The 56,705-nt window shown below is 48.7% G+C and carries 55 protein-coding genes, 2 pseudogenes and 1 riboswitch (2 of these 58 only partly in view); of the genes and pseudogenes, 27 read left to right on the top strand and 30 right to left on the bottom strand.

The features are described 5' to 3' along the window. Positions 1-1,658 carry the 3' portion of a carbamoyl phosphate synthase gene (locus tag ACEPSU_RS07080; protein WP_395320833.1) on the top strand. It extends 916 nt beyond the left edge of the window, so 1,658 of the gene's 2,574 nt are visible here — the last part of the coding sequence; the start codon falls outside the window, past its left edge; the stop codon is at positions 1,656-1,658. Positions 1,659-1,727: 69 nt separating this feature from the next. Here ACEPSU_RS07080 and ACEPSU_RS07075 read toward each other — a convergent pair. Both ACEPSU_RS07075 and ACEPSU_RS07070 read right to left on the bottom strand, forming a co-directional pair. Continuing rightward, positions 1,728-2,986 (bottom strand): annotated as a pseudogene (locus tag ACEPSU_RS07075) (ISL3 family transposase). 215 nt (positions 2,987-3,201) lie between these two features. After that, entirely contained in the window at positions 3,202-4,911 is a 1,710-nt protein-coding gene (locus tag ACEPSU_RS07070) for an NFACT RNA binding domain-containing protein (RefSeq protein ID WP_395323310.1), read from the bottom strand. 318 nt (positions 4,912-5,229) lie between these two features. Here ACEPSU_RS07070 and ACEPSU_RS07065 point away from each other — a divergent pair, with 318 nt between their 5' ends. The 7 genes from ACEPSU_RS07065 (at position 5,230) to ACEPSU_RS07035 (ending at position 11,083) form a co-directional block, all read left to right on the top strand. Further along, on the top strand, positions 5,230-5,661 hold the full coding sequence (locus tag ACEPSU_RS07065) for a MarR family winged helix-turn-helix transcriptional regulator (protein WP_020089299.1): 432 nt from the start codon (positions 5,230-5,232) through the stop codon (positions 5,659-5,661). A gap of 23 nt (positions 5,662-5,684) precedes the next feature. Beyond that, positions 5,685-6,995, top strand: coding sequence for an alkaline phosphatase family protein (locus ACEPSU_RS07060; protein WP_395323309.1), 1,311 nt, complete (start codon positions 5,685-5,687; stop codon positions 6,993-6,995). After that, the gene (locus ACEPSU_RS07055) at positions 6,982-8,229 is read left to right on the top strand and encodes an MFS transporter (protein ID WP_395320827.1); all 1,248 of its coding nucleotides are present in this window, start codon (positions 6,982-6,984) and stop codon (positions 8,227-8,229) included. Before ACEPSU_RS07060 ends, ACEPSU_RS07055 begins: the two co-directional genes overlap by 14 nt. A 183-nt stretch (positions 8,230-8,412) precedes the next feature. After that, positions 8,413-9,279, top strand: coding sequence for a DegV family protein (locus ACEPSU_RS07050; RefSeq protein ID WP_020089302.1), 867 nt, complete (start codon positions 8,413-8,415; stop codon positions 9,277-9,279). 50 nt (positions 9,280-9,329) lie between these two features. Further along, positions 9,330-9,427: riboswitch (THF riboswitch) on the top strand. 39 nt (positions 9,428-9,466) lie between these two features. Beyond that, the gene (locus ACEPSU_RS07045; RefSeq protein WP_033388803.1) at positions 9,467-9,994 is read left to right on the top strand and encodes a folate family ECF transporter S component; all 528 of its coding nucleotides are present in this window, start codon (positions 9,467-9,469) and stop codon (positions 9,992-9,994) included. Positions 9,995-10,280: 286 nt separating this feature from the next. Then, positions 10,281-10,721, top strand: a complete 441-nt coding sequence (locus ACEPSU_RS07040) for a GtrA family protein (RefSeq protein ID WP_020089304.1) — start codon at positions 10,281-10,283, stop codon at positions 10,719-10,721. A gap of 83 nt (positions 10,722-10,804) precedes the next feature. Continuing rightward, a complete protein-coding gene (locus ACEPSU_RS07035; RefSeq protein ID WP_395320824.1) occupies positions 10,805-11,083 on the top strand; it encodes an AbrB/MazE/SpoVT family DNA-binding domain-containing protein in 279 nt (92 codons plus the stop codon). 259 nt (positions 11,084-11,342) lie between these two features. Here the strand turns inward: ACEPSU_RS07035 and ACEPSU_RS07030 are convergent, their stop codons facing one another. Further along, complete coding sequence (locus ACEPSU_RS07030; RefSeq protein WP_395320822.1) at positions 11,343-11,858, bottom strand: VanZ family protein; 516 nt, start codon at positions 11,856-11,858, stop codon at positions 11,343-11,345. A 277-nt stretch (positions 11,859-12,135) separates the two neighbouring features. On the opposite strand from ACEPSU_RS07030, the gene ACEPSU_RS07025 reads away from it, so the two are divergent. Further along, complete coding sequence (locus ACEPSU_RS07025; RefSeq protein ID WP_395320821.1) at positions 12,136-12,984, top strand: class I SAM-dependent methyltransferase; 849 nt, start codon at positions 12,136-12,138, stop codon at positions 12,982-12,984. Positions 12,985-13,018: 34 nt separating this feature from the next. Here the strand turns inward: ACEPSU_RS07025 and ACEPSU_RS07020 are convergent, their stop codons facing one another. Beyond that, entirely contained in the window at positions 13,019-14,764 is a 1,746-nt protein-coding gene (locus ACEPSU_RS07020) for an MFS transporter (RefSeq protein ID WP_395320820.1), read from the bottom strand. Positions 14,765-14,898: 134 nt separating this feature from the next. On the opposite strand from ACEPSU_RS07020, the gene ACEPSU_RS07015 reads away from it, so the two are divergent. From ACEPSU_RS07015 to ACEPSU_RS07005, 3 genes are all read left to right on the top strand, one after another. Continuing rightward, positions 14,899-15,462 (top strand): TetR/AcrR family transcriptional regulator, encoded by a 564-nt coding sequence (locus ACEPSU_RS07015; RefSeq protein WP_395320819.1) that lies wholly within the window; start codon positions 14,899-14,901, stop codon positions 15,460-15,462. A 515-nt stretch (positions 15,463-15,977) separates the two neighbouring features. Continuing rightward, a complete protein-coding gene (locus ACEPSU_RS07010; protein WP_395320817.1) occupies positions 15,978-16,250 on the top strand; it encodes a type II toxin-antitoxin system Phd/YefM family antitoxin in 273 nt (90 codons plus the stop codon). After that, the gene (locus ACEPSU_RS07005; protein WP_395320816.1) at positions 16,243-16,506 is read left to right on the top strand and encodes a Txe/YoeB family addiction module toxin; all 264 of its coding nucleotides are present in this window, start codon (positions 16,243-16,245) and stop codon (positions 16,504-16,506) included. The genes ACEPSU_RS07010 and ACEPSU_RS07005 overlap by 8 nt, the downstream gene beginning before the upstream one ends. Positions 16,507-16,567: 61 nt before the next feature. Here the strand turns inward: ACEPSU_RS07005 and ACEPSU_RS07000 are convergent, their stop codons facing one another. Continuing rightward, positions 16,568-17,107: a hypothetical protein gene (locus ACEPSU_RS07000; protein ID WP_395320814.1), complete on the bottom strand. Its 540-nt coding sequence runs from the start codon at positions 17,105-17,107 to the stop codon at positions 16,568-16,570. 226 nt (positions 17,108-17,333) lie between these two features. On the opposite strand from ACEPSU_RS07000, the gene nth reads away from it, so the two are divergent. Together nth and ACEPSU_RS06990 are read left to right on the top strand one after the other, a co-directional pair. Then, the gene (gene nth / locus ACEPSU_RS06995) at positions 17,334-17,984 is read left to right on the top strand and encodes an endonuclease III domain-containing protein (protein WP_395320812.1); all 651 of its coding nucleotides are present in this window, start codon (positions 17,334-17,336) and stop codon (positions 17,982-17,984) included. Positions 17,985-18,219: 235 nt separating this feature from the next. Beyond that, positions 18,220-19,734, top strand: a complete 1,515-nt coding sequence (locus tag ACEPSU_RS06990; RefSeq protein ID WP_395320810.1) for an endonuclease MutS2 — start codon at positions 18,220-18,222, stop codon at positions 19,732-19,734. A gap of 224 nt (positions 19,735-19,958) precedes the next feature. Here the strand turns inward: ACEPSU_RS06990 and ACEPSU_RS06985 are convergent, their stop codons facing one another. The 5 genes from ACEPSU_RS06985 to ACEPSU_RS06965 form a co-directional block, all read right to left on the bottom strand. Continuing rightward, positions 19,959-20,228, bottom strand: coding sequence for a hypothetical protein (locus tag ACEPSU_RS06985; protein ID WP_395320809.1), 270 nt, complete (start codon positions 20,226-20,228; stop codon positions 19,959-19,961). Between the two features lie 179 nt (positions 20,229-20,407). Then, entirely contained in the window at positions 20,408-20,548 is a 141-nt protein-coding gene (locus ACEPSU_RS06980; RefSeq protein ID WP_020089313.1) for a hypothetical protein, read from the bottom strand. A 5-nt stretch (positions 20,549-20,553) separates the two neighbouring features. After that, positions 20,554-21,498, bottom strand: coding sequence for a zinc-binding alcohol dehydrogenase family protein (locus ACEPSU_RS06975; protein ID WP_395361490.1), 945 nt, complete (start codon positions 21,496-21,498; stop codon positions 20,554-20,556). Continuing rightward, entirely contained in the window at positions 21,480-21,908 is a 429-nt protein-coding gene (locus tag ACEPSU_RS06970) for a hypothetical protein (RefSeq protein WP_395320807.1), read from the bottom strand. The genes ACEPSU_RS06975 and ACEPSU_RS06970 overlap by 19 nt, the downstream gene beginning before the upstream one ends. A 75-nt stretch (positions 21,909-21,983) precedes the next feature. Next, complete coding sequence (locus tag ACEPSU_RS06965; RefSeq protein ID WP_395320805.1) at positions 21,984-22,571, bottom strand: XRE family transcriptional regulator; 588 nt, start codon at positions 22,569-22,571, stop codon at positions 21,984-21,986. Positions 22,572-22,939: 368 nt separating this feature from the next. On the opposite strand from ACEPSU_RS06965, the gene ACEPSU_RS06960 reads away from it, so the two are divergent. The 6 genes and pseudogenes from ACEPSU_RS06960 (at position 22,940) to ACEPSU_RS06935 (ending at position 27,291) form a co-directional block, all read left to right on the top strand. Next, positions 22,940-23,227 carry an ArsR/SmtB family transcription factor gene (locus ACEPSU_RS06960; protein WP_395320803.1) on the top strand — a complete coding sequence of 96 codons (288 nt, stop codon included), beginning with the start codon at positions 22,940-22,942 and terminating at the stop codon, positions 23,225-23,227. A gap of 166 nt (positions 23,228-23,393) precedes the next feature. After that, the gene (locus ACEPSU_RS06955) at positions 23,394-23,648 is read left to right on the top strand and encodes a hypothetical protein (protein WP_020089318.1); all 255 of its coding nucleotides are present in this window, start codon (positions 23,394-23,396) and stop codon (positions 23,646-23,648) included. Then, positions 23,645-24,034 carry a type II toxin-antitoxin system death-on-curing family toxin gene (locus tag ACEPSU_RS06950; RefSeq protein WP_395320802.1) on the top strand — a complete coding sequence of 130 codons (390 nt, stop codon included), beginning with the start codon at positions 23,645-23,647 and terminating at the stop codon, positions 24,032-24,034. Before ACEPSU_RS06955 ends, ACEPSU_RS06950 begins: the two co-directional genes overlap by 4 nt. A gap of 318 nt (positions 24,035-24,352) precedes the next feature. Beyond that, positions 24,353-25,720, top strand: a complete 1,368-nt coding sequence (locus ACEPSU_RS06945; RefSeq protein ID WP_395323306.1) for an MFS transporter — start codon at positions 24,353-24,355, stop codon at positions 25,718-25,720. A gap of 84 nt (positions 25,721-25,804) precedes the next feature. Beyond that, a pseudogene (locus ACEPSU_RS06940) lies at positions 25,805-26,303 on the top strand (cysteine hydrolase family protein). Positions 26,304-26,445: 142 nt separating this feature from the next. Further along, positions 26,446-27,291, top strand: coding sequence for an alpha/beta hydrolase (locus ACEPSU_RS06935; protein ID WP_395323153.1), 846 nt, complete (start codon positions 26,446-26,448; stop codon positions 27,289-27,291). Positions 27,292-27,407: 116 nt separating this feature from the next. Here the strand turns inward: ACEPSU_RS06935 and ACEPSU_RS06930 are convergent, their stop codons facing one another. After that, on the bottom strand, positions 27,408-27,947 hold the full coding sequence (locus ACEPSU_RS06930) for a TetR/AcrR family transcriptional regulator (RefSeq protein ID WP_395320801.1): 540 nt from the start codon (positions 27,945-27,947) through the stop codon (positions 27,408-27,410). A gap of 90 nt (positions 27,948-28,037) precedes the next feature. On the opposite strand from ACEPSU_RS06930, the gene ACEPSU_RS06925 reads away from it, so the two are divergent. The 3 genes from ACEPSU_RS06925 to ACEPSU_RS06915 all read left to right on the top strand — a co-directional run bounded on the left by ACEPSU_RS06925 (position 28,038) and on the right by ACEPSU_RS06915 (position 30,519). Further along, a complete protein-coding gene (locus ACEPSU_RS06925) occupies positions 28,038-29,741 on the top strand; it encodes an MFS transporter (protein ID WP_395320799.1) in 1,704 nt (567 codons plus the stop codon). 144 nt (positions 29,742-29,885) lie between these two features. Then, positions 29,886-30,095: a helix-turn-helix transcriptional regulator gene (locus ACEPSU_RS06920; protein ID WP_395320797.1), complete on the top strand. Its 210-nt coding sequence runs from the start codon at positions 29,886-29,888 to the stop codon at positions 30,093-30,095. A gap of 76 nt (positions 30,096-30,171) precedes the next feature. Further along, entirely contained in the window at positions 30,172-30,519 is a 348-nt protein-coding gene (locus ACEPSU_RS06915; protein ID WP_395320796.1) for an MmcQ/YjbR family DNA-binding protein, read from the top strand. Between the two features lie 112 nt (positions 30,520-30,631). On the opposite strand, the gene ACEPSU_RS06910 is transcribed toward ACEPSU_RS06915, so the two are convergent. After that, positions 30,632-31,033: a hypothetical protein gene (locus ACEPSU_RS06910; protein WP_395320795.1), complete on the bottom strand. Its 402-nt coding sequence runs from the start codon at positions 31,031-31,033 to the stop codon at positions 30,632-30,634. A gap of 396 nt (positions 31,034-31,429) precedes the next feature. Next, positions 31,430-32,698, bottom strand: a complete 1,269-nt coding sequence (locus ACEPSU_RS06905; protein ID WP_395320794.1) for a YhgE/Pip domain-containing protein — start codon at positions 32,696-32,698, stop codon at positions 31,430-31,432. A gap of 160 nt (positions 32,699-32,858) precedes the next feature. On the opposite strand from ACEPSU_RS06905, the gene ACEPSU_RS06900 reads away from it, so the two are divergent. Then, a complete protein-coding gene (locus ACEPSU_RS06900) occupies positions 32,859-33,410 on the top strand; it encodes a TetR/AcrR family transcriptional regulator (RefSeq protein WP_395320793.1) in 552 nt (183 codons plus the stop codon). Between the two features lie 171 nt (positions 33,411-33,581). Here the strand turns inward: ACEPSU_RS06900 and xerS are convergent, their stop codons facing one another. The 9 genes from xerS to parE form a co-directional block, all read right to left on the bottom strand. After that, positions 33,582-34,646: a tyrosine recombinase XerS gene (xerS, locus tag ACEPSU_RS06895; protein WP_395320792.1), complete on the bottom strand. Its 1,065-nt coding sequence runs from the start codon at positions 34,644-34,646 to the stop codon at positions 33,582-33,584. A 1,182-nt stretch (positions 34,647-35,828) separates the two neighbouring features. Continuing rightward, entirely contained in the window at positions 35,829-36,278 is a 450-nt protein-coding gene (locus ACEPSU_RS06890) for an NUDIX hydrolase (protein WP_395320791.1), read from the bottom strand. Between the two features lie 47 nt (positions 36,279-36,325). Further along, a complete protein-coding gene (msrA, locus tag ACEPSU_RS06885; protein ID WP_395320790.1) occupies positions 36,326-36,850 on the bottom strand; it encodes a peptide-methionine (S)-S-oxide reductase MsrA in 525 nt (174 codons plus the stop codon). 12 nt (positions 36,851-36,862) lie between these two features. Further along, positions 36,863-37,312 carry a peptide-methionine (R)-S-oxide reductase MsrB gene (msrB, locus tag ACEPSU_RS06880; RefSeq protein WP_260338406.1) on the bottom strand — a complete coding sequence of 150 codons (450 nt, stop codon included), beginning with the start codon at positions 37,310-37,312 and terminating at the stop codon, positions 36,863-36,865. Positions 37,313-37,559: 247 nt separating this feature from the next. Continuing rightward, entirely contained in the window at positions 37,560-38,135 is a 576-nt protein-coding gene (locus tag ACEPSU_RS06875) for a matrixin family metalloprotease (RefSeq protein WP_260338405.1), read from the bottom strand. A gap of 148 nt (positions 38,136-38,283) precedes the next feature. Further along, positions 38,284-39,213, bottom strand: coding sequence for a manganese-dependent inorganic pyrophosphatase (locus ACEPSU_RS06870; RefSeq protein WP_020088632.1), 930 nt, complete (start codon positions 39,211-39,213; stop codon positions 38,284-38,286). A 41-nt stretch (positions 39,214-39,254) separates the two neighbouring features. Further along, entirely contained in the window at positions 39,255-40,214 is a 960-nt protein-coding gene (locus ACEPSU_RS06865) for a LysR family transcriptional regulator (protein ID WP_020088633.1), read from the bottom strand. 208 nt (positions 40,215-40,422) lie between these two features. Next, positions 40,423-42,870, bottom strand: coding sequence for a DNA topoisomerase IV subunit A (gene parC, locus ACEPSU_RS06860; RefSeq protein ID WP_395320787.1), 2,448 nt, complete (start codon positions 42,868-42,870; stop codon positions 40,423-40,425). 23 nt (positions 42,871-42,893) lie between these two features. Continuing rightward, on the bottom strand, positions 42,894-44,870 hold the full coding sequence (parE, locus tag ACEPSU_RS06855) for a DNA topoisomerase IV subunit B (RefSeq protein ID WP_020088635.1): 1,977 nt from the start codon (positions 44,868-44,870) through the stop codon (positions 42,894-42,896). Positions 44,871-45,145: 275 nt separating this feature from the next. Between parE and plsY the strand changes: the two genes are divergently transcribed. Beyond that, the gene (gene plsY / locus ACEPSU_RS06850) at positions 45,146-45,769 is read left to right on the top strand and encodes a glycerol-3-phosphate 1-O-acyltransferase PlsY (RefSeq protein WP_020088636.1); all 624 of its coding nucleotides are present in this window, start codon (positions 45,146-45,148) and stop codon (positions 45,767-45,769) included. 327 nt (positions 45,770-46,096) lie between these two features. Here plsY and ACEPSU_RS06845 read toward each other — a convergent pair whose 3' ends face one another. From ACEPSU_RS06845 to xerC, 4 genes are all read right to left on the bottom strand, one after another. Further along, entirely contained in the window at positions 46,097-46,972 is an 876-nt protein-coding gene (locus ACEPSU_RS06845; protein ID WP_395320786.1) for an aldose 1-epimerase family protein, read from the bottom strand. Between the two features lie 90 nt (positions 46,973-47,062). Then, on the bottom strand, positions 47,063-48,475 hold the full coding sequence (hslU, locus tag ACEPSU_RS06840; RefSeq protein WP_395320784.1) for an ATP-dependent protease ATPase subunit HslU: 1,413 nt from the start codon (positions 48,473-48,475) through the stop codon (positions 47,063-47,065). A gap of 18 nt (positions 48,476-48,493) precedes the next feature. Further along, on the bottom strand, positions 48,494-49,036 hold the full coding sequence (gene hslV / locus ACEPSU_RS06835; RefSeq protein WP_020088639.1) for an HslVU peptidase proteolytic subunit: 543 nt from the start codon (positions 49,034-49,036) through the stop codon (positions 48,494-48,496). Positions 49,037-49,056: 20 nt separating this feature from the next. Continuing rightward, positions 49,057-49,959, bottom strand: a complete 903-nt coding sequence (gene xerC / locus ACEPSU_RS06830) for a tyrosine recombinase XerC (protein ID WP_395323152.1) — start codon at positions 49,957-49,959, stop codon at positions 49,057-49,059. Between the two features lie 331 nt (positions 49,960-50,290). Here xerC and ACEPSU_RS06825 point away from each other — a divergent pair, with 331 nt between their 5' ends. Both ACEPSU_RS06825 and ACEPSU_RS06820 read left to right on the top strand, forming a co-directional pair. Next, the gene (locus ACEPSU_RS06825) at positions 50,291-51,385 is read left to right on the top strand and encodes a DUF2087 domain-containing protein (RefSeq protein WP_395320782.1); all 1,095 of its coding nucleotides are present in this window, start codon (positions 50,291-50,293) and stop codon (positions 51,383-51,385) included. Position 51,386: 1 nt separating this feature from the next. Further along, positions 51,387-52,058, top strand: coding sequence for a chloramphenicol acetyltransferase (locus tag ACEPSU_RS06820; protein WP_395320780.1), 672 nt, complete (start codon positions 51,387-51,389; stop codon positions 52,056-52,058). Positions 52,059-52,333: 275 nt separating this feature from the next. Here the strand turns inward: ACEPSU_RS06820 and topA are convergent, their stop codons facing one another. From topA to ylqF, 4 genes are all read right to left on the bottom strand, one after another. After that, complete coding sequence (gene topA, locus ACEPSU_RS06815; RefSeq protein ID WP_125700772.1) at positions 52,334-54,445, bottom strand: type I DNA topoisomerase; 2,112 nt, start codon at positions 54,443-54,445, stop codon at positions 52,334-52,336. Between the two features lie 132 nt (positions 54,446-54,577). After that, entirely contained in the window at positions 54,578-55,471 is an 894-nt protein-coding gene (gene dprA, locus ACEPSU_RS06810; protein WP_395361488.1) for a DNA-processing protein DprA, read from the bottom strand. Positions 55,472-55,498: 27 nt separating this feature from the next. Further along, entirely contained in the window at positions 55,499-56,284 is a 786-nt protein-coding gene (locus ACEPSU_RS06805) for a ribonuclease HII (RefSeq protein WP_395320777.1), read from the bottom strand. Then, on the bottom strand, positions 56,277-56,705 hold the final stretch of the coding sequence (gene ylqF, locus ACEPSU_RS06800) for a ribosome biogenesis GTPase YlqF (RefSeq protein ID WP_395350949.1). The gene runs 435 nt beyond the window's last position; only the last 429 of its 864 coding nucleotides appear in the window; its start codon lies off the right edge, out of view; its stop codon occupies positions 56,277-56,279. The genes ACEPSU_RS06805 and ylqF overlap by 8 nt, the downstream gene beginning before the upstream one ends.

The following is a 56,705-nucleotide window of genomic DNA, read 5'->3' as shown; positions in this document are numbered from 1 at the left end:
GGGTGGCCTTGGCCGCGCGGACGACCGGTTATCCACTGGCGCTGGTCACCGGCGCTCTGCTGATTGGTCAGCGACTCGTCGACATCAAGTTGCCTAGTCGTTTCATCAAGCAGACGGCCATTATGGAACCCACGATTGACCACGTCAGCGTGCGCATTCCCATCTGGCCCTTTCAAGAGGTCCCGGATGCCGACCAACACCTGGATACCGTCATGAAGGCGGTGGGGTCAACGGTCGGTGTGGGCCGATCGGTCGAGGAGGCCATGTTAAAATCCGTGCGGAGCTCACAGTTCTCACCACGAGATGTGTTACCTAGCGTCAGCAATCTGACTGATGGGGAAATGATCAGTCAATTGATCCATCCGCTGGCTAACCGAATTCTGGTGTTGATCGAAGCACTCCGGCGGGGATATGCGCCCGATGAACTGAGTGAATTGACCAAGATCGATAACTTCTATTTCGTCAAACTGCAACACTTGTTGAAGATCGAGAAGCGAATCAAGGAGAATCCCCTGGATGTCGATACCCTCAAGGTCGGCCGGTACTACGGCTTCGGGGATGGGATGATCGCCCGCATCTGGCAGACGGACACGGCAACTATTCGCCGCCTATCCGCTGAGGCAGACATTAAGCCGACCTACAAGATGATCGAGCCCACTGCCGGTGAGTTCGATGAACACGCCAGCGGCTACTACAGTACCTTTGAATACGAAAACGAGAGTGAGCCGCTGGGCGACCGGACCGCATTAGTTCTGGGCCGCGGTGGTAATCAGTTGGGTCCCAACACGGCGGCCGAGTATTTCACTACGGAGATGCTCAAGCAGTTAAAGCGTGCGGGTTACCATACAATTCTGATGAATACCAACCCGAATGCCATTGGGATCGCGCCCGAGTTTACGGACAAACAGTACGTTGATCCCATTCAACTGGGGGACGTGCTCAACGTGATCAAGGTCGAGCATCCAGACATTGTGATCGTTCCCGGAAATCGGCATTACCTGACCCGTGAGTTGGGCAAGCTGAACTTGAATTTACACGTGTTGCCGCCGGATCAAGAGAGCAGTCAGGCACAACCGAAGACGGCGACCATCAGTGTGAGTCTGTTTGTCCACGAGCAGCATAAGATCGCGGTCGGGGTCATGGATATGATCGCCCCGGGGATGAACCAGGATATTGCACAGGTTACGGCCTTCCGGATGCCGGCTGAGCGGGCCAAGGCTGATCGGCTGAAGTTGGTCGAACAGGCTAAGGAAGCCGTTAGCGAGCATCAGTTGACGGGGATGGTGCAGGTCCTCTTTGCACCGAAGAGCAAGGACAGTCAACAGCTAACAGTTGTTGGTGTCCGACCGACTCGATTGACGGAGATGGCTTTTCTGAGTAAAGTCACCGGCGTTAACTGGGTACGAATGCTCACCCGGCAACACATCGGGACGCTGGACGAGAAGGAATTGGCTGCAATTAAGATCGATCTCAACAGCAAGCGTGTCGCCTTGATGAATGCCGTCTTCCCATTCCAGCAGCTCCACGTCTTGAACCGGCCGGGAACGACCGATCAGGAAATGGGGGCCACGATTGCCTTTGGGTCGAGTGAGGCTTTAACCTTGAGCAATTTGAGTGATACCGAGCAGCTCGACAAGATTATTAACCGGACGATTTAATAGCCGGTACTCAGAAATTAAGGCTCTTTGTCAACGAGTGTTGATGAGGGGGAATTTAAGAGGTTCAATTCATTTTCGAATTGGGCCTCTTTTTTGGACCCTGATTTTGAATTCAATTTGTATTCTATAACTGAAGTTGATCCAATTACGGTATCCATAGGCGGTGCGCTTTATCTGTTTAATTTTACGGTTAACGCCTTCAATTGGGCCATTTGAGATAGAACACTGTGTCATATTTTCAATAAACCGTATCTTATGAATAAAGGTGTGGACGGTCTCTAGAAGTTGAGGACTAACGTTCTCAACTTCACCCAAAGCTTCGATAAAGGCGGAGTAGTCGCGTTTTTGAATAGCTTCGGTTAAAGCGTGGGCAGAGTAATAGGTGTTTTTGAATTGCTGATTTAGTTCTACACCTTCCAGTACAACTTGCTCTTGGGTTAAATGGTCTTTAAGGTGTGAAAACCAGTGTGTTTTGGTCTTCTCAAGGTCTTTATAGTTCTTCAAGTAGAGACGCCAATAATACTTAAGAACACGATATTCACGAGTATTTTTAGGGAATTGTTTCATCAACTGAACGCGGGTCTGGTTCAGTGAACGTAAGGTCATTTGAACCAGATGGAAATTGTCGGCGACTATTACAGCTTTAGGGAAGATCTTACGGATAACGGATTGGTATTGTGCGTTGAAGTCCATGACAACACGAGTAACTTTTTTCCTATTCTTTAGAGAATAGTGATTTAGGAAAAATTCTCCAATTTCTTTGTTCTTTCGTCCTGGCAAGATGGTGATAAGGTCGTGCTTTTTAGCATCAATAGCGATAAAGCTCATTTGATTGCCAGTAGAACGAAACTCATCAATACACAAAGAAGTGGGAAGACCATTGTATGCCGGCCTGGTTTGCTTCACAATACAACGTGTTGACTAACTGTGTTAGTCGACACGTTGTATTGTGAAGCGATACTGGTCATAGTTCGATCTGTGGTTAGCTCTTTTGTAATGCTATGATTAATGCTTTGAGATATCTGATGTTTTTTCTTTACGACAGGTGTTTGGGCAATTTGTGTGTGACCACAGCTCTTGCAGAGAAAACGTTGTTTGCGTAAAATTAGTAGAGCTGTCCGTTCGCTAATATTAGGAATCCTGATATTCACTGTTTTGAAGCCATTTCTAACGACTTCATGTTTGCCACAACGTGGGCAAACATTTACGGTATACGACAGGTCGGCATAGATTCGCAAAGCGTCACGTGAATTATCTTGTACGCTAAAATTAGTAATATTTTGGTCTTTAATTTGCAGTAGTTTTCTTGTAGACTGTTCTTGGGACATGTCATCATTCTCGCTTTCAATTGGTTTTCGTCGACTTGATTGTAGCATAGAGGTGACATGCCTCTTTTTTTGACTAAAAATGGTGTTGATGGATTTCTCCATCAACACCAGATATCATAGAACCGAAATTAAATTGTAACTAGCAAAAAGCACACCATCAACGTTAATTGATGGCGTGCTTTTCATTTGCAGATTATTTGTAACTAGCAATCAAACTAATTATCCGCTAATTTTTCAACTAAATCACTTTCAGGCGTGACGTAAACGGTCCGTTGACCGGTAAAAATCACGTAACCAGGTTTAGCACCGTTAGGCTTATGCAGACGCTTGACTGGCAGGTAGTCCACGGGAACGTTGCTGGAGGCCCGCCCCTTGGAGAAGTAAGCAGCTAGATTAGCGGCTTCCATGATGGTTGCCTCGCTAGGGTCATCGTTGTGAATGATGACGTGAGACCCCGGCATGTCCTTCACGTGCAACCAGATGTCGGTTCGCTTAGCCGTGTGCAGGCTGAGTTGGTCATTTTGCAGGTTGTTCTTCCCAACAGAGATCTTGGTGCCATCGCTGGCAGTGAACCGATCTGGCTTGCTGACCTTTTGCCGTTTTTGCTTCTTGTTCTTCTTTTGGTGATCGTGGTCGCGGAGGTAGCCACCTTGTTGGAGCTCCAAGCGAATGTCGACGAGGTCCTTAGGCGCGGCCAGTTCGATCTGGGCCATGATGTTAGAGAAGTAGTCCACATCGGCCTGGGTAATTTTAAGCTGTTCGTTAACGTAGATCACCGCATTTTTAGCCTTCTGATACCGTTTGAAGTACTTTTGCGCATTTTGGTTTGGAGAGAGTTGATTGCTGAGCTTGATCTTCAGTGGCTTGTTCTCATCGTAGAAGTTGGGAAGGGAAACGTCGGTTTGACCACGGTCAACTTGGTTGAGATAAGTCGTCAGGATTTCACCCTTGATCCGGTAGTCATCGGCGTTCTCCGTCTCGGCTAGCGTTCGCTGCAACTTTTTGAGCTTGTTGCGGTTCTTCTTAAGTTCATTACGAACGACCCGAATCAAGACGCTCCCTTGTTGTTGAACCCGGTCCCGTTCGGCCTTATCCTGATAATAGGCATCCAGAAGTTCAGATAAGCTTTCAGAGGTGTGTTGCGTGCCAGCCGTCGGATAAGGAAAGGCGGTAAAGCTGGTCTTGCCCTTTGGCGAAATGGTCAGTGTGGGTTGTGGCGCGTCGAAACGGGCGAAGAAGTCACGGAAATGTTGGGCAGCATCGCCGGGTTCGTGTAGAACCGTTGACAGTGCGGCGACCGTATCCTTGCCCAGTCCCTGGTATTGATGTTGCAAGGTTTGAGCGAGGACCTCTTCGTTAGGGAAGTCGCGTAAAGTTTGGGCGAGATCGGCCCGGGGACCATCGAAGGGGTTGTCGAGGTCCTGCTTTGGTGGGGTGATGTATTGTGCACCCGGGAGCAGTAACCGGTAACGGTTCTGATCGGAGCCGACGTGCTTGATAGCGTCTAGGATCTTACCACTGGCACTGTCGACGAGGATGATGTTACTGTGTCGGGCCATGATTTCGATGATCAGGAGTAGTTCCTGCTGATCCCCTAATTCGTTACGCGACGTAAAGTGGAGGTGAACGACCCGGTCGTTAGCGGCCTGGGTGATGCCTTTGACGATGGCGCCCTGCAGGTATTTCCGGAGAATCATCGTGAAGTTGGTGGGGACGGGTGGGTTGACGTAAGGAATCTGCGTCACTTGGATCCGCGCGTAGGTTGGATTAGCCGAAAGAAGGATCGGATAATTATGGCCGTTGGTGCGAATCGTCAGGACGACTTCGTTATCGTAAGGTTGGTTAATCTTACTAACGCGGCCGGTCGTCAGATTTTGGCTGAGTTCCTGAACCATTGCGTGGGTAAAGGATCCGTCAAATGACATGGAAACAACACCTTTCTAGTGAAAATTTTATTTTTAAAAGAGATTTGTGATGGTGGGGGAGCTGTCTGTGCGGGCTCACGGATGAATAAGAATCCGGATAATGGCGAAGGATTATTCGTGAGCTAAGTTGAAGCTGATAAGCGTTCGGTCACAGATGGATTCCTAAAAATGACGCAACTTTAAGTATAACTGGCCGATGGATTAAGTGCAAAGAAGATCCCTTATAATCCCAATAATATTAAGATAAAATCGTCATCAAATTGACTTGTGATTAGCAAGCAAATCGTTGTACAATACAAGCAAAGGAGTGAGGGCAAAATGAAATCCAGTCTAGCCGCGTTAATGGCCATCAATAAGGTGCAGCAAACGCTGCTGCAGCGGATGACCAAGCAGCATCACCTGACCGTTTCCGAGTGGCAGTTACTCGACCACATTGGCGGCGGTGAAAATACCCAAGAAATTCTTGCCCAACAAACGAAGTTGGATACCTCGACTTTGAGTCGTCAACTGAAGGGCTTGGTTGCCAAAGACATGGTCACCAAGAAAGCCATTGGGCGAGACAAACGACAGTTGGTATATACAATAACGGATAACGGTACAGAAACGGCCGCCACAATCAATACGGCGTTTGAGACCTTATCCGATGATGTTTTTGAACATTGGTCAACCGATGAACGCAATTTATTACAAATATTATTAAACCGGCTCGATAAGAGTATGGACCGGCAACGTACCGTCAAGGAACCTTGAGGACGTTTGAGCATAAGGAGTGAATGATTATTCAGCAAAGATTAGTTGTGATTTCTTTAGATGCAATGGGGAGTCGAGACTTGGATGAACACTTAGAAGAGTTGCCCAACCTGCGGCGCCTGGTGGTCACGGGAACCCGAGTTAGAAAGGTGCGGGGTATTTACCCGACATTGACTTATCCCTCACATACCACGATCATTACCGGGCAGTATCCGGCGGTTCATGGCATCGTGAATAATACCAAAATGCAGCCGCAACGGCAGTCACCAGATTGGTATTGGTATCAACGTGATGTGAAGGTGCCAACGCTGTATGATCTTGTACGGCAAAAGCACGAGAAAACCGCGGCTTTCCTGTGGCCCGTCACGGCTGGAAGTAAAATTACTTATAACCTAGCAGAGATTTTTCCCAACCGAATCTGGACGAATCAAGTGCTCGTTTCGTTAAAGGCTAGCAGTCCGGCCTTTCTGCTGCGGATGAATCAGCGTTACGGTCACCTGCGGCGGGGAATTCAACAACCAGAGCTGGATGACTTTATCACGGCCTGTGCAATTGACACACTGGTCCATAAGAAGCCGACGTTGACCCTGATTCACCTGGTCGATATGGATAGCATGCGCCATCGTTACGGGGTCCGGTCGGCCGAGGCTATGGCGGCTTTGAAGCGATTGGATACGCGAGTTGGCAAGCTGATCGATGCGACGATTGCGGCGGGAACCTTTTCGGCTACGAACTTTGCCATTCTAGGCGATCACTACCAGATCAACGTGGATCACATGATTCACTTGAATCAGGCCTTTGCTAAACGTGGGTGGTTGACGCCTACAGTCAACGGGACGGTTAAGAACGACTGGCACGTGTGGGCCAAGTCCTGCGATGGGAGTACTTACGTGTATACCCGCAACTTTGCGGATAGCAAGCACCTGCAACAAGTGCTCGAGGAGACTCCCGGGGTTGCCCGGGTGATCGATGGTCGCACGGCAGCTAAACGCGGTGCCGACCCGCACTGCCGGTTCATGGTAGAGGCGGAAGCTGGGTATTACTTTACGGACGAGACCGGTCGTCCTGATGTGGTGGAGGCGGTTGACCCAGAGAGTCTCGGGCAACCGGACCGCTATCACGGAGTTCACGGGTATGATCCGGATAAGCCGGATTACTTTACCACGCTGGTACTGAACGGACCGGCGATTAAGCCTAATCAAATCATTGATGAGGCACGGCTGATCGATGAGGCCCCAACCTTTGCGAAACTCCTGAATGTGCAGTTCCCCGAAAAATTACCGGGTCGAGCTTTGACCGCGGCCTTTAAGGAGGGCCACGATGACGTTAAATAAGGAGCAGTGGAGTTGGGTCTTCTACGACTGGGCCAACTCTGGTTACGGCATCATCGTGACCACGGCGGTTCTCCCAATCTACTTTAAGGGTGTTGCCGAGAGCAGTGGGGTCGCGGCGGCGAATGCCACGGCCTACTGGGGTTATGCCAATAGTTTTGGAACGCTACTCGTAGCCATCTTAGCGCCCTTCCTGGGGGCGTTGGCCGACTACCGGGGATTCAAGAAGCGTCTGATGACTGGATTTGCCAGTCTGGGGATGGTGATGACATTGGGGCTAGCCCTGTTGCCGTCTTCGCAGTGGCAGTGGTTGTTGATGATCTATATTCTGTCGATTCTAGGATATTCAGGCGGGAATCTTTTCTATGATAGCTTTTTGACTGATGTCAGTGATGATCGGCAAATGGACCGGTTGTCCAGCGTGGGTTACGGCTTTGGCTATTTAGGGGGCGTGATTGCCTTTCTCCTGTTTATGGTTCTCGAGTTCACCAATGGCTTTGGTCAGCTGTCGAGTCTGGCTGTTGCGCGCTGGGGGTTCGCCTTAGCGGCCGTGTGGTGGATTGTCTTCTTCATCCCGTTCCAGCGTAACGTGCACCAACGTCACGCCTTAGACGTCGCATCAGCGCCACTGAAGCAGAGCTGGCATCGCGTCTGGCAGACCATTATTCATCTGCGGCAACATAAATACTTAGCTTGGTTCCTGATTGCTTACTTCTGTTATATCGATGGGGTCGATACCATCTTTACCATGGCGACCTCCATCGGCTTAGACATTGGCATTAACAGTACCACGTTGATCATGGTACTGCTGGTCGTCCAACTGGTGGCTTTTCCGTTTTCCATCTTCTATGGGTGGCTAGCTGGTAAGACGAGTACGCGGACGGGGATTCTCATTGCGATCATGGTTTACCTGGTAATCTGTGTGGATGCCTTGAATCTAAAATCGACTACGGACTTTTGGATTCTAGCCGTGCTGGTTGGGACGAGTCAGGGGGGGATTCAAGCCCTATCTCGGTCCTACTTCGGTCGGTTGGTCCCTAAGGAGCGGTCGAGTGAGTTCTTTGGTTTCTATAACATTTTGGGAAAGTTTTCGGCAGTGCTGGGCCCCATTTTGGTTGGGGTCATTACCCAAATGACGGGACAATCCCGTATTGGGGCGGCATCGCTGTCGATCTTGTTTGTAATTGGTCTGATAATTTTTCTCACAATTCCACGGTCGGCGACGGGTAAATCCTAGTCGTCTCGTCGAAATTATGGTATTCTAGTTTTTGAAACTTAATTTTGACCCCCAGTGGACTTCTGTTTTTTTGTTATTCTGCTGGCCGTACCAGTTGATCCTGCTCACTGAGTGGTGATTAATGGTGCGGTTTAATTGTGGGGGAAATGAGTCCTAAACGAAAGATAAAGTAGGTGTACAAACATGAAGATTGCTGTGGTCACCGATAGTACCAGCTATTTGTCCGCAGAAGAGGTCGAGCGGTATCACATTCACGTCGTACCTATTCCGGTGATCATTGATGGTCGCTCCTATGATGAAGATGTTGATATTACCACGAGCGAATTTTACGAGCGATTACGAAATTCCAAGTCCTTCCCCAGTACGTCCCAACCGCCATTAGGTGAAATGATCAACTTATATGATCAGTTGGCCGACGAAGGGTACGATGCGGTTATCAGCATTCATTTGGCCAGCACAATTTCTGGGTTCGTCAACCAGTTAAAGGCGTTGGCACCAACGATTGAAAACATCAAGGTCATTCCATATGATTCGCAAATTACCGTTAAATTAATGGGTTACTTAGCGATTGAAGCGTCACGCATGGCCGCAAAGGGTGCCGAGCCAGACGAGATCATCGCCCGACTCGACGACTTGCGGTCAACAATTGGCGAATACTTCGTGGTTGATGACCTGCAGAACTTGGTGCGTGGTGGACGGTTGTCCAACGCATCTGGGTTCATCGGAAGTGTCCTACGGATCAAGCCATTATTGACCTTTGACGACGAGACCCACGAGATTGTCGCCTTCGAAAAGGTTCGGTCGCGTAAGAAGGCGTTAGCCCGCGTGGAAGACCTCTTCGTCGAGGCGCAGTCCAAGGTCGACTATCCACTCCGAGCGTTAGTTTTAGATGCTAACGATCCCGAGGGTGGGCAGGCTTGGGCTAACAAGATTGCCACGCAATACCCCGAGATTCCGGTGGAACGGTCGTACTTTGGACCGGTCATCGGGACCCACTTAGGGGAAAAGGCTTTGGCCTTAGCTTGGTTAAAAGATTTCGATCGCGCTTAAAGCGTGCATCTTCTATGCGGTTATGGTAAGCTATTCGCTGTAATTAAATTTACGGAGTAGGAAATAAAGCGTCAAGTGCTGGTGGAACGCAATGTGAACACCGGACGAAGGGCAATTGGCCCGCGATTTTATTTCCGCATTGGCCGCAGCGATGTGGCAACTCCCTTAGGAGATGTCTGAATTGAAGATGACTGTAGAGACTCGGCTACCTAAGCTGAGCACGTTGAGTTTGGTCACGATGGGCCTATTGATGGCGTTGCAATTGGTGATCAAGAGTTTTTCGGTGGGACCAGCATTCTTGAAGTTTAGCTTCACGTTTCTGGTCGCGGCACTGGTCGCCCGGTTATTTGGCCCCTGGTGGGGGATGATGACGGCGGCAGTGGTCGATGTGATTGGTACGTTGATGTCGGGTGGCCCGTTCTTTATCGGGTTTACGATCTCGGCGGTATTGGGTTCACTGATTTATGCGCTGTTCCTGTATGGAAAGCCGGTGAGCTGGCCGCGGTTGATCATCGCACAGGTTATCATCTCAGTGGTGGTTAACGCGCTGTTGAACACGTTGTGGGTGGCTATCATGTATAAGACCCCATTCTGGGGACTATTCCCCGTGCGGCTCTTAAAACAGGTGATTATGACCCCGATTCAAGTCGTGTTGCTCTATGCGCTATTCAAGAGTCATATCGTTAACTTAATTCAAAAACGTTTAAACCTTTAGAGAAAACGGACACCATTTCGGTTGAGAAACTGGGATGGTGTTTTTAGTTGGTATGGGGCGAGATAGGCAAGATTAAATAAATTACTTTAACTTAACCTGTTCAAAAAAACCACCACTCCAATTTCACTTGCTAAACCCACGCCACAGCCAAACCAGTCACTAGAGAATGTATGGTCAAGTGCGTGAACCTTTAACTTTTTCTATTGAATCGGGGATTTGCCTTGTTTCCCGTTGCTTTTTCAGTTATAACAAGGATTGACGAGGTGCCATTTCGGGGAGGATATTTATGAAGCAATTACTGCAACTCTATGACAAGTATAAGAGCGTCATTGCGTACCTGTTTTTCGGAGGACTCACCACACTAGTTAACCTGGTCGTCTTCTTCGTGACGGCGACAATGTGGGGCTGGAACTACCAAATCGCGACGGCGATGGCGTGGTTTGTTTCCGTGCTATTTGCGTACGTGACGAACCGGGTATGGGTCTTCCACTCCCATTTCACCACGTTTGAAGCCCTGTGGCGCGAGATCATCACGTTCTTCTCCGTCAGAGCGGCCACACTGATTATGGATGAGGGTATCATGTGGATTGGGGTATCCTTATTATCGCAAAATGAAATGCTGACTAAGTTGGTTGACCAAGTTATTGTTGTCTTGGCAAACTACTTCTTCAGCAAATGGTTCGTCTTTCGCAAGACCAAGGCAACCTCATCGTCAATGAATGAATAAATGAGTAGATCACGCTGTCTGAATGGATGGCGTGATTTTTTAGAATTATTGATAATAATGATTGAAAGAATAGGAGACCTATTATGAATTCCAATAGTGATGCTAAAATTATAAAAATGTCTAGTGAAGGTCGAGTGGTTATACCGGCTACGTTTAGAGAAAAGATGGGACTTTCGAGTGGCGATTACTTGCAGGCCACACTGAATGCCAAAGGAAAATTGTGCCTTGAAAAGCTCCCGTCTGCTCTTGATTGGCAAACCTTAATTGCTGGAATTCCGGTTGAACACGTTGATTTCGATGCGGCTGGCAATTATGATGCGACAAAGTCACCGAATTTTGATGAATGGATGCACGAGGAGTAATCTGTATTCGGGATAGTTGTGCCAAGCTATTCATTTGACGACAGGATCAATAATCGCTGGAAACTATTGGTCGGTGAATTAGATTCTCAACGTAAAAATATAACAAATATATAATTGTGCCATTAAATCGATTTTTTTAAAAACATGAGACAGATTTCCTAAAAATTACATTAGTAGTAAGTAGGGACACCATTTGCTAAGCAAAAAGCCAAGTCCTGATTCGGCACTTACCGGATTGGACTTGGCTTTAACTTTCACATTAGGCAACTGCACGCTGCTGTTGTCGGTTGCGGTGACCAACGCGAATACGGTAATAGATGGCGACCAGGATGCCACCAATCACGATACCAATAGCATTGGCAAGCACATCGTTGATATCGCTACTCCGATTGATCAGCCAGTGCCGTGAGAGGATATACTGAATCGTTTCGATGCTACTACCAGTGAAGAGACCGAATACCCCAACCCCCCAGATGGAAATCTTTGGGACGAGCCACTTTAGCAGCAGACCAAGTGGCAGGGTCAGGAGAATATTTTCCGCAAACCCGAGATTAAAGACGTCTAATTGCGTTAAGTTCACGCGACCGAAGCCAACGGGCATAATGTAGACGCCGGTGCCAGAGAAGGAAATCGGTGTGAATAGGATTGCTGCTAAGCCGGTTAAATAGGCTAAAGTCAGCAGGGCGAACCACCGATGTTTGTGCGTGGTTGTGACGATGAGCAGGCCACTCAAGCAGGCCATGAGTAAGATAATTAATAGGGGTTCCCAGCGCATCGAATCACCTCCGAAAGATGCTAACCATTTATACGTGTCGTTCAACATGTTCCTAGACTACCGCAGAATGACGTGTCTGTGGGAAAAATACCAGGGTTTTTAAGGCTTCTTTGGCCCTTTAGTAAATTCATAAGTTTTTGGGCAAGGAAACAGCACATTCTTTCGCGGCTTCGGTGTACGGCGTGGGAGATTTCGACTGAGAAAGTGGACGACGGGTGTCGCTGGCACTCTGTCTGCGTGGTATGATAACTACAAATTAATTGAGGAGGTGGCAGGTATGGATCAGTCAGATTATCAAAGTGAGTTGCGAGACAATCAAGCAAATTGGAACGACCGCGCTAAGGTCCACATGATCTCGGACTTTTACGATGTCGATCACTTGGTGGCAACCCCAAACGAAACGACGGTGACCGTTCAGCATGACTATGACGTTCTGCGGCAATGGCTACCTGACAACACGATTAGAGGTTGTGATTTACTCCACCTGCAATGTCACATCGGAACGGATACGCTGTCCTGGCAACGCCTCGGCGCTACTCACGTCACAGGGCTGGACTTCTCGCCACAGTCGCTAACGTATGCCAGAGAGATCGCACAACGAGCGCGGGCGGAAATTACATACGTGCAGGGCGATGCCCGCTTTGCCAGTCAGCGGATTCAACGAAAGTTTGACGTCGTGGTCACCAGTATGGGGACGATTACATGGTTGCCGAATCTGACGGACTGGGCCCAGTCGATTTCGGCGTTGCTGAAGGCTGACGGCACATTTATGATCCGCGATGATCATCCTTTTCTAAATGCCTTAGACTTCGAGTCGATGGTCGTTCACGCCGACTACTTCAACGACGGCATGCTGACCTACGAACAGGATGGCTCATATACCGACCATTCGGCCCATCGCGTGCAACATACGACAAATCACAATTGGAATCATGATTTTCAAGAAATCACCACAGCCTTCCTGACAGCGGGATTGACCATTGAATTTCTGGGTGAGTATCCGCGGACAGAGTGGCCAGCACTACCGAATCTGGTACAGCGTGACGGTTGGTTTGAACTGCCGGCCGATGCGCCGAAGATTCCCCTGACGTTTGCGCTGGTGGCGAAGAAGTCGGCTCGCGGGTAACTAGTTATGATCGTTCACGCCTAATCTGTCTGTTTTAGTGATCGTGTCGAAATTTAAACACGGGTACCATTAAGATTGCTGCAAATGGTACCCAGCTTAATACGCCAAAAACATTGAGAAAGGCGTGATTTAGGTGGTACTTCAGTGACCGGTGAATACGTTGCGTCACCTTAGTCAATTCGCGGTTAAGTTGGTGAACGCGTTGGGTGATCTTACGGTTCACCGCAATGGTGATGGACCGCTGCAACTGCTGCTTTGCGGACAGTGGAATGAGCGTCGCTGTAACGGCCTTTGCTGTGGATAGGCTGAGCAACTGTTGCTGATAGACCCGATGAACTTGTTGCTGTCGTGCGGCCGCAGAAACCGTGATGGTCGTTGGCTTGAATTTCGTCTTAGTGGACGTGACGGACGTGCTATTTGGATTGAGCCACCGTTGTAGCTTTTGATTGAGTCGATGCTGCTGCGTTGCTGTCACATTGGCCAACTGACTGACCTGAGTGTGAGCGACGGCCAGTGTCTCGCGCTTCGCATGGGTCACGTTGCTGGTGAGTAGTGTGGTAAAGACGGCAATTGCCAGAACCATTCCCACTTGTCGTAGGACGTTGGCCACACTTTGAGAATCGGTCAAGCGAGCGCCGTGAAAGTCTGCTACGGCAAGAATGTTCGCTGTGGCCGCAACTAAGCCGTAGCCTAACCCCAACAGAATATCGGCGATAATCAGTTGCCGATAGTTGCTACCCAGTGGAATACGCCCAAGTAAGACATAGCTGATACCCATCAGCAGGAAACCACTGGCAACAATCAGCTTGTTATTGACGTGACGAATTATCAGCGACGTTAGGATAACCGTCACCATAACCGTGACAGAATAGGGTGTCATCAACAGAGCCGCTGTGAGCTCGCTGGTGCCGTGAACACGGGTGAGAAAGGTTGGTAGAAGCACTGCTAGCCCACCCAGAAAGAAATTGCAGAGAACTAGCGCGAGGCTGGCACCATTAAAGTTACGACTCCGAAAGAGCTGCAAGTCGACCATAGGGTGTGCGGTATGCCGTTCCCAGGCCAGAAAAGTGATGAAACTAATCGTGGTCAGTGTAAACAGACTAACGATGGTCGTGGACTGCCAGCCCCAAGTGTTCCCTTTGATCAGGCCCAGTGACAGGCTGAAAAGTAAGACCATGCTGAGCAGGGCACCGAGCCAATCAATTTTAACGGTAACTGTTTTTTCGTGTCGCAGTGGCAGTACGAAACCAAAAACAATCAGGTCTAGAATGACTAACGGAACATTGATGAAGAAGACCCACCGCCAGCCCCAATATTGGGCAACAATCCCGCCGACAGTCGGGCCTAACGCAACGGCCAATCCCTGAACACCCGCCAATGCGGCAACGACTCGATTCCGGTTGGCTTGGCTGTTTAGGTCCAGGCCAATGACCATACTGGTGGGAATGATGGCAGCAGCCCCAATACTTTGAATAGCGCGGGCAACGAGCATCCAGGTAAGATTGGGTGATAGACCAGTCAAGAGTGATCCCAGGCCAAAGACGACTAAACCAGTAAAGACAAATTTATTTTGACCAAAGTGTTCCGCGAGGCGGCCGAACGGAATGATCAGTGTGGCGAAAATAATCGTGTAGACGTTGAGTGCCCAAGATAGTTCGGTCAGGCTTTCCCCAAAGGCTGACTGAATTTCGGGTAAAACGATGGTCATGATGGAAACGTCCATCATACATAGCAGGTTTCCGAGCAGTAAAACGGGTAAAACACCCTTTAGCTTGTTCATAGTGAGCTCCCCCTTTTGTGGCACATCTGTGACACCTTGACCTTAACAGCGTATACTGAGCACTACAAGTTCAAGTAGTTGCTGAAAGATAAGTGCTACACATGTGGGGGATTTGTGACAGGAGGTTAGGCACCATGAACGGACAGGAAAGACTGGCAGAACAGTCAAAGGCGTGGTTGGAGGCAGCTCTATTTGATTTGTTAGACGAACAGCCATACGCAGCGATTACGGTCACTGAGATTGCAGACCGGGCACAGTTGTCGCGGCGGACCTTTTACCGGGCATTTCAGGACAAGGATGCTTTGTTGGGTTATTATAACCAGGAGGTCGGGCAACGGTACTTGGCGGTCCTGCAACGCATTGATCCGCAAAATATGGTCTTTGAAGATGTGTTGACCTATTTCTTTGAGTTCTGGTGGCAGGAGCGTCAGCGGGTGAGTCGCCTGATTGCTCAGGGGCTCTTCGACCGTACGTTAGCTCAGATAACGCCGCAAGCGAGTGAAATCTATCGGGTCTTCCCAGCACCTTGGCATATAGCCGGGTCAACGGTGGAGACGGGCTACATCATGAGTTTTGCTATAGGGGGCTTTTGGAACGTCCTGAACACATGGCTGGTCAAGCCCCATCCAGAATCACCAGCAAAGATGGCCGCATTACTAACGGCTGGGCTAAAACGCCTGGGTGAGACTGGGGCATAGTTGGTTTTGGGATTGAAATGGAACCTTTAACAGTGTAAAAGGAATCATAATGCCTTGTTTTAGATATTTGAAGAAAAATGGAAGTATAATTCCATTTTGGAAAGATTTCTGTCTAAAAGGCATTATGTTTCCATTTGACTAGGACACAATTAATTACGTGGCGATTCTCACGGAAGAGGTGGGTGAGGTGTCACGAGCAGTTCGTGTCAATGAAATTGGCTGCGACCATCACGGTGAAAGACCCGTGATATCCGCTGAGAAGCGGGCGAATTTGAAGGAAAAAGCGGATACGCTGGATCTGGTTCTAGTGCTCAGTAGCCTTTACGATACCTGCTTGAGGCCAGTGAGAAGAAACTCACGACATGATTTAAGGGTGGGAAATAGGCCGTCTCCGGACTACTTATAGATTCTGATGAAGAATAGAGATAAAAATGTTGCCTTGTTGTACGCTATGCTGTACAATAATCTTGTTGAAATCAAATGTACAGAATCAAGTACAGGAGGAAAGTGAGATTATGGAAGCGACAACTTACAGTGATTTTCGTAAAGATTTGAAGAGTTACATGGATAAGGCTACTGGAGATTTCGAGCCTATTACGATTACTCGGAAGAATCGAAAAAATGCGGTTTTGATTTCAGAGGATGAATACAATAATATGCTTGAAAATCGGTATGTCCTAGAAAATCCTACAAATCGTGAATGGTTACAAGAATCTCTGAATCAAGCACAACGGAATCAAACAGTTCAACATGATCTGATTCAATTAGATGAGGACATTGATGGATAAGAAATTTACAGAGAATGCTTGGCAGGATTATTTGTGGTTATTGAGAAATAATAAGCGAGCCGTTAAACGTGTTAATTTATTATTGAAAGATGTGTCACGGACGCCCTTCGAAGGTATTGGCAAACCAGAACCATTGCATGGGAACTTCACGGGATATTGGTCACGGCGAGTTAACGAAAAAGATCGCTTAATCTATACAGTTACTGATGAAGTTGTGACGATTTTGGCTTGCAGAACACACTATAATGAAAAATAAGTTAGCAACAGTAAAGGAGCCATGACATCCGTCACAGCTCCTTTGTTTTAGAAATTTAGCCTTATTTGTTGCGGCGTGCTCGCCGACGTTCGTGATGATCATGATGATTTTCGGCTTGTAAGGCGGCGTTGGCGCGCATTTCTGCCGGATATTGGCGCTGAGCGAGTAACCAGACACAGCCTCGTTGAACGAGCAGCGTGACACCCAAGTAGAGCAGCAACGTCACTGAGCTGCCCGTCCACAAACGGTCGACGCCCAGATGACCGGCAATGCCGACTAACCACAGGACCACCGTTAACCAGTTACCTTGGCGCATAACGAGGCCAGCATCGTTGACCCAGAGATGATAAGACCAAGCCCGTAGCGCGGCAAAAATCAGTGCACTAGCGAGACTAAGACTCCCGAAGATCAGAGCTTGTTGCGGAGTGATGTGCAAATGCTGTTTCTGAAAGGCATCACCGATTGAGGCCATTCCCAACAGAATAACCAGAATAAAAAATTCTAGTTTGAAACGAATGACTCTCGGGGCGAGTTGTCGTTTGATGACAACGACTAAGAGCCAAGCTCCAAGGACGAGGTTGGTTAAATCTAAATTTTGCATGACTAACTCCTTCAATATCTACTGAATAATTTAGGGCAATTTCTGATTATACACCTTGATTTCGAAAAAATCGGTCAAATAAGTTTATCTCGAAAAGTTTTACAGCATACGCGATATGATTTTGCAAAAGGTCAGCCTCGAAATTCAGACAAATTGATTTATATAGAGACTCTTTGCGGTACTATTAAGAGGACAACTACAGAACGATAGAAGCGGGAGGCTATTTATGTTAAAAGACGAACAGATTGTCTGGGCCATTCATCAAATGGAAGACGACATTGGACCGGTGGGGTCGTCACTGGATGCGCGGACGCCCTTCCAGTTTTTGATCTCCGTTATTTTGAGCGCACAAGCTACGGACGTCTCGGTCAATAAGGTGACGCCAACCTTGTTCGCCAAGTATCCGAATCCTGCGGCGTTAATGGTGGCAGATGTGGGCGACGTTGAAACGATTATTAAAAGCGTTGGTCTATTTCACAACAAGGCTAAGAATATCATCAAGACCGCGCGCATCGTTCACGAGAACTTAAACGACGTGGTGCCGACTGATCGTAAGGGTATCATGGCCTTGCCCGGTGCCGGTCGGAAAACAGCCAACGTTGTTTTGAGCGACGTCTTTGGCCAGGAGACGTTTGCTGTGGATACCCACGTCTCGGCTATTTCCAAGCGCCTTCATTTTGTAGAGCAGTCGGCCTCACCTTTACAGGTGGAGAATAAGATTGTCAGCGTTTTGAATCCGGCAGAATTGCATCAGGCGCATCACACCATGATTGAATACGGCCGCAAGTATTCGATGAAGTTAGCACCAGAGAAGGAAGTTTGCCAGCTGATCATCGACTGTGACAAGTTGAACGAAGAGAATGAGGCAGAGATTTAGAAACGGGTAGCGGGGTGATGACTCTGGTATCGCGTAGACTAGTGGACCTGCGTTTGCTCAAAGACTCGGCGTATGTTACGGTTAACACAGTAAATAAGGACGAGGAGTGACGTTAATGAGTGTGCGAAATTGCCGTGAAGTGTCCGGCACGAGATCGTGCAAGTCATAGCAAATAGCAGGACCGACAAGCCAATAACTGAAGGTCTCTCCATGCTGTTTGCTGCAAGGAGAGCAAATGAATTTAAAGGAAATTACCCAATTAGATCAAATTTTAGCAACAGTTGCCACGTACACGCACAGTGATCGGGCAGCCAAAGCACTACAGGAAACGGCCAATCAAACCGAATTGACGGCTGTTCACACACAATTAACGTTAACGGCGGAAGCCCACCGGCTACTGGCCAACAATGTGACATTTACTTATTTTGACCTAGATCAACTAGCGGCGTTGCAGGCCAAGCTTGATCAGGGCCTCATGTTGAACGCGCAACAGCTAGACCAGATCAATCACTTTTTGATTAATTTGCGGCGGCTAAAGGCCATCTTGCACACACACCAGCAGTTAGCACCACATCTGGCAGCGTTCATGCAATCCACCGCGCAATTGGGAAGTCTTCAACAAGAGCTGGAGCACATGATCATCTACGGTCAAATTGCCGACAACGCGACGCCGGAACTGGCCGAGATTCGTGGGAAAGTTGTAAAGCAACGCCAACAGGTTCAGACGGCGCTGACACAGTTCGTTCAGAAGCATCCCCGTTCCGTACAGAGTAACCGGCTGATCACGCGAAATGAGCGGGTTTGCGTGCAGCTCAAGGCCGGTGAAAAGAACCGATTCAAGGGGCAGGTCATCGATCAGTCGGCGACCGGTTCAACCATTTTCTTCGAGCCAGCCACGGCAGCTAAGAAGGGCGCTGTCCTCGCAGAACTCATTGCCGATGAAAGTGCTGAAGTCTACCAATTGCTAGTAACTTTGACCGGGGACGTACTGGATAACTGGGACGCGTTGACTAAGAATCAGGAGCTACTCAGCCAGTTCGACCAAATCATGGCACGTGGTCAGTACGGATTGGAAACGGCCAGTCGTTTACCCGAGCTAAATACGGATCAGCACATTAAGATCGTTGCGGGCCGTCATCCCTTGCTCAAGAACGCTGTACCGCTCGATATTGAGCTGACGCCGCAGCAGGGACTGATGATCACTGGAGCCAATTCGGGTGGGAAGACGGTTGTCTTGAAGACTATCGCGCTATTTGCCCTGATGATTCAGGTTGGCCTTGAGTTACCGACTGCTGCTGGAACCCAGATGGCAGTCTTCAGTCAGTTTTGGGTCGACATCGGCGATAACCAAAGTATTACGGCTCAACTGAGTACGTTTGCCGCTGAGATGACGACGCTGGTTGATATGACGGATAATATCAAGGAGAACGCGTTGGTCTTACTGGATGAAATTGGGAGCGGGACTGATCCGGAAGAAGGGTCTGCACTGAGTATCTCGATCATCGAATATCTTCGTCAGAGAAAGGCAACCATCATTGCGACGACCCACTTTAGTGCGATCAAGGAATATGCCGTTGATTGCCCGACGTTTATGACGGCCACGATGGCCTTCGATCCGCAGACGTTGGAGCCAACGTATCGCTTGTTGCTGAATCAGGTCGGCGCAAGTGAAGCAATCTGGCTGGCCGAACGCTTAGGCTTGGCGCAACCAATTCTGGATGCCGCACGCCAGCGACTTGTTACGAAATAAATTAGACTGAAATTCAAATATATAAGGCTCATCCATCGTTGTTAGAGCGATGAATGAGCCTTTATTCGTGTAGATTAGATCTCTGTTTCGAATCTATTATTGACGAATCCAGTTCGGACGCCAACAGCTAAGTGGGTATATACGATAACCATTGTCGCGATGACACGGGCATGTTAAGGTTGGGAAAAGTCGGCGCTTGAGATTCAGTCAGGTGAGATATTTGACTAAACTAAATGTGGTCGTGCCACTAAGAAAAGCTTGGTCAATGTGGTTACCACTAAGACGAGTTGAAGAATGAAATCAGCTTCGTTCAGAAAGTGTCGGTCGTGGGTGGAGGCAAAGAGGTCGAAGTGAAACGTCAGCGTTACCAGGGAAAGGAAACCGATGACTGCCAAGGCAACGGGTTTAAACAAGACGATTGTAAGTCCTATCAAAATTAGCGTGGATCCAAATAAAAGATACTGTGCGGTTGTGTTTTGTCGAACCATACGCATAATTATCCCCTCCAGAAATAACTTATTTCAGCGAAAGGTACACCCAATTTAACGTCCGTATCGTATCATTACCTTTGAAGTAAGGCCACGCCAAAGGACTGGAATGTTAAAGTTAGTTTTCAGGCATAACGAAGGCCTGACCCTTTGGACGGATGTGTCAAGGTGCTAGTAGCTGGGGTTCACCGACAGTGACTGCGCTTAAACAGCCAGAACAGGCCACCGACAATCACCCCAACTAATAGGGCACGAACGCCCCAGCCAATGAGCCATAGTGAGAGAAGTTGTGGGAGCAGGTGATTCCAATCAATCGTTAATAACATTCTTGTCAAGCCTCCTGATTGTAGGTTAATAGAATTCGTCCGGCCGCGTGTTCCGACAACAGGTGGTGTTGCGCTGTCTTGACAGCGGTGAACGGGAATTGCTCGTGGATTACCACTCTGAGTTTGTGTTGGGCGAGTTGCGTTAGTAGCCAACGGTAATCACTCGGAGTAATGGCACCACTTACGAAACTAAAGGACTGCTGCGGTCGTGCGCGATACTGTTGCTGCGCCAATGAAAGAATCTTGACTGGCCCCAACGTAGCCGTCAGTTGGTCGAGCAGTGCGGTTGAACCGGCCAGATCAATCACCTGGCTAACGGCAGGTGCCTCAGCTAACTGCTGGTCGAGTGGGAGATCATAGTCGAGCACCTGTTCCGCACCTAATGTTTGCAAAAGCTTGTGACGGCTGGAATGGCCAATGGCGATGGTGTGCACACCAAAGAGCTGCGCCAGTTGTAGAAAGTAAGTGCCAACGCTGCCGCTCGCGCCAGTGACTAAGGCAGTTTCGCCAGCTCGCAGTTGACTCTTCTTGAAGGCAAAGTAGGCAGCATCCGCACCACCGATGAGCGTGGTCGCGTCTGCCAGCGAGACATTCTGCGGAACCGGAAACAAGAGTGGTGGCAACGTCGACAGGATTTGTTCCTGATGACTGCCGGTTGGTTGGATGCCGATGACGGGACGATTTAGCAACTGAGAGTTGCGTAGCCCACCGACCTCACGAACGATGCCACCAAAGCCGTAGCCGACGACAATTGGTAATTTGACAGGGCGCAAGGCTTTTAGCTGTCCCGTCTCCGTGAGAATGTCGTAGGGCATGATGGGTGTGTAGCGCGTTTCGATACGAACGGCCAGCGGATTTAGTCGGGGTATCGGGCGTGACGTTAAGGTTAGCGCATCGATACCTTGATAGGACGTTTGTGTGATGGCATGCATCAGTCGTTCACCGTCCAATCCGATTCGGCAAGGGCGACCAATGCCGCTAGCTTTTGTGCAAAAGCGTGCTTGGCAATGGGGGCTAGCAGGTTGAGTGGAACAAGGTTCCCAGCAGTAGCGGGTACGGTGAGCGTTTCCGTGAGGGTTGTCTGGTTATCATCCCCAGATAGCGTAAAAGTTAACTGATAAGCGAGGTTTCCGCCCTGACTGCGGTAAATGACTTGGTTGGCTGACGCGGTAACAGTCAGATGTTCGTGCGTATTGAGTGCGGGTGCTTGCCGAGTGATGTCGACGCCATTGCTTACCGCGGCGATCTGCGTAATCTCGTTGTCCCAAAGGCGCAAAGTTTCTGGATTGCTAAGAATTGTTTGTAGTCGCTGCTGGGGTGCACGGGTGAGTACGTGGTTTTGAAATAGGATTTCTGACATAAAAAGGCCTCCTTGATTGGATGGCCTTACTTTAACCGATAATTGTTTGCGTTAAAAATCAGGATGCTGATACTTTCAAAATTTTTTCGGTACTTGCTCGTGAAAGAGATCCGTTAAGAATTGTTGCTTTTGACGTGCGTCGGTAGCTTCGTTCTCACGCCCGGCACGATCGGCAATTTTCGCCAGCAGGCGATAGCTGTTGGCCAGCATATAATGAGAATTGCGGGCAGTGATGTAGTCAATGCCCGCTAGTAATTGCTGGGTAGCCAGCGTGGCGTCTTGTAAAAAGTACGCGGTTAACGCGGCGAGGTAGAAGATGATGTTGCTGTTCTCTTCGTAGGGGGCTTGTTCAATGGCGGCGAGTGCCTGATCGCTCAATTGGGTGGCGCTGTGGCGGAGGCCCTGTTTGGCTTGAACGGTGGCGAGCGATGCCATGGCTAGGCGGGTCAGCATTGTAGGCATGCGTTCTTCTGTCATGGTCATCGCAAATTGCAGGTTCTGCTTGGCGTCATCCAGTTTGGCATCAACGTGTAGCTGGGCCACGCCAAGGTAATAGTAATAGGCCTGGGTCTGTTGTGCTGTGGTCACGGCGGCGATTGTCTCGGGTGCGGATAAGAAATCCCGGAGCTCCTGATAACGGTGTTGGTTGCAGAGCGCCTGCATACGTGTGTTCAGGTCGTCATCTCCACTGATGGCAAAGTCGGTAGCTAAGCTGATCTCATCGAGTGAGATGGCTAGTCGGCGGCACAGTGCGACCAGCAATTTTGCATTGGGCGTGTACCGATCATTTTAAATTGCCGATAGCATGGATTGGGCACAGATGCCGGTCGCGACATCCTTCTGTGAGCGGCCTTGTTGCTTGCGAACGCGTTTGAGCGTGGTTCCGAGTGACATTGTGATTCCCTCCTCTGGTCGATAGTTTACGTTAAATTTACACAGCTTGCGTTGAGAATGCTAGTGAGAAGGTCGTGATTCGCAAAAATCACGAGTAACTACTTGCGTTAAAGAATAAGTCTAGTAGGATAAGGGTTATGAAAAAACAAGCGCAGACAACTGAAGAGAGCATCAAAGTCTTTAAGGCACTAGCTGATCCAATTCGTTTGGAAATCGTTAAGTATCTGAGTCAACTGGCCCACGAGGTTTCTTGTGGCGAGATCAGTCAGGCGATGCAGATTAGCAAGACGTCCGGTTCGTACCATTTTAAAATTTTACAGGAGGCGGGTTTGATCACGGTGCGGAAGGTAGCACGTGAAAAGTATGTTATTTTAGACCGGTTGACTTTTGATCGACACCTAACCCATTTCTGGCAAAGCCTATAACCGGTTAGACCACTGGAGAGACGCTCATTATGAGTGCCCCTTTTTAGATTTAGCATCTTGTCAGTAGCTTCCGGCAAGGATTAATTCTCCGAGTAAGTGTTATAAATGGATTTCGTATGTACTAGAGGATATAATGTATGTACATAAAGTGAAGGAGCGACTTGTCATGATTAATCCAGAAGATTTAAATGAATCGGTAAAGCTTTTTAAGAATGGAAATTCCTACGCTTTTCGACTCTCAAAAAAGGATCGTGAATTTTTAAACGTTGATGGAGAAACAACTTTTGAAAAGATTATCTCTCCTGATGGAAAAGAAGTTACCTTTAGAAAGGTTGAAAACGTTAGGCCAAATATTTTAGAAGCTGCTAATGATCTGTTTGATGAGCACGCTGATTTAATGAAACGACTAGAAGACTTATGATCTTTTTGACTAAAGAAGAATTTATAGAAATTAATAAGCTGGTTTTAGATCACGCGCAGAGTCAGTCATTTGGCATACAATATCCACAAGGGTTAGATATTGTTGTTGAACAGCCGCAACAAGTAATCTTTGGCAAAGAACTCTATCCCAACATCTGGATTAAGGCGGCATTCATCGTACAAAAGATAACAAAAAAGCATATTTTTATGGATGGCAATAAACGAACGGCGCTCTTGTCAGGATTGACTTTCCTAAAGATTAATGGGTATAGATTGGGCTTCAGTGATGCTGAAGGTGAGAACCTAATATTAAGTGTTACAAATAGTCCAGATAATGAAGAAATTATGCTTACCTTAGCGGAGTGGTTAAAGAAGCATCAGTCTTAATCCTCTTTTTAGATGTTATATATATTTCACAAAGGTCTATATTACAGATCAGATAGTCGATTTTAAAATTTTACAGGAGGCGGGTTTGATCACGGTGCGGAAGGTAGCACGTGAAAAGTATGTTATTTTAGACCGGTCGACTTTTGATCGACACCTAATCCATTTCCGGCAAAGCCTATAACCAGTTAGACCACTGGAGAGACGCTCATTATGAGTGCCCCTTTTTAGATTTAGCATCTTGTCAGCAGCTTCCGGCAATGGTATGTTTACATAGTTCAAAGATATTTGAACTATATGCCAATTACGGGAGATGGGGAAATGACAGGGGAAACAGTAAGTTCGAGATGGATACTTGCACTGACATCGTTAGGCTTTTTCATGGCCATGATGGATGCGATGATTGTAACGACAGCGTCGACGGCGATTCGTACGGATTTTCAGATTTCGGTGAGCACGTTGCAGTGGGCACTGAATGCCTATAACATTACGATTGCGGCAGTTTTACTGGTCGGTGTCTCGCTAGGAGAACGCTGGGGGCGCCGCAAAATTTATAACTGGGGAATTCTGATTTTTACAGTTGGCTCAGTCCTCTGTGCTTTGGCCAGTGGCATTGGGTGGCTGATTCTTGCTCGAATTGTTGAGGGCCTGGGTGCCTCGGTCATGACGCCGATGTCGATGGCTATTCTCACCAATGCCTTGCCGCCGGCGCAACGGGGACGGGCGTTAGGCATCTGGAGTGGCATTGGGGGCTTGGCCCTGATTGTCGGTCCCTCGCTCGGCGGGCTCATCGTCGCAAAATTAGCCTGGCAATGGATTTTCTGGATCAATGTGCCGATTGGCGTTGTAGCTATCTGGCTATCAAGACGTCACTTACCAGAGATCCACGGGCAAAGCAATCCGATTAACCTAGTTGATAATGTCTTAATTATTGTTGCAATGGCCGGTGTTATTTGGGCGTTGTCGGCAACAACGAGTAGCTCGAACCTTGCCCAATTAGAGATCGTCTTCATCATCGCGTTAATCAGCTTGGGGTGTGGTGCCTGGTTCATTTGCCGTCAGGCCCACGAAACTTTACCGATGATGCCGTTAAGCCTGTTTCAAGAAAGAACTTTTACTGGGGGAAATCTCGCCACGGCTTGCCTGTATGGCTCAATGTACGGCGTGGTCTTCTTCCTACCGCAATATCTACAGGCCAGTCAACAAAGCACAGCGCTAGTTGCTGGAATGGAGCTGTTACCATGGACGGGGACATTGGTCGTCGTTGCACCGTTTGCAGGACGGGCCGTTGATCGGTTCGGTGAGCGCTGGATTGCCACGTTAGGACTGCTTTGCCAAGGCGTTGGCTACCTGCTAATTGCGGTGTTTATACATAAAAATTACGGGTGGTTCGTCTTACCACTAATGTTGGCGGGCGTGGGATTGTCAATGGCGGGACCAGCCCTGCAAAAATCTGTGATTGGTGCGGTGCCACGGGTAATGATTGGTAAAGCCTCCGGAATTTACAATGTCTTCCGATTGTTGGGCGGTGCCCTGGGGACAACGCTTGCCGTAATGATCTTTTACCAGTTCCGCGGCGCTAATTTTTCCGGTGGATTTCAAGCAACGATGGTGGGAACGGCAGCAATCTCGTTACTGGGAATCGTTTGGTCAAGCCGATTGCGTGTAGAACAAAGAGAAAATATGTAAAACTAGTCTGATGTGGTTTGAACGCCTCCGCAAATAGCGTATGATAGAAATTAAGCTGAAAGATTCCTGAAGGAGGCCATCAACATGGCAGATGTCTTACTAGTCATTGATCTTCAAAACGGTGTTTGTTACGGTGAACAAACCGCTGTGAATATGCCCCAAGTCATTGCGGGCGTCAACGCGAGAATTGCGGCGTACCGCAAGGCTAAAAAAGCCGATTGTCTTTGTCCAGCATACGGACGAAGACTTGGTTAAAGGAACCCACGATTGGGAGTTAATTCCCGAACTGGATTATCGCGACACGGATCCCTTAGTTTCTAAGAATCATGCGAATGCTTTTTACCACACCAATTTACGGCGCGTTTTGACGAGCTTTGCCGCCGAGTCTTTGGAAATCTGTGGCGCGCAGGTCGAATACTGTGTTGACACGACAACTAAGGTGGCACATGGTATTGGCTACGACTTACAAATGACGCGGGGGTTAACAACCACCGTAGATAATAAGTTTATGACGGCCGAACAGACCATTGCCTTTTACGAAGGCATTTGGAATCATCGGTTTGTGACAATGTTAGAGGCTTAACGACGCAAACTCACTGCAAATGGCGGTGAGTTTTTTTGTTCCATTTAATTGTAAAATTGAGTTGTCTTAGCGTTACACGAGGGGCTTATACTTGAGCTATGAAGTCAATTCGAATTTTGACCTTGGGGGGAGTGTTATTATGATGAAAAAAAGATTACTAACGTTCATGGGTATCGGACTACTTGTGCTGGGACTATCAGCTTGTGACACGGGCAATAAGCACACGACCACCGCTTCCGACCTACCTAATTCCGGTAAGTATGAACCAACGCTATTTTTCCATGGCTGGGGAAGTAGCTATCGTGCAGAAGAACAGATGGCCCAATCGTTGGTAAATGCCGGTCTGACGAAGACTATCGTGCGGGCAACTGTTTCGAAACATGGAAAAGTTACCTTGTCCGGTCAGTTTCGGAAGGGGGATTATCACCCAATCGTCGAGGTAGGATTTGAAGACAATCGAAATTCTAATCCGCGTCAGTGGGGCCGCTGGGCTGAAGCAACTGTGATTAAGCTCCAACAGACGTTTCAGACGAAGAAACTCAACATGGTCGGTCATTCAATGGGGAATATGGCAATCATGTATTATCTCCTAGACAACTCGCATAAACTACCCAAGCTTCAGAAGCAGGTTGACATTGCTGGGCACTTCAATGGCATTCTTGGAATGGGTGATGAGCCAAATCAAATGGCGTTGCAGCCAGATGGTAAACCGGAAAAGATGCAGGCTGATTATAAAGCCTTGCTGCCACTGCGCCAAACGTACCCCAAGCATCAGATTGCCGTACTGAACATTTACGGTGACAAGAACGACGGGTCTCATTCGGATGGTTCCGTCAGCAATGCTTCTTCAAAGTCGTTGCGGTATTTGATTGCTGGTCGGGCTAAATCCTATCAGGAGCGGAAGATTGTTGGGCCGAATGCCCAGCACAGCAAGCTTCATGACAATGCGCAGGTTGATAAGTTGTTGATTGATTTTCTGGAGAATTAGTCGTGGGTCCAGACTGAGCTTTAATTAATCTTGCGACTTAAAAAAAGTCTGCGGAGTAGCCGCAAGCTCATAGATATTTTGTTGGCACACCTTGTTATCTTAGTGGGCGTGCCTTTTTACATTACCTGATTCAATGTGAAACGTGCCACCAGCTGGCCCAGATATCGTGGTGACTCAACAAATCCCCGTTTGACCCAGTTGACCGTGATATTAATGACGGCACCAGAAAAGTATTCTAGATAGTACGGTTCGTTTAGACGTGAGCTGTGCCCACCGATACGGTCTTGCTTGATTAGCAATTGAAAAACGGTTTGGAACGTTTGTAGAAGAACGTCTAGTTGGCCATTTTTAATCAAGAGCTGATAAGTTTCAGCCTCTAACTTGGTATTCTCGAAGTAGTACATCATTAGGTCAGCGAGTTCAACTTGAGATGTCCGTGGTAGCCGCCGCAGGTAGCTGAGCATATTTTGTGTTTGGTACGCGATGATAATTTGATCGAAGCTTTGATAGTGCCGGTAAAAGTATGTCCGAGAGACTTGAGCCCGGTGGCATAGCTCGGTGATAGAAATAGTCGCCATGGGTTTTTGCATCATCAGCTCCAGTAGTGCTCGGTAGATGGTCGTCAAGTTTTGTTGTTTGCGGTCCTGTGGATTCATGGGTCACAACATCCCCCTTTCTGTAACCTAAATCTAGTTTATCGTGAGCCATGCTCGTAGACTAACGATAACACTTGGGGAGGGGATCTTATGTTGAAAAAATCCACGAAGTTAGTTGGGACAATGGCCATTGGTATTTTCCTATGTATGCTGGATACGACGGTCATGAACATTGCGTTACCAGCAATTCAAACGGGGTTATCGACCAGTTTGGAGCAGCTCTCATGGGCGCTCAATTTGTATACCATCTTGTTTGCAAGTTTAACGATTCCTTTGGGCCGGCTAGCAGAAATTCACGGCCGTAGTCGTTTTTACATCTTTGGTCTAGTGTTATTTCTAGTCGGTTCACTATTTTCTGGATTATCAGCTAATGTAGTGTGGCTAATTGTGGGTCGGGGAGTTCAGAGTCTGGGAGCGGCAATCATCTTTCCAGTTAGTATGACAATTGGTATTCAGAGCGTGCCTATGGAAAAGCGAACTAGTGCGATTGCAATGCTAGGCGTCACGCAAGGATTAGCGGCAGCCATGGGGCCAACGATTGGCGGGATCATGACGCAGTTCTTTGGTTGGCGTGGAATATTCTTGATCAACGTGCCGTTTACCTTGTTCTCACTCGTGCTTTGCTGGCAGCTGTTCGATCTGCATGAGAGCAAGCCAGTCAAGGAACGTTTAGATATTTTGGGGTCACTACTTTCAATGATAATGTTATTCAGCCTGACTCTGTTGTTGGTCAAGGGGAGTGACTGGGGGTGGACGAGCGGAAAGTGTCTGGGACTTGGCCTACTGAGTGTCGCCGCACTAGCTACTTTTATTATGGTCGAAGCACATAGCCAACAACCTATGGTGCCACTGGCTCTATTCAAGGACAAACAGTTTGTCGGGTCAGCAATTGTGACCGTGATGTCAGGCGTCTTTCTGGTTGCACTATTAGTCTTGATGCCGAGTTTCTTTACAAAGGTTCAAAATAAGGGCGAGCTCCTGGCGGCATTGATGATTACCCCTGCCTCACTCATGATCTTCATCTGGTCACCCATCAGTGGTTTGCTGTTATCCAAAGTGGGACCGCGGATCGTCATTTTGATGGGCAGTCTGTCTATGATTGGGGGTTACGTGGCTCTTAGTCAAATGAATCCCAATGTCTATTGGCAGGTCTGTGTGGCAGCAATCCTAGTGGGGGCAGGCTATGGCATCGTGATCGGACCAATTACGGTATTGGCGGCCGGCGATTTCACCGGCAACCTGCTAACGGCTTCACAGAGTGTTATTGGTGTCTTCCGACAGATTGGGACATCCCTAGCCGTGGCCATCTTTGTGTCGGCACTGTCTGCGAATCTAGTAACGGCGAAAACCAACATTTGGACTTTTGCGCAGGACAGAGTCGAGGCTCTATCGGTCACGGATAAGGTGAAGCGGGACACGTTGCTGCAGGTAAAAACGCAGTTAGCAACGGAGAAAACACCTGCACAGCAACAGACAACGTTCATCGGTAAGACGAAAACACAACGACTGATCCGCTTAAATTATCAGGAAGCCTTGCGAAAAAATGAGTTGAGCCAAGCGCCGACTACCGTTAAGAGGAGCGTCTACCGGCAGGTTAGCCAGGCCGTTACAACGCAGGTCTCTCGGGACAACAGGACCTTGACTCCGGTAGTTGCGACAATCAAGAGCGAAACCAAGCAGCAATTAACACAAGCCTTCTTGCGGCCATATCGATTGGCGTTACCATTTACGTTCGGCATGCTATTGACAGTATTTCTGTTTAGAAAACGCCGGGATTATCTGAGTCGAGACTAAATTTTGGTGGGCGTCTGGGATTGTCGAGAATCTCAGACGCTTTTTGCTGGCCGATGATATGAGGTGTCAAAAAGTCTTTACATTTAGTGTCAAACATGTTTGACTAAAGGTGTCAAATAAGTTTGACATAGGAAGGCGGGAACCATGCAAAATAGTATTGCCATTCGGCGCAAAACACTAAAACTATCCCAGGCAGAGGTGGCACAGCTAGCAGCCGTGACGCGGCAGACAATCAATGCCATTGAAAACGATAAGTATGATCCGTCGCTAAGTTTAGCTTTTAAATTGGCACAGATTCTAAATACATCAGTAGATGATTTGTTTGACTATCGATCGGAGGGAAATGCCAAATGACACGTGCTCAAAGAATCGTTCGCTTCACATTTTGGATGAATAATCTTTTCTTATGCGTCAGTGAGGAGGCATACATATGGAAATGACAAAAGAGGCCCTCATTGCATTTTGTAGCGTGGGCAAGAAGGTAAGTGTTGATGAACCATTTAACGCCCCGGGCCGTCGCAATCGGATTGTTTTCGACGCACTACGACACACGGCCAGCAAGAAAATATTTGGGTTGGTCTATGAGAAAAAGGACACTTTGTATCTTGATTTGAAATGTGACCCTGCAAGAATTGATGAGCTGGTTAACACGATGCCTTACATCCTGCCGGGACAGCATTTCACGAAACAACACTGGATTACCTTGGATATTAACCAGTTATCGTCAAAGTTAATCTTGGGGAAGCTCATTGAAGCGAGCTACCAACTGACTGATTAATGTCAGCTTGAACTTAGTGTGATACCACAAAAGAAATTCGTAAACTAAACGCACAACAAAATGACTAACTCCGTGAGATTGTACAGAGTTAGTCATTTTGTGTCAGCCCACCCTAATTAGTAAAAGGTTGTGGGTGATTTAATTTTTGAAAATTCTTATCAGTCAGCTTGACCAGACCACTGCCAACTACTGGGATACCGGTCAGCTTGGCATAATGGTAATTTGAATAGACCTGCATGGTGAGGGTGAAATCATTGCGTGCGTGGTGCATCACGTACCGGTAACTGGGTTTAGCCATCCGTGGGACCTTGCGATTAGACAGGTGATGATAATCTTGCGGAATATTGGCCACGATGGTGTTGCTCCGCTGGCCCGTTGCCGCATAGACCCGGTGATGCTGGGCGTTATAGATCTTAAGGCTGTTGGTACCGTGAGTTGTCCTGCTGGTGTTCGTGCAGCCACCCAAGATAATTGCAGATAGACTCGCTAGAAGCAATGTTGCTCTGCAATGCATAGGATTTGCCCTCCTTAAATGTTCTGACAATTAACTACTATGTTAATAGTATAGCACACCTCAAAATACGTCGAGCACAAGGTTAGCGCCATAGCCAACCGCCAATAACCGGACAGGTAGTTTTCAAAATTTAGGATAGAGAAAGAAACTCGACCCTAGTCAATCAAGGCTTAAAGCACCTCAAAAAGTGAATAAGGAAAGTAGACGACTATGGCTAGACTCCGGATGGAGGCCTAGCCATAGTCTTAGTAATAGAATAGCTGAAAATCTTCAGCTGTTTGTACAAGGTTTGCTCTAAGCATCCCCTTTTTCAGCCAAATGTTTGAAGGTGGTTGAAAATAATTATATAGTGAAACTGCAATTTTATAGGCACTCACGACCTAATCTAAACAGCGGCTAGGCAGTCTTTTTTTCCTTTCTGATCAGCGTTGATCCATACATGACGGCAATTGAAGCTAGGCCAAGGTAAAGCAGGGCCATCATGGATGATCCAGTTATGGAAGCATCCCGAATATACATTTGATTTGTGATGAGGTCGTTGGCAAAGCGGATGGGTGTGATGTCGTAAACGTAGTTGTGGTAAAAAGGACTCAGCATTTGTGGAATAAATGTGATTACACCCATCGACCCAATCCAAATGACGAGCAGCAGAGGCCACCCTTTTAGGCCCAATAAATCGAGAACGGCTGACTGCAAGGCATAGAAGACAAACGCAATGAATCCCATCAATAAGAGGAAGTTCTGTGGATCGTGAACGGGAACCGAATAGCAAACTTTGATGAAGAAGTAAATGGAGACAGCAATTACCGTGGCAATTGCTATTCCGGAGATCAATTGGCTTGTAACACTGGTGATGGATAGCCGGCCATCGCTGCGGTTCATTTCATTTTTGCTGTGGTCGCGCCAATTCAGAAGGCTGAAAATGAGGCTTCCAAGCCAGCAAAAAATGGTTATCAAGAATGGCGCCATCCCACTGATCTCTTTGGTTGAAACGGAATTACGCTTCGTCATCGTGGCGTTTATTGGCGTCTGAAGACTTGACCATTCCTGTGACGTCAAAGTTAAGCCGGACTTAGTAGCGATACGGTTATACTGATTAGTGATCTTCTGATTTAGTCGATTGGTCATCTCAGGTAATGCCGTCATTAAGACGTTTGCAGCGGTCACATTACTTCCTTGACTGACATACAGAGAAATTTTTGCTTGTTCAGGTAATTTGCTAGTCAAAGAACCTGCGACTACCTTTTGTTGTTGGAATGGTTGCGTTTCAGTTAACGCTGGTGTCTTGGCTGCTAGAACATCTAGTTTCTTAGTGATAACTTTGCCTTTTAAATAACGGGTCTGCTGATTAATGGCTTGGGTAAACCCGGAATTAATGACGACAGCACCGTAGTATTTTCTCTCTGCAAACCCTTTAGTTAGGCTACTGGTACGCTTAACCTTTACCCATTTGATTTCGGCATTCTTTTTGCGACTCTCATTTTGCAAAGTCTTGACAACGTTCTTGGTATCCTTCCCCTGGTCATTGACGACCAGAGCCAATGGAAGGTGATGAAGCTTAACGGTACTTCTTGCCCCAACTTGTGCGAAGGCGAATAGTCCAATGATGATAATTGCGGCCAACATGCCTAGCCAAATATTCTTCCGCTTGAATACATTAAGCATTTTAATTACCTCCTCTTGAATCTATAAGTAGCATAAATGTATTTTGCATTTAAAAGAATGGTCAGGTTAAGTGTCTCTGTGTTTTAAATGGACAAAGTATAAATTTGTGGGGCGTAGGGTTACAAAAACACAAAAAGTGGTAATAGAGGGGGAAATCACCATGACCGACTTGAGAATTCAAAAGACCGAAAAAATAATTTCTTCAGCGTTCATCGATCTGGTAATTGAAGAGGGGTTTGATAACGTCACTGTTAAGGATATAGCCACCCGTGCAATGATTAATCGAAAAACTTTTTATGCCCACTACCAAGACAAGTTTGCTCTGGCTGACGTTATCTTGCAGAATATTCTGCTGTGGTTAGATGAAACGCTACAAAAGAGAGTTACACTACTGAAGCAAGAGATTCCTTTAAGCCATGCGGTGACGAAATTAGAGTCGGAGCTTCAGGAATTAATGGTGAATTGGCGCAGGCCAATCAATGCTTTGATGACGATTCCGGAAACGAAAATGCAGCTATTGACCGGCGCTCAGCGTACTTTTAGTGAGCAATTTCGCGTCTTTCTTAAGCGCCCAGCGTCAGAGTTAGAAACTGCTGTGATTGGAAGTACCATGTTAGGCCTGATAACTTATTATTTGCAGGCAGATGACTTGCCATCCCGCGATGAGCTCCAACAACTGTCTACTAGTTTGACATTGATTTTTGGAGAATAAAGGTTGCTTCTCTCTAGACTGTCTAGCTCTGATAGGCGGGAATTACTTGGTTTCATGCGCAATAAATAGCCTCGCACAAGCTCACAGTTTGAGAATTGTTAGCTTGTGCGAGGCTATTTGTCATTACAACGGTAAGATTTTCACTTGGTTTACGCTTACAGCTGAATTGTTTTACATTTTTTCCAGCCCATGCCGCTGTTCCTCATCAATGATATGGGTATACAGTCCAGTCGCACTGGTTGAGTTCTGTCCCAACTGGGTGGCCACGAGTTGTTCATTTTTGGTGGCGAGGTAGAGTTTTGAGGCTAACGTGTGGCGGAGCTTATGCGGCGTGATGCGGACCTTGAATGCCGAGGAGTATTTGGCTACCATTTTTTCCATGGAGTTGGCTTGCATGCGCGAGGCTTGACCGCGATAACTACTGAGAAACAGGGCGCGGTCACTACTGGTGGCGTGATAAATCGCCGATCGGTGGTCAACGTAGTCTTGAATGTAGGGCAATGTCCACGGGGCGATGGGGACTGTATCCCGTTGACCACCCTTGCGGACTACCCCGATCGTACCCGTCTTCAGATTCAAGTGGCGTAGGTCAGCATTTGCGGCTTCTGAGACCCGCAAACCGCTGCCCAACAGGAGGGCGTTGATGGCTAAATCCCGCTGTTTATCCCGGTGAAAGTACCGTTTCTTAGCCGGTGACAACAGGCCTTCGTATTTTTCGTCGATAAAGGCCAGGTAATCATGATCCGTATTGCCCAGCATGAGCTTGGTCTTCAAGTTGGCTGCCCGGGTCGCGTAGGTCTCACTGGTTCGGACTAGGGCAATCTTGTGCATCACGTTACGGTCGAAGTAGGCCTCACCGTGCTCGTCTTCGGTATCTTCCGTCAGGTACTTGAAGAGCGATGAGAGGGCGTTTAACGAGCGATTGATGGTTGGATGGGTTCGACTGCCAGGGGCGCCTGTGAGCTTGGTTTGGTTCAGCAGGGCGGACTTGTATAGCTCAACGGTTTCTTTCTTTAAGGTAGCCAACACCTGAATATCGATGTCAGCGGGGCGGCTGGCCGGCGTTAAGCCTTCACTGATCAGCCAGTTGAAGAAGCGCCGGTACTCGGTTAGATATTGGTAAAGGGTGGCTGGGGACAGGGGAACGGTCGCTTTGGCCTGATAGTATTCCTGGACGTACCAGGGCGCGGTGGCCAGTTCTTCGTTAATTAACTTTAAGTAATGTTGCTTCTCCATAGAGGTGGCCTCCAAACGTATGTTCTCATATTTTATATGATACCGGTGACTGACCAAATTAGCAAGTCCCCCGCCTTAATTTTAGCTATTACTATCTTTAAAATATTTGTTTTAATGAAAGTAGTAGCTTGAACGGTACCGGTATGACCTGAGGAGCTGGTCAGCATGTTCGGGTTAGAATGCTTGTGAGGACTATTATATAAGCTTTCTGAGCAGTATTTGAGCTATAGTTTATGTTGATACGCATTACTTTATAGTACTTTCAAAGATTGTAAAAGCCGCCAATCACTGCTATATCAACGTTTGTTGGACACTTAAGTTAGCAATTACATTCTAAACATGTCGTATGAATTCAGCAATCATCGTAAGCTCAATCACTGTGGTAACAACGTTTTAGGCCCATCAAGGTCGTCACATGTGCCTAATTATAAGTTAGTCAGGAGAAAAAGCTGAGGTCCACGTTGGCAATTAGAGTTATCAGCAATACTTGCTGCATGTGTCCGTTAGGCTTTTTAGAATCATCCAGTCAAGTCATTTGATTAAGATCTGTGATTGCCATCACCGAGTCAGACAGCAATTACATTCGGATTGCCGAATGGTAAATCGTGTTTATCTGGACTTTTAGCTTAGGAACCAACAGCAATGACGCCATGCCAAGTGTTATCGGAATCTACCGGCATCACGTGATTTTGGACGTTGATTCTAAGCACACGTTCAGACTTTAGATGGAGGCCTGACTACGAAACTAACGGAGAATCCGCCTGTAAATTGCCAGTTTGAGCTGGTCTTAACCAGTGAATAGGTTTGCTGACATTATGCAGTCGTGACGACAACACTTAACAGGAATTAAAATTATTTTGTTGCAAACGGATGATTGTGGTCGGTAAGTTTGCGGGATAGTTTAGTTAGTAGTGACTCAAAGAATTTGCTGAGCAGCGTAATTGGTGAACGCACATGTGTCGTCAGTAAAAGCTGGCTGACATTTTTAATTAGTAAAGCAAGTGGTCCATAAGTAGTGCTGCAAAAAAATAACAACGTATCCAAAGGAAGGGGCACAGCCGTTTCTCGTGGCTAAATCGATAACCTATTCTACTTTACATAATATATATTATCGAAAGTAGACCTAAAAGCTAAAAATAAAGGCTCTCTCCAACTTTCCTGGATTTCACCTTTACTTCTGATCTATAATTTTTGCGTACTTTGTAAGTCATTTAAAATGCGTTTTGTAATTGGCGTTAACGTTGCTGGTAACTTTGCTAATGGGAAAAACTTAACTGCGCTGGTCTCGTCTTGATCTGCTCGCAGCTCACCAGTTGCCGACAGTTGATAAACTGTCGTGACTGAATCAATCTGATCACCGTTGGGATACGTGTATTGCATGCCGGTACCACTGACGACTGTCAAAAGTTTGGGCTGCCGACCTAGCAAACCAGTTTCTTCACGTAACTCGCGAATCGCCGTTGTTTGCAAATCTTCGGCTAGTTCCTTAGAACCTGCTGGTAAGCCCCAAAGTAAATTATCCGTGCGTTTGACCAGTAAGAGTTGCTGCTGCCTGAGCACGACCGTTGCGGCACCGACCACAATTAACGGTCGTGGCCCAATCAATTCGCGTAGCTTCAAAACGTAACCCATATGCTTAATCACCGTCCTTAAGCTAATTGTAACGCATAACCGGACAGTTAGTCTTGCCAATTTTTCGCGATAAACGCCTGACGGCCGCCCATTTCTTCAATCTGGTAGCGAAATGGATTCTTGCGGTAGAAATCTTGATGCTCGTCTTCAGCGGGATAAAATGGTTGGGCATCTTCGATACTGGTCACGATTGGCTCGTCAAATTGACCGCTGGCTGCGAGTTTTTCCTTAGATGCTGTCGCTGCCTGGCGCTGTGCGGGACTATTGACGAAGATAACGGGTCGATAACTGTCGCCGCGGTCCTGAAACTGGCCACTGGCATCGGTTGGGTCCGTTTGCCGCCAGTAGATGTCGACTAGCGCCGCGTAGCTGATCACAGTTGGGTCAAACGTAATTTGTACAGCTTCTGTGTGACCAGTGGTATGGCTGGCAACCTCGGCGTACGTGGGATTCACGGTATGGCCGCCGGTGTAACCGGAGACGACCGACTGAATGCCTGGTTGGGTGTCGAATGGTTGAACCATGCACCAGAAGCAACCGCCTGCAAAAATTGCTGTATCTGTTTGTGCCATGAGCGTGCCTCCTTATTTTTGATCTGGGAATAGTTGTTGAAAGTCGTGGTAGCCATTCTTTTCGAGTTGATCGGCCGGAATAAACTTGAGGGCTGCCGAGTTAATGCAGTAACGCAAGCCCCCCGCTTCCTGTGGCCCATCGTTAAAGACGTGGCCGAGGTGGGACTGGGCATCGCTACTGCGAACTTCCTGCCGTACCATCCCAAATGAATGATCGGTATTTTCCTTGACGTTTGCTGCATCGATTGGCTTGGTAAATGAGGGCCAGCCGCAGCCCGCATCGTACTTGTCGGTCGAACTGAACAACGGCTGACCACTGACAACGTCCACATAAATACCAGGTTCATAGAAAGCATCGTATTGGCCGGTGAACGCGGGTTCCGTTGCGGCGTTCTGGGTAACCGCATATTCTTCGGTCGTCAAGCGCGCCTTTAAATCTGCCTGAGAGTCTTCCTGTTTCATTGAGATTCCTCCAATCAATTGTGCACAACTATTTACTTATTTCCAGTTTACGACTCTTTGGCTAAAAGGCAATTAATTTGCCTAAATATGATCAATGCGGGTCATGATGAATGTATGATTGGGTAGCCTGTCTCTTCACCTGAGTTGCTGAATTGCTGCCTCACCCGTTTAGCTATTTAGCGGCCAATCTAAAAAGCGCCGACTCAAGATTGAGCCGACGCTTATCTTCTATTCTACTTTGTATTGGCTAGCTTGCCTGCCCAGCCGGTGTTTGGTAACGTTCCTTGACGCCATTGATATCAACTTGTTGAATACCGACTGACCGATTCTCGTAGTACATCACGCTGTGCTTTGATGGGTTGTGAGCGAGCCCCATAGCGTGTCCCAGCTCGTGTTCGGCAACGTGGGTGTCATCCGATCGGGAATAACCGTAGTTGTGTAACAGTTCTGGGTTTAACTCAGAATTGATCTTAAACAGATAATTATGCCGGGCCCAAAACTCCGTTAACCCAACGTCCCTTCCTAACTGCTGCGATTCACTGGGTGTTGCTGTCGTCAGCTTAATCTGAGCTGCCTTGGCTGACGCGAGCTTGAACGTAAAGGCCCCAGTCTTGTTCCACGCCCGAATGGCCGAACGCCAAATCCGTTGATAGTAAGCCGATTTGGTAGTAATTGCGTAGGTCGCATGATTCGTGACAAACCTTTCAGGTCCAAACGGTGTTGTGGACGCTGCCAACGCCACAGCACCACCGATTTGGCTGACAAAAAGACCAATCGTAACCACAACCATCACGATTTTTCGATACCAAGCACTTCTTGTCATGCAAAATTCCCTCTCTCTTACAGGGAATATGCCTGACGGCTACCATCGGCCCGTATTATATGCGGGTTGCCAAAGAGTTGCGACAAAAACGCTCCGCGAAGATTAAATTTCTTCGCGGAGCGTTCCAATTTATTGTAAATTCACCGAATTAAGCGTTAAAGGCATCGGTCAATGGTGGCACAACTTGCTTCTTCCGAGAAACCACACCAGGTAAGCTGGCACGGTTGTTTTCGAGTTTAGCATTGAAGGCTTTTTCAACGACGTCCTTAGGTTCACCGGCAACGATGAGTTCGGAATCGCTGTTCAAGACGTTGGTTGCCAAGGTAATGAATAGGTCATAGCCATCAGCAGCAATTTCAGCGTTCATTTCCTTTTCCAAGCCAGCTTGACGGGAGATAACGTCGTCTAAGTCAACCGTGTTGATTTGACCGATTCGAACGTTGTGACCGTTCATTTCGAAGGACTTGGCATCGCCATCGATCAGTTCCTTATCGCTCTTAGCGGCCAAGTTAGTTCCAGCCTTTAACATCGCAATACCGTAGCTTTGAACGTCGATGTCAGCAATTTCAGCCAAGGCACGAACGGCTTCGCGGTCCTTGTCCGTCGTCGTTGGGGATTGTAATAACAGCGTGTCGGAGATGATTGCAGAAAGCATCAATCCGGCCAACTTAGCTGGAATTTCAATCTTAGATTCGTCGAACATTTCAGTCAAGATGGTGCTGACACAACCCACTGGTTCTGCCCGGTAGTACAAGGGAGCGTCCGTGTGGAAGTTAGCAATCCGGTGATGGTCAACGACGAAGGTGACTTGAACCTTGTCTAAATCACTCACACTTTGTTGGGCTTCGTTGTGGTCCACCAACATTACTTGGTCAACTTCGTTTGAAACCGTTTTAACGACCCGTGGTGCTGGTTCGTCAAAGTGGTTCAACACGTAGTTGGTTTCCATGTTAGGTTCGCCCAAGGCAACGGCTTCAACGTCGTAACCGCGCTGCGTTTGGTAGTAGGCAAAAGCCTTGGCAGCCACAATGGCGTCCGTATCAGGATTTTGGTGACCGAAAATTAATGCTTTACTCATTGGTAAAAAACTCCCTTAATCAATAAATTTTTTGTTTAAATTTACTTGTTACGCAATTGTTTGAGGCGCGAAATGTAATCGTCGGCATGCAAGTACCGGTCAAACTGCGCGAGAAAGTGGCTGATCCGTGGAATCTCCGCTTTGCCCTTGCGAAAAACAAAGGCCAAATCAAAGCGAATATTAGGATCAAAGTGTGCCGTCCAGGTCTCTGGCAGGTCATCCTGACCAACCATAAACGAGTTAGGCAACGCCGTCGACGCGCCAGTCTGCATTGAGAAATGCAACAGTTGCGTTGGCGTTGTGAAGTTGGCGACCCCCTTAGGGAAATCAGCCAATTGATTCTTGTAGGCCTCGTGAATCGTCTGATTCAGATAGTACCCATCCGGATACATTGCCCACACGTTAGCCGTGGTGTCCTTGAACTTGATCCGGTGTTTCTTGGCCAATTGTTCGTCGTGATGGATAAACAACAGGTCATCCGAAATAATCTTCTTGGACTCGTATGGCTTCCAATTCTTAATGGAGTCATCGGGCAAGTACATGATCGCCAAGTCAATCTTATTATTTTCCAACCGCTCCCAAATTTCCTTCCGAGTTAGCATGTGGAAGGAAATCTTAAGCTCAGGATTGTTTTGGTAAGACAGAATGGCGAAGTCTTCAAAGACAGCGTCCTCGACCGAAGCCAAGAGACCAATGTTGATTTCCCCCTGAGTGGCACTAGTGGATTGCTGAATCTCATCCGTGGCCTGGTTCAGGATGGCATAAATCTTATGCGTGGCATCCAACATCGTGTAGCCGGCGTCTGACAACCGGAGCTTTTTCCCGACTGAATAGAATAGCGGTGCCCCCACCGTTCGTTCTAACTTCTTAATCTGTTGGGTCAAAGCTGGTTGGGTAATCCCCAAAATTTGAGCAGCCTGCGTATAATTCATGGTTTCTGCGAGTTGCAGAAAATACGTCAGGGTTTTAGAAGAAAAGATGCTTTCTTGTTTCGTCTTCATCCGCGTTTACTCCTTATGACTGGCGTGACGAACCGTCTAGCCGACAACTACGTCAGCCTAATAGTAACTATTAATCTCTATAATAGGCTGTTTTGGATGAAAGCGCAACGATTACAGCTTGCAAATCCCCTCACAGCCGCCCGAGGCCACTTAAATACCATCAAAATACGATGGCCTTAGTTTCGCGGATCGCCCATGAAACTTGTGGTTAATCCAGCACCAATTCGGCTGGTTTAACACGGAGCGAGACGGGAGTACCTTCCACGTCGGTATCGACCACGAATGACCCATTCGAATAGCGGCCACTCAGTGGATGTTCCATTGGTAAGACGTCGTGCGTCCGTTCGCGGCTGGTCATGATTTCCAGGGGCGGATTACCTGCTGGAATCGTCATGAAGTCGACGACCCGGTGTGGATCGCGCTTCAATTCGCGAAGCACGATGACCCCACGACGAGCGCGACTCGTCACAGAGATTTCTTTCATCGCGAGGCGCTTGAAGCCCCCACGTTGGGTAATCAACGCAATCGTATCGTTATCGGCAACTAAGGCCAGGTTAACGACCTCATCATCATCACGAAGATCCATGGCACGAACCCCCGTGGTCCGAGCACCATTGATGGAAACTTCATCGACGGCATAACGGAGTGCGTATCCATTCTTGGAAATCAGCAGGATTCCCTTGTCAACGGGTTCCGTCAGGTACTTCACCTGGACAACTCGGGCATCATCGTGCTTGAGTTTCTCGTAAACTGCAGCACGACTCTTGTAGGTTCGACCAGGTGTCAGGTCACTGAAGGCCGTCTGTTTAACGTAACCATCGCTCGTCGCAATTAAGAAACGTCCTGGCTCCTTCAGCGTCTTAAAGGCGAAGGTGGCGACAATTTCTTCATCGCTGGCTAAGCCAATGGTTTGTGAAATGTGTTCACCAGTTTCCTTCCACTTCACATCGCTGATCTCGTGAACGGGTCGGTAAATCAGATTTCCCTTGCTGGTAAACATCATCAGGTGGTCTAACGTGCTGAGCTTTTCCATAAAGATTGGATAATCTTCATCCTTCAACCCGTTGTCCTCGGGGTCCGAAGCTGTGTAGGACCGAACACCGGAGCGCTTTAGGTAACCGTCATGACTGACTAAAACGACGACATCCTCATCAGCGACCGTCACCGTTGTCTTGATCTTCAGGTCTTCGATCTTATCCTGAATCTCGGTCCGCCGGGGGTTCCGATAGTTCTTGGCAACATCCTTCAACTCTTTACGCAGAACCGCGTTAAGGGTCTTAGGCTCAGCCAAGATCTTGTGATCCTGTTCGATAGCTGCGGATAATTTATCCGATTCAGCCTGGAGCTGGGTCACATCGGTGTTGGTCAACCGATACAGTTGCAGAGCCACGATGGCGTCCGCTTGCTTTTCAGAGAAATCATAGGCACTGACCAGATTGTCTCGCGCATCACGCCGGTCCTTGCTGGCCCGGATGGTCGCAATGACTTGATCCAGGATGGACAGCGCTTTAATCAGCCCGATAACGATGTGTTGCCGGTCCAAGGCTTTTTGTAGCTCGTATTTGGTACGCTTCGTAATGACGTCGCGTTGGTGTTCCAGGTAAGCTGTCAGAATCGTCTTGAGACCCACGTGCTCTGGTCGCATGTGATTAATCGCGACCATGTTGAAGTTGTAGGTGATTTGTAATTCTGTATTTTTAAATAAGTAGTTTAGAACCCCTTGCGCATCAGCATCACGCTTCAGTTCAATAGCGATCCGTAATCCGTCCCGGTCGGTTTCGTCCCGCACTTCAGCGAGGCCTTCGACCTTTTTGTTGAGGCGAATTTCATCGATCTTTTTGACCAGCTGGGCCTTGTTCACTTCGTAAGGAATTTCAGTCACAATAATCTGACTCTTACTCCCACGTAAAGGTTCGATTGACGTCTTGGAACGGACGACGACACGACCACGACCGGTCTCATAGGCCTTGACGATGCCGTCCTTGCCTTGAATAATTCCACCGGTAGGAAAGTCGGGTCCCTGAACAAATGACATCAGCTCTTCCAACGTCGCCTTAGGATGACTTAACAGGTAGACCAAGGCATCCACGACTTCGCCCAAGTTGTGCGGTGGAATCTCCGTGGCATAACCGGCCGAAATCCCGGTCGATCCGTTGACCAGTAAGTTGGGGAAACGAGCCGGTAAGACCGTTGGCTCGTATTCGGTATCATCGAAGTTGAGCACCATTTCAACCGTGTCTTTATCGATATCCCGTAACATTTCACCGGCTAATTTGCTCAGTCGAGCTTCGGTATACCGCATGGCAGCGGCTGGATCACCGTCCATTGACCCGTTGTTCCCGTGCATTTCAACGAGGGGTTCGCGGACCTTCCAGTCCTGGCTCATCCGGGTCAATGCTTCGTAGATGGAACTGTCCCCGTGGGGGTGAAAATTACCCATGACGTTTCCGACTGACTTGGCAGACTTCCGGAAACCCTTATCGTAGGTATTACCATCTTTATTCATGGCAAACAGGATTCGCCGTTGAACGGGTTTCAAACCGTCTCGAATATCAGGCAGTGCCCGTTCCTGGATGATGGATTTAGAGTACCGGCCAAACCGATCGCCCATAACTTCTTCCAAAGTTAGTTCCTGAATTTTTTGTCCTTCACTCACGAATTATGTGCTCCTTTCACCGGTTAGTTATCCGCTGGATCCGTTGGTTCTGCGGATTCTAGCAGACTGGTATTGTCGTCCTCTAACGTAAATTGGACGTTATTTTCGATCCATTTCCGGCGCGGTTCAACCTTGTCACCCATCAACGTGGTGACCCGGCGTTCGGCCAAAGCGGCGTCATCAATCTGAACGCGGATCAGCGTCCGATTGTCAGGATCCATGGTGGTATCCCACAGCTGTTCGGCGTCCATTTCACCTAACCCCTTAAATCGTTGCAGGTTGTAACCGTGGTTCTTGATGAGCTTAGTCTTTTGGTCGAGTTCGTCATTAGTCCAGGCGTACTCGATGGTCGACTTCTTGCCGGTCGTCTTAATGCGATACAGTGGTGGCAGGGCAATGTAGACCCGGCCAGCATCGATCATCGGCCGCATGTACTTGTAGAAGAAGGTTAACAACAGAATTTGAATGTGCGCCCCATCGTCATCGGCATCGGTCATGATGATAATTTTATCGTAGTTGGCGTCCGCAATATTAAATTCGGCCCCAACACCAGCACCAATCGTGTAGATCATGGTGCTGATTTCTTCGTTTTTCATAATGTCAGGTAGCTTAGCCTTTTCAGTGTTCAGCACTTTCCCCCGTAATGGCAGGATAGCTTGGAACTTCCGGTTACGGCCTTGCTTAGCGGAACCCCCGGCAGAATCCCCTTCGACTAAGAATAATTCGTTCTTGGCAGAATTTTTGGATTGTGCAGGCGTTAGCTTACCGGAGAGCAGGCGTTCATGCTTCTTGTGCCGCTTACCGTTCCGGCTTTCATCACGGGCCTTCCGGGCAGCTTCTCGTGCTTGACGAGCTTGCGTTGACTTACGGATCAACATTTTCCCGAAGTCTCCGTTTTCCATCAGATAATAGCCCAGTTGTTCACTAATAATGCTATCAACAGTGGCCCGAGCTTCCGGTGTTCCCAGCTTTTCCTTGGTCTGTCCTTCGAATTGCAACAGATTTTCGGGAATTCGCAGTGAAATCACGGCGGACAGCCCTTCACGGACATCAGTTCCTTCGAGGTTCTTATCGCGATCCTTGAGAAGACCGACTTTCCGTGCGTACTCGTTGAAGGCCTTAGTCCACCCACTACGCATACCCACTTCATGGGTGCCTCCATCTTTGGTCCGCACGTTGTTGACGAAGGATAGGAGGTTTTCGGTGTAGCCGTCGTTGTATTGGGCAGCGACTTCGACCTCGATACCGTCCTTCTTGCCATCAAAGTACATCACGTCACCGAGGGTATCCTTGTCTTCGTTAAGGTAGCTAACGAACTCCTTGATCCCATCTTCGAAGTGGTACTCTTCGGCCTTTTCTTGGCCTTCACGTTCATCGGTCAGTGTAATCTTGACACCCTTGAGCAGGAAGGCCGATTCACGGAGCCGTTCTGCGAGCGTATTAAAGTTATAGACGGTCGTTGTGAAGATTTCACTATCCGGCTTAAAGGTTAGCGTGGTCCCGTTATGAGCCCGCGTATTACCCTTCTTTTCCAGAGTGCCTTGGGGATGGCCCCCCTTGGCAAATTTTTCCTGGTACCGAACGCCATCACGTACGATGGTTACGGTCAATGAGCTAGAGAGTGCGTTGACCACGGAAGCCCCCACCCCGTGGAGCCCACCAGAGGTCTTGTAGCCGCCTTGGCCAAACTTACCCCCGGCATGGAGCACCGTTAAAATAACTTCAGGTGTTGGAATACCGGACGCGTGCATGCCCACGGGCATACCCCGACCATGATCGACGACGGTAATACTGTTGTCCTGGTGGATGGTAACGTTGATTTCCTTACCGTATCCGGCCAGAGCTTCATCAACGGCGTTATCGACAATTTCGTAGACCAGGTGGTGGAGCCCCCGGCCGTCAGTGGAGCCGATATACATCCCAGGACGTTTACGGACAGCTTCCAATCCCTCCAAGACTTGGATGGAGGAATCGTCATATTTAGGTTTTGCTTTCGCCATGCGTAAATCCCCTTTACTTTTACTAGATTTAAAATTGCTTTTACGATACCCTTTAGTTTACCCTAATACGAACGTATGTTCAAATGAATCGTACAAATCGCATGAGGTGGGTTTTCAGTAACCACATTATCATACCACAGGAAACTAAAAGCTGGCTAGTTTCCTGATATAATTGGCGTAATGCGTAAAACATGCTAAAATATAGAGCAGCTTATTAGTGACGGCCGCTACCTCAGTGAGGGCGGTCGTCGGGAGAAAGAGCGGAGGAATTACGCGTGAAATTAATTGGGTTACTCATTGTGGCCTACCTCCTGGGGGCCATTCCAAATGGTGTCTGGGTGGGTAAGACCTTCTTCCATACCGACATTCGCCAGTCTGGCTCCGGTAATATTGGGACGACCAACACTTACCGGGTCCTCGGGCCGTATGCCGGGACGGTTGTGATGGTCCTTGATATTGCGAAAGGCACGGTGGCTACACTGCTTCCCACTTGGGGACACGTGACCACGATCTTTGGCACCGCGACGCCCCTCTTATTCGGGCTGTTTGCGGTTCTTGGCCACACTGTATCCGTCTTTGACCACTTCAAGGGTGGTAAGGCGGTGGCCACTTCAGCGGGGATGCTACTGGCATACAACCCGTTAATGTTTGTGATTGCGGCCGGACTATGGGTCAGCCTGATCTATTGGACCAGTATGGTTAGTCTCGCCAGCATGATTGCCTTTTCGTTGATTACCCTGATCTCGTTAGGGTTTCACGATTGGTATCTGACAGGAATCGCCTTTATTCTGACGGTGTTCGTCTTCTACCGTCACCGGACCAATATTAGTCGGATCAAAAATGGGACAGAGTCACTGGTGCCATTTGGTCATGGCTACCAGAAGCGCCACGCTAAATAGGATACCGAAGGCTCTCAACGACAATTGTCGCTGGGAGCCTTTTTCTTATGGTTTGAAAGCTATGGCTAAACATTGTTGCCTGCGGCAGCCAGCCATTCCGCCTGTTGTGGGGGAACGCCTACAGCCAAGGAGCGGCCTTGCAACGCCGCCACGGCTGGCTGCCTCCGACTAAAATAACGTTTAACTATAGCTTTAACCGAACCATCGTTGGGAGTATCAGTTAGTTCTGTTGCTGACCATGCAATCGTGATACCGAAGACTATCTTACGGGTGTCAACCGTATCTAGGCGAAATCCCGGGTATTCGCAATCGACTGTTTTCAGCTGCCTAGAAGTAAGTAATCTGATAACTCGCCTTAAAGGAATCCTTACCAGCCAGCTTCTGAATGGCGACCTTTGACTCCAAGTCACCCGTGGCTTGGACGTCGTCTGCTAGGCCCCACCATGGTTCTAAGCACACGAACGGTGCTTGCTTGGGGTACGGTGACCAGATGCCCAGATACGGGGCGGCGACCGTTAAGGCGATACCGTGATCGTCTGAGGGCGTGCTGAGCATGACCGTCGTTTCATGGTTGTCGAGCGTCAGCACCTGAGCGTCATGGTCGAACAAGTCGTGCTTTAATGACAACGGCTGGTGCAGGTCTAGCGGCACAGAATGCTTCGTATCGCTGTACGGCCCGACTAGTGGCACGCGTTGATAGGTCTGCTTGGGTGAAACGGTCACGTTATAGTCAGTAAAGTCGGCTAATGCGCCACCAAATGGCACGTTGAATCCGGGATGCGCGCCGAACGAGAAGGCCATGGCCTCATCGGTAGGATTCGTCACCGTCGCGTTGACCTTGAGCTGGTGATCGACCAGTTCATAGGACAGCGTCAGGATGAAGTCTTGTGGATACAACGCCTTGGTTTCATCATCGGCCGTTAATTCCAGACTGACCTGAGTGTCGGTCTGATCGATGACCGTGAATTCACGATCGCGGGCGAAGCCGTGCTGGGTCATGTGATACGTCTCGTCGTTCAGTCGGTACTGGTTATCCTGTAACCGGCCGACGATGGGAAAGAGAATCGGCGCATGGCGGCCCCAATAGGTTTTATCAGCCTGCCACATGTATTCCAAACCACTCTCATTATCCTTAACACTGGTTAATTCGGCACCTAACGGATTGATTTTTACCGTCAGATAGTCATTTTTCAACGTGATCATCGCAATTCCTCCCACATTAATCTGTTACCTCTTATCATACCTTACGTCACGCAAAAGAGCCAAGACAACCGTCCTGGCCCCCACATACGTTTATAGGATGTACCGTGATAAGTCCTTGTTCTGAACGATGTCACCGATCTTATCGTTAACGTAACTTTCGGTAATCGTGACGTCACCAGTGCCCATGTCAGGTCCTTCGTAAAGCAGATCTTCCAGAAGCTTTTCAAGAACAGTCTGTAACCGCCGAGCCCCAATGTTTTGGTTCTCGTGGTTCAATTCAAAGGCCAACTCGGCAATACGTTCGATGGCTTCCATGGTGAAGGTCACCTTGACGTTGTCTGTTCCAATCAAAGCGATGTATTGCTTGATTAAGGCATTGTTTGGTTCGGTCAAGATCCGAACAAAGTCTTTTTTGCTGAGGTCGTTTAATTCCACCCGAATTGGGAAACGACCTTGTAGTTCAGCAATCAAATCGCTTGGCTTGGATTCCGCAAAGGCCCCAGCCGCGATGAAGAGAATGTGATCAGTATCGATGGTCCCATACTTCGTCTTAACTTGCGTCCCTTCAACGATTGGCAGGATGTCGCGTTGAACCCCTTCACGGGAGACGTCACCACTGTTCTGGCCACTCCCCTTGGTGATCTTGTCAATTTCATCGAGGAAGATGATCCCGGTGTTTTCAGCGCGCTTGATGGCGTCATGATTGATGTCGGCGTTGTTGACCAGCTTTTCTGATTCTTCACTGACCAGGATTTCGCGAGCTTCGGCGACCGTGACCGTCCGCTTGATCCGCTTCTTAGGCATAATGGAACCCAAGGTGTCGTTCAAATCGATCCCCATTTGGCCCAGCATGTTGTTGTCGGTGGCGCTAGCTTGTTGAGGATCGTCCATTTCCAACGCAACCATGTGATTTTCGAGCAAGCCTTTATTAAGTTGTTCCGTTAAGGACAGTCGTTCGTTGCGAATCTCATCGGTAACTTCTTCTTGTTCGCTAGGTGCCGTTGGCATTTGGCCGTTTTGCATCTGGGAGAACATGTTCATCATGTTTGAAAAGTCGTTATTGTTCTTGTTTTCCTTCTTCTTAGCCGGGGCCAACAACTTAACTAACCGCTTGTTGGCAGCCTGCGTGGCATCGGCGCGAACGTTCTTAAATTGGTCCTGCTTTTCCATAGCAACGGAGACTTCAACCAAGTCACGAACCATGGATTCCACGTCACGGCCGACGTAACCAACCTCGGTAAACTTGCTGGCTTCAACCTTGGTGAATGGCGCGTGAACGATCTTGGCTAACCGGCGGGCAATTTCAGTTTTCCCGACCCCGGTCGGTCCGATCATCAACATGTTCTTAGGTGAAATTTCTTCTTGCATGGCGGCGTCGAGTTGCATGCGGCGGTAACGGTTCCGTAAGGCAATGGCAATCGCCTTTTTGGCTTCGTCCTGACCGATGACGTATTGGTCAAGTAAGCCGACGATCTCTTTAGGTGTTTTATTAATTGCGTCCACTATTCTCAGTCCTCCAGATTAAAGTTCTTCAGAAATAACGTTTTCGTTCGTAAAGATATCGATGCCACCAGCGATGTGAATGGCGCTTTCGGCAATTTCCTTAGCACTCATTTCCTTGGCGTGGTGATGTAAAGCCGTCGCTGCGGCTAAGGCAAAGTTTCCACCGGAACCGATGGCTAAGATGTCATCGTCAGGAGCAATGACTTCACCGGAACCAGAGACCAGGAGCATTTCGTCCTTGTCCATGACGATCAGTAAGGCTTCCAACTTTTGCAAAGCTTGGTCGGAGCGCCACTGCTTGGCGAGTTCAACGGCTGCCCGTTGCAGATTACCACTGTATTCGTTGAGTTGGCCTTCGAATTTTTCTTCGAGGTTAAAGGCATCGGCGACACTACCGGCGAATCCGACAACGACTTGGTTGTTGTAGATCCGACGAATCTTGTGAGCGGTCCCCTTCATGATGACTTTTTCACCCATCGTGACTTGGCCGTCACCCGCCATGGCGTTGTGGCCGTTATGACGGACGGCACAGATGGTCGTTGCTTCAAATTTTACTGGCATAATGATTAGTCTCCTTATGATTACTTCGGTTGATCCTTGTCTTCAGTTGCACGGGGAAAGAATTGACGATAATCCCGTTGGAGGTGTTCTCGCGTCACGTGTGTGTAGATCTGCGTGGTCGAGAGACTACTGTGACCCAGTAGCTCCTGCACCGAGCGTAAGTCCGCCCCATTGTTGAGCAGGTGCGTGGCAAACGTGTGCCGCAACATGTGGGGATGAATCTCACTGGTCAGACTGCTGCGCTTGATGATCTGATTGAGCAGATACGTCACGCCCGCCGTGGTCAGCTGACCACCATGAGCATTGATAAAGACGTAGTCATGTTGCTGATGATACTTGGTCATCAAGGGCGTCCGCGCCGCCGTGAAGTACGTTTCCAGGGCGTCACTAGCGTAGTGGCCAAATGGCACATAGCGTTCCTTGTTGCCCTTCCCATGAACCAGCATGATGCGATTATCAAAATCCACATCGCGTTGGGTTAGATTGACACACTCGCTGACCCGAATCCCGGTGCCGTAGAGAATCTCCAGCACGGCGGAGTCCCGCGTTGCCAATTGCTGATTGGGGTTGCCCGCGGCGGCCGTGAACAGCGCCGTCATTTCTCGTTCGTAGAAGAAACGGGGTAAGTGACTCTGATGGTGCTTGAGCTGAACGTAGGCGAACGGATCGTCTTTGGCCAGACCATTACTCATCAGGAAGTTGTAGAACGACCGCAGCGTTGAAAGCTTACGGGCAATCGTTGTCCGCGCGTAGTGGTGATCGTACAAGTCGCTGAGGTAGACCTCCACGTCGAGCTGGTCGATCTGCGTCCAGGGCTTCTCACCACCGTTGTCCTGCAGAAAGTGACTGAATTCAGCTAAGTCTTCCTGGTAGGCCTTCACGGTTTCGGGTGAATACTGACGCTCACCACTCAGGTAAGTCATGAATTGTGCGACTGCTGAAGCCACGGCTGACACCTCCTGTACGTGTTAATGCTAGCAAACGCGCCCTAAAAACTCAACTAACTCATCAGAAATGTTGTGAGCGGACTGGGTAAGCTCGTGTGTTAGGGCTGATGCTGAGTGATAATTGTTGTGGTTCTGAAATTCTCAGTATCGTTGTTTATTATTTTGGTAAACATATCAAGATGAAGCGAAAGTCGAATATAAGCCGCTAATCTCGGCTGAAGGTACTCATCCTGGATAAACAGATTAAATTACCTGTTGACATATTCCGTAAACATTTGTAAAGTAGATGCTACTGGAGGGATGAGACATGAACCTAGTTGATCTGACACTGACTGAAATTGAACAGGGCTGGCATGAAACGGACACTGCCTACGTCTGCAATGCTTGTGGGGCAACGTTTGCCAAGGACCAAGTCTTCCCGGAAGACGACAAGTTTTATCCGGCGGCAACCATGATTCGGCGGCATCTTGCGACCGAACACCCCCATGCCGTGGCCGACCTGATCCAAACCGATAACAAATACAATACATTAACGGCCAAGCAACGAGACTTACTGCTGGCATTCGCTCAGGGCCAGAAGGACGCTGCCGTGGCCGAAGAGATGGGCATTGCGGCGGCAACTGTGCGCCATCAGAAGTTTACCTTCCGTGAAAAGGCTAAGCAGGCCAAGCTCTACCTCGCCATTTACGAGCAGGTCTTCAATCAGCCAACGACTGCCGATCAACTGGTGACGTTACCCGACCAGAAGGGTCCAAAGGATGATCGGTTTGCCATCACCACTGACGAATACGAGCAGCTGGTGGCAAAGTATTTCACCTCGACCGCACCCTTGAAGTTAGCTCGATGGCCCAAGCATCAGAAAGCGATTCTCGCTATTCTGAAACGCATTACCCTGTCGATTCCAGCGAACCAGCATTTCACGGAACCGGAACTGACGGCCATACTCAAGCCCATTTATGCCGATTTTCCGTTATTGCGGCGTTACCTGGTCGACTATGGTTTCCTTAACCGCACGGCAAGTGGCAGTGACTATTGGCGGCAACCTAACGATAAGGAGTTACACATGAATCACAAAGAACTCATTCAAAACTACAAGGCGGCACCGACCTTCTACGGTGTGATCCAGATTAAAAACAACCAGAACGGCAAGACCTTCATCGACGTTGCACGTAACATTCACAACCGCTGGGGCTATTACCAAACCAACTTAAACGAAAACTTCTACCATGACACTGCCCTACAAACGGACTGGAATACCTTAGGAGCAGATGCGTTTACCTACAGCGTCCTCTGGAAGGCAGACGTCACCGAAGTCGATAACCTTCGACAGACGCTCAAGGACCTCAAAGCCGAGTGGCTGAAAAAATGCCAACCGGCCTACAACCAATCAGAAAGGAATTAATATGCAAACCTTAAATACAAATAGTACCCCCATCGACATGGCCACGTGGCCGCGTCGCGAATATTTTTATTACTTCACCAAGATGATGCCAACGGGATTCACCCTGACCGTTGACCTGGACGTCACGGCAACCAAGGAATGGTTGGCGGCCCGCGATTTAAAATTTAATGCGGCCTACCTCTACTTGGTCTCAAAGGTCATCGCTCAGACCCCAGAGTTCAGAGTGTACCGCGACAACACCGGACAGTTGCAACGCTTCGACATCCTCCACCCGTCCTATTCCGTCATGCACGCGGATGATCACAGTATCTCCAACTTATGGACGGCCTACGATCCGGACTTCACGCAATTCTATCAGAATTATTTGGCCGACCTGGCCGAATATGGCGATCAGCGGACACCAATGCCCAAGGCTCCGCAGAGTGAGAACACCTACATGATTGGCAGCATTCCTTGGACGCACTTTACCAGTTACACGCCACTGCCCTTCACGCCGTTGAATACCTTCTTCCCGGTCATTCAGGCCGGCAAGTTCGAGCAGGAAGCGAAGCGGTGGCAAATGCCCCTGTCACTGACGATCCATCATGCGGTAGCGGACGGCTATCACGTGAGTCAGTTCCTGGAACAACTCCAACTGGCTTTTGATCACCCTGAAGTGTGGTTGGCTAGTTAAGATTTAGTGCTCATTTTACAAACCGACAGCCCTACTCTAATTGAGTAAGGCTGTCGGTTTTTGATATAGGGTAAAACACGTAATGTCGACGGATCGTATCGACTATTGTTGGGGATACACTATTGTCTGGTTAAAACGATTCTTCAAAGAAAGGTGAGACCAAATCGACAATTTTTACATTAGTAATAAGTGTCAGGTTCAAAAAAGGCGCTGACCCCAAGAGGTCAACGCCAGTGAAACAAATTTAACTGTTAGCAACAATTCCGAGTAGCCGCCTACTTCTGTGGGGCTTCTTCGTAGTCGCCGTTTGGACAAACAATCTGAATACCGCCACGAATCTTCTTGGCGACCAGATAGTGACCATCCTTCGGGCAATCACGGCCGACTGGCTTGTCCCATGAGACAAAGTCACAGTCGGGATAACGGGAACAACCGTAGAAGATCCGGTTCTTCTTGGACTTGCGTTCGATGACTTGGCCCTTATGACAAACGGGACAAACGACACCGATTTCCTTAACGATTGGCTTAGTGTTGCGGCAATCTGGGAAGCGTGAGCAAGCGTAGAATTTCCCGTAGCGGCCCATCTTGATGACCATTGGGGCACCACAGATGTCACAGTCAAAGCCGGCTGGTTCATCACGAATCTGGATTTTTTCGATGGCATCCTCGGCATGCGCAACCTCGGTCGAGAATGGTTTGTAGAAGTCATCGATGATCTTGACCCAGTCCTGCTTACCTTCTTCAACACTATCCAGTTCGCCTTCCAAGTCGGCCGTAAAGCCAACGTCGACGATATCTGGGAAGTAGTCGTTGATGATGTTGTCCACGATTTCACCCAGTTCAGTGGGTTCAAATCGCCGACCAACCAACTTGACGTAGTATCGGCGTTGGATGGTATCCAGCGTTGGCGCGTAGGTTGATGGCCGACCCACACCGTTTTCTTCCAGCGCCTTGATCAAGTTGGCTTCGGAATAACGTGCAGGTGGCTGCGTGAAGTGTTGGGCCGGATCGGTCTTGGCCAGTTTAACCTGGTCACCGATTTCGAGGTCAGGCAGGAGGTTATCCTTTTCCTTACCATCCTTGTAAATCTTCAAGAACCCTTCAAACTTCATCTTGGATCCGTTGGCCCGGAACGTCACGCCGTTTTGGTTCAGCGTTACCGCCATGGTATCCATGATAGCGTTGGTCATTTGACTGGCCACGAACCGATTCCAGATCAATTGGTATAACCGGAATTGATCCTTGTTCAGACGTTCCTTCAGGCTAGCTGGTGTCCGGAATACGGAGGTTGGCCGGATGGCTTCATGGGCATCCTGCGCCCCTTCTGGCAACTTACCCTTGATGGGCTTGGTTGCGGCGTATTCGGCACCGTATTTCTCGTGAATGAAGGTTGAGGCCTCGTGCTTAGCGATACTGGAAATCCGCGTCGAGTCGGTCCGCATATAGGTGATGAGCCCCTGTGTGCCTTCCTTACCCAAGTTGATCCCTTCGTACAGCTGTTGGGCGGCCATCATGGTCTTCCGCGTTCGGAAGTTTAACTTCCGGTTAGCGTCCTGTTGCATGGAGCTGGTGGTAAATGGTGGTTGTGGCGAACGCTTCCGTTCCTTCCGAACCACGTTGGTGATGTCAAAGTCACCCTTTTTATCCAGTTTAGCCAACACATCTTGAACGGCGGCATTGTCTTTCAAGCCGGCCTTTTTCCCATTGAGGCCATAGAAGCTGGCGCCAAAGGTACTCCGGGACTTCTTGAAGTCGGCATCAATCGTCCAGTATTCTTCGGGTTGGAACGCTTTAATTTCCTTTTCCCGTTCGATGATTAGTGACAAGGCGATGGATTGTACCCGGCCGGCACTCAGCCCTTTTTTAACCTTTTTCCAGAGCAGTGGCGAGATTGAGTATCCCACTAACCGATCCAGAATCCGGCGGGCCTGTTGCGCGTTAACCAGGTTCATGTCGATCGTCCGGGGCGTCTTAAAGGCTTCTTTGACGGCGTCCTTGGTAATTTCGTTAAAAGTGACCCGGTTCTTGTCGTTGACGTCCAAGTTCAGGATGTGCGCCAAGTGCCAGGCAATTGATTCTCCTTCACGGTCAGGGTCAGATGCGAGGTAGACGGCTTTGGCCTTCTTGGCTTCAGCCCGCAACCCCTTAATCACATCGCCCTTACCCCGAATAGAAATGTAATGCGGGTCGTAGTTGTTATCAAAGTCGATTCCCATCGAACTCTTAGGTAAATCTCTGACGTGGCCGAGACTAGGAACGACCTTGTAGGTCCGCCCTAAATATTTTTCAATCGTCTTGGCTTTAGCCGGTGATTCCACGATAACTAATTTTTTTTGCGGTTTCCGCCGCTTCTTTGTACTAGCTTTCGCTTTTGACTTAGTCGGCAAATCACATTACTCCCTCGGTTGGTAGGTGATAAAGCCCCGCTGAACGCGCTTCCTTACCCCTACTTACTTGTTTTTACGACGAACGTGGTGTTCGTAATTTTTTCACTATAATCCCACTCATGGTATTTCAAGTCAGGGTACCTTGTCAACTAAAAGTTCTTCTATTATATGTTCAGAATTCAAGATTGGCTTTGCCCCAGCGAGAATTAATTCGTTGGTACCAACGGAATTTTTGCCATCAATCGTCCCCGGAACGGCCAGTACATTTCGATTTTCCTGCAGGGCAATATTGGCTGTGATCAGACTACCAGAGTGATGGGCCGCCTCGACGACCAATACACTCTGCGCCAAACCGGCAATGATCCGATTCCGTTCGGGAAAATGGTGCCGGGCACCGCTCGTCCCCCACGGATATTCCGACAGGACCAACTGCTGATGAGCTAACGTTGCCATGAGGTCGCGGTTAGCAGCCGGATAACATTTATCCAGGCCGGTGCCGATCACCGCAATCGTCGTCCCTCTATGCGCTAAGGCCACCTGATGCGTCATAGTGTTGACGCCCTGGGCTAGACCCGAGACCAGGCACACCCGTTGCTCCACTACGGCCGGCAAGAGTAGTCGCATGGCCCGAACGGCATAATCGGTCGGCTGGCGTGACCCCACCACCGCTAGCTGAGGGGCTTGCAGGCGCCGGAGGTCTCCCAGAAAGTACAGGGCGAGCGGTGGCGCATACGTTTCCTTTAACTGTATCGGATACGCGTTATCGACAATCGTCAGACAGCCGCTGTGCGTTAGATTCTCCGTCACGGTGTCGTTCATGTCCCGACTGAATAATTCGAGTTGCAGGGCGTTCGTCAGCGCGGTGGTCAGGGTCAATTCATCGGCAAATTGGGAAACAACGGTCGGGTCAACACGGTGAATTTCGGGGTGACGGTCCAGCCAACGCCAACAACGATTAGCGGTTTGCTGCCCGACCCCGGTCACCAAATTTAAGCGCATGAAAAAATCACGAAGTGTCAGTTGCAAGTTAACAACCTCCTAGTCTCTTTAAGACTAACTCCGTGATTGAGCGGCAATTATTTTTTGAACGGGCGAAAAAGTTTTCCGGTGAATTGGGGTCACACCCCGATCCGCTAGTCCGGCAAGGTGTTCAGCCGTTCCGTAACCGGCATTTTTTTTGAAGCCATAGCCCGGATACAGCCGATCATACGTGTCCATCAGATGATCTCGATAGACTTTGGCGACGATACTGGCTGCGGCCACGCTGGCGCTCTTGGCGTCTCCCTTGATCAGTCGCGTTTGCGGCAAATCAACCGGGATCTGCATGGCATCAACAATCAAGTGCTGTGGCGCAACGCCGAGGCCCAGAACGGCGCGCTGCATGGCGACCCGCGTTGCCTGATAAATATTGATCTGGTCAATTAGTTCACTACTGCCAATACCAATGCTAACGGCAGTGGCCTGCGCGAGAATCAACGGATACAAGCGTTCGCGCTCCTTAGGCGTCAACTGTTTGGAGTCGTTCACCAACGGAATGTCGAAGCTTTGCGGCAGAATTACCGCACTCGTGACGACGGGGCCCGCCAATGGCCCCCGGCCGACTTCATCGATACCGGCGACCAGCTTGCCCATCGCCCATAGATCACGTTCGTAGTGTAAGCGTTCTTGAAAGGCCGCCTCAGCCTCTGCCTGCTTGTTTAAGCGCCGTTTGATCTGTGTCAGGAGTAACTGGGCCCCTTTACGTGAATCGGTCGCCAGCACGTCGAGACGGGGGTCTGTGAGACTGGTAACATCCGCCAGTTCTTGCTTGAGACTGACGAGACTGGGTTGCTTAGCCATTATGTGCGTCGCCTGCCTGTGGTGCGCGGTCTAACGTGAAGCCACCGAGCTTCTTGTGCCGCGCGTCCAGAATCAACCGGTCGCTGGCCCGCAGGTAGTCGTCACGCATACCGACCTTTTCCGTAATCTTCAAGAGCAAGTCTACGTCACTCAGGTCGAGATCAGCTTCGACTAAATGGTAACGATCGATCAGGGCTGCCCGGTGATAGGTGCGGAAGAAGTTGAGTGCAAAGAGAGCAACGTCGTCCTTGGCGTAGAGCTTTTCTTTAATCGCGCCAGTCAACGCTAATTTCTGTGCCGTTTCTTGGTCCTTGAACTTGGGCCAGAGAATACCGGGAGTATCGAGCAATTCCAGATGTTTACTGGAGCGCAACCACTGTTGGCCTTTGGTGACACCGGGAGTATCGCCAACTTGGGCAGC

Origin of the sequence: Levilactobacillus parabrevis (assembly GCF_044051715.1) — a bacterium.
In the GTDB taxonomy this organism is placed as follows: Bacteria; Bacillota; Bacilli; order Lactobacillales; family Lactobacillaceae; genus Levilactobacillus; species Levilactobacillus parabrevis.
The sequence above is the reverse complement of the archived record's forward strand: the minus strand, read 5'-3'. Positions and strand labels throughout refer to the sequence as shown.

What these genes read in the sequence shown, in the direction of transcription:
- ACEPSU_RS07070 (WP_395323310.1), bottom strand. Translation starts at nt 4,911, where the DNA reads ATGTCATTTGACGGATCCTTTACCCACGCAATGGTTCAGGAACTCAGC.
- ACEPSU_RS07065 (WP_020089299.1), top strand. Translation starts at nt 5,230, where the DNA reads ATGAAATCCAGTCTAGCCGCGTTAATGGCCATCAATAAGGTGCAGCAA.
- ACEPSU_RS07060 (WP_395323309.1), top strand. Translation starts at nt 5,685, where the DNA reads ATGATTATTCAGCAAAGATTAGTTGTGATTTCTTTAGATGCAATGGGG.
- ACEPSU_RS07055 (WP_395320827.1), top strand. Translation starts at nt 6,982, where the DNA reads ATGACGTTAAATAAGGAGCAGTGGAGTTGGGTCTTCTACGACTGGGCC.
- ACEPSU_RS07050 (WP_020089302.1), top strand. Translation starts at nt 8,413, where the DNA reads ATGAAGATTGCTGTGGTCACCGATAGTACCAGCTATTTGTCCGCAGAA.
- ACEPSU_RS07045 (WP_033388803.1), top strand. Translation starts at nt 9,467, where the DNA reads ATGACTGTAGAGACTCGGCTACCTAAGCTGAGCACGTTGAGTTTGGTC.
- ACEPSU_RS07040 (WP_020089304.1), top strand. Translation starts at nt 10,281, where the DNA reads ATGAAGCAATTACTGCAACTCTATGACAAGTATAAGAGCGTCATTGCG.
- ACEPSU_RS07035 (WP_395320824.1), top strand. Translation starts at nt 10,805, where the DNA reads ATGAATTCCAATAGTGATGCTAAAATTATAAAAATGTCTAGTGAAGGT.
- ACEPSU_RS07030 (WP_395320822.1), bottom strand. Translation starts at nt 11,858, where the DNA reads ATGCGCTGGGAACCCCTATTAATTATCTTACTCATGGCCTGCTTGAGT.
- ACEPSU_RS07025 (WP_395320821.1), top strand. Translation starts at nt 12,136, where the DNA reads ATGGATCAGTCAGATTATCAAAGTGAGTTGCGAGACAATCAAGCAAAT.
- ACEPSU_RS07020 (WP_395320820.1), bottom strand. Translation starts at nt 14,764, where the DNA reads ATGAACAAGCTAAAGGGTGTTTTACCCGTTTTACTGCTCGGAAACCTG.
- ACEPSU_RS07015 (WP_395320819.1), top strand. Translation starts at nt 14,899, where the DNA reads ATGAACGGACAGGAAAGACTGGCAGAACAGTCAAAGGCGTGGTTGGAG.
- ACEPSU_RS07010 (WP_395320817.1), top strand. Translation starts at nt 15,978, where the DNA reads ATGGAAGCGACAACTTACAGTGATTTTCGTAAAGATTTGAAGAGTTAC.
- ACEPSU_RS07005 (WP_395320816.1), top strand. Translation starts at nt 16,243, where the DNA reads ATGGATAAGAAATTTACAGAGAATGCTTGGCAGGATTATTTGTGGTTA.
- ACEPSU_RS07000 (WP_395320814.1), bottom strand. Translation starts at nt 17,107, where the DNA reads ATGCAAAATTTAGATTTAACCAACCTCGTCCTTGGAGCTTGGCTCTTA.
- nth (WP_395320812.1), top strand. Translation starts at nt 17,334, where the DNA reads ATGTTAAAAGACGAACAGATTGTCTGGGCCATTCATCAAATGGAAGAC.
- ACEPSU_RS06990 (WP_395320810.1), top strand. Translation starts at nt 18,220, where the DNA reads ATGAATTTAAAGGAAATTACCCAATTAGATCAAATTTTAGCAACAGTT.
- ACEPSU_RS06985 (WP_395320809.1), bottom strand. Translation starts at nt 20,228, where the DNA reads ATGCGTATGGTTCGACAAAACACAACCGCACAGTATCTTTTATTTGGA.
- ACEPSU_RS06980 (WP_020089313.1), bottom strand. Translation starts at nt 20,548, where the DNA reads ATGTTATTAACGATTGATTGGAATCACCTGCTCCCACAACTTCTCTCA.
- ACEPSU_RS06970 (WP_395320807.1), bottom strand. Translation starts at nt 21,908, where the DNA reads ATGTCAGAAATCCTATTTCAAAACCACGTACTCACCCGTGCACCCCAG.
- ACEPSU_RS06965 (WP_395320805.1), bottom strand. Translation starts at nt 22,571, where the DNA reads ATGCAGGCGCTCTGCAACCAACACCGTTATCAGGAGCTCCGGGATTTC.
- ACEPSU_RS06960 (WP_395320803.1), top strand. Translation starts at nt 22,940, where the DNA reads ATGAAAAAACAAGCGCAGACAACTGAAGAGAGCATCAAAGTCTTTAAG.
- ACEPSU_RS06955 (WP_020089318.1), top strand. Translation starts at nt 23,394, where the DNA reads ATGATTAATCCAGAAGATTTAAATGAATCGGTAAAGCTTTTTAAGAAT.
- ACEPSU_RS06950 (WP_395320802.1), top strand. Translation starts at nt 23,645, where the DNA reads ATGATCTTTTTGACTAAAGAAGAATTTATAGAAATTAATAAGCTGGTT.
- ACEPSU_RS06945 (WP_395323306.1), top strand. Translation starts at nt 24,353, where the DNA reads ATGACAGGGGAAACAGTAAGTTCGAGATGGATACTTGCACTGACATCG.
- ACEPSU_RS06935 (WP_395323153.1), top strand. Translation starts at nt 26,446, where the DNA reads ATGAAAAAAAGATTACTAACGTTCATGGGTATCGGACTACTTGTGCTG.
- ACEPSU_RS06930 (WP_395320801.1), bottom strand. Translation starts at nt 27,947, where the DNA reads ATGAATCCACAGGACCGCAAACAACAAAACTTGACGACCATCTACCGA.
- ACEPSU_RS06925 (WP_395320799.1), top strand. Translation starts at nt 28,038, where the DNA reads ATGTTGAAAAAATCCACGAAGTTAGTTGGGACAATGGCCATTGGTATT.
- ACEPSU_RS06920 (WP_395320797.1), top strand. Translation starts at nt 29,886, where the DNA reads ATGCAAAATAGTATTGCCATTCGGCGCAAAACACTAAAACTATCCCAG.
- ACEPSU_RS06915 (WP_395320796.1), top strand. Translation starts at nt 30,172, where the DNA reads ATGGAAATGACAAAAGAGGCCCTCATTGCATTTTGTAGCGTGGGCAAG.
- ACEPSU_RS06910 (WP_395320795.1), bottom strand. Translation starts at nt 31,033, where the DNA reads ATGCATTGCAGAGCAACATTGCTTCTAGCGAGTCTATCTGCAATTATC.
- ACEPSU_RS06905 (WP_395320794.1), bottom strand. Translation starts at nt 32,698, where the DNA reads ATGCTTAATGTATTCAAGCGGAAGAATATTTGGCTAGGCATGTTGGCC.
- ACEPSU_RS06900 (WP_395320793.1), top strand. Translation starts at nt 32,859, where the DNA reads ATGACCGACTTGAGAATTCAAAAGACCGAAAAAATAATTTCTTCAGCG.
- xerS (WP_395320792.1), bottom strand. Translation starts at nt 34,646, where the DNA reads ATGGAGAAGCAACATTACTTAAAGTTAATTAACGAAGAACTGGCCACC.
- ACEPSU_RS06890 (WP_395320791.1), bottom strand. Translation starts at nt 36,278, where the DNA reads ATGGGTTACGTTTTGAAGCTACGCGAATTGATTGGGCCACGACCGTTA.
- msrA (WP_395320790.1), bottom strand. Translation starts at nt 36,850, where the DNA reads ATGGCACAAACAGATACAGCAATTTTTGCAGGCGGTTGCTTCTGGTGC.
- msrB (WP_260338406.1), bottom strand. Translation starts at nt 37,312, where the DNA reads ATGAAACAGGAAGACTCTCAGGCAGATTTAAAGGCGCGCTTGACGACC.
- ACEPSU_RS06875 (WP_260338405.1), bottom strand. Translation starts at nt 38,135, where the DNA reads ATGACAAGAAGTGCTTGGTATCGAAAAATCGTGATGGTTGTGGTTACG.
- ACEPSU_RS06870 (WP_020088632.1), bottom strand. Translation starts at nt 39,213, where the DNA reads ATGAGTAAAGCATTAATTTTCGGTCACCAAAATCCTGATACGGACGCC.
- ACEPSU_RS06865 (WP_020088633.1), bottom strand. Translation starts at nt 40,214, where the DNA reads ATGAAGACGAAACAAGAAAGCATCTTTTCTTCTAAAACCCTGACGTAT.
- parE (WP_020088635.1), bottom strand. Translation starts at nt 44,870, where the DNA reads ATGGCGAAAGCAAAACCTAAATATGACGATTCCTCCATCCAAGTCTTG.
- ACEPSU_RS06845 (WP_395320786.1), bottom strand. Translation starts at nt 46,972, where the DNA reads ATGATCACGTTGAAAAATGACTATCTGACGGTAAAAATCAATCCGTTA.
- hslV (WP_020088639.1), bottom strand. Translation starts at nt 49,036, where the DNA reads ATGCCAGTAAAATTTGAAGCAACGACCATCTGTGCCGTCCGTCATAAC.
- xerC (WP_395323152.1), bottom strand. Translation starts at nt 49,959, where the DNA reads ATGACTTACCTGAGTGGTGAGCGTCAGTATTCACCCGAAACCGTGAAG.
- ACEPSU_RS06825 (WP_395320782.1), top strand. Translation starts at nt 50,291, where the DNA reads ATGAACCTAGTTGATCTGACACTGACTGAAATTGAACAGGGCTGGCAT.
- ACEPSU_RS06820 (WP_395320780.1), top strand. Translation starts at nt 51,387, where the DNA reads ATGCAAACCTTAAATACAAATAGTACCCCCATCGACATGGCCACGTGG.
- ACEPSU_RS06805 (WP_395320777.1), bottom strand. Translation starts at nt 56,284, where the DNA reads ATGGCTAAGCAACCCAGTCTCGTCAGTCTCAAGCAAGAACTGGCGGAT.